A 56,395-nucleotide genomic window follows, 5' to 3' on the forward strand; every position below is an offset into this window, starting at 1 on the left:
GACGCGGCCGATCTGCTCGGGTCGATGGCGCCGACCGATGCCGAGCAGTTCCTGCGCCGCATGGATCCCGAGGATTCCGAGGACGTCCGCCGCCTACTGGCGCACTCCCCTGACACCGCCGGGGGGTTGATGACGTCCGAGCCTGTGGTTCTGGCACCGGACACCACCGTCGCCGAGGCGCTCGCCCGGGTCCGCGACCCCGACCTCACCCCGGCGTTGGCCTCGTTGGTCTTCGTCACCCGTCCCCCGACGGCCACGCCCACCGGTCACTACCTGGGCTGTGTGCACCTTCAGCGCCTGCTGCGCGAGCCGCCGGCCGATCTGGTCAGCGGAATCGTGGACACCGATCTGCCCAACCTGTCCCCCGATGACTCGCTGGGCGCGGTGACGCGCTACTTCGCGGCCTACAACCTGGTGTGCGGGCCGGTCGTCGACGAGGAGAACCACTTGCTGGGCGCCGTCTCGGTCGACGACGTGCTCGACCACCTGCTGCCCCACGACTGGCGCGAGACCGAGGAGCCCGAGCTCACCGGCGCCGAAGGCACCTCATGACCGATCGCAGCCGACTCGACACCCCGCTGGCCACGCGGCGACGGTTCTCGTTCAACGTCGACCACGACGCGGTCGGCAACTTCAGCGAGTCGATCGCCCGGTTCCTCGGCACCGGCCGGTACCTGGCCTGGCAGACCATCATTGTCATCGTCTGGATCGCGCTGAACCTCTTCGCGGTCGGGTTGCGCTGGGACCCGTACCCGTTCATCCTGCTCAACCTGGCTTTCTCCACCCAGGCGGCATATGCGGCACCGCTGATCCTGCTGGCCCAGAACCGTCAGGAGAACCGGGACCGCGTGTCACTGGACGAAGACCGCCGGCGTGCGCTGCAGACCAAGGCCGACACCGAGTACCTGGCTCGTGAACTGGCCGCGCTGCGGCTTGCGATCGGCGAGGTCGTCACCCGCGACTACCTGCGCAGAGAGCTCGAGGAGATGCGAGAGATGCTGGCCGCAATGCAGCCATCGCCGGGCGAAACAGGCCCCGATGACCGCGGCCGGAGCGACCAGGGCGACCGTCGGGCCAAAAAGTTTGGTGCGGGTAGCTAACGAATTGCTGCAACGCGGCGGTTATTGAGTAGGTATGGTGACTTGGTTCACAAGCGATCGCAAACCTAGGACGGTTGAGTGCACATAAGGGGAGGAGCCGCCCTCAGGGCCGTGCGACGCCAAACGGGGCGTCTGCGGCGTATCCCGGGCCCTCGAGTGCAGAAGCTGGCATCCGCCAACCGCATGCGCGCCGGCATCGGCGTCGCCATCATCACCCCGATCATCCTGGCCGGCAGCGTCGGCGCCTCGGCGCCTTCTCCGCTCACGCCGACCTCGGATGCCGCGGTGACGCCACTGGCCGCCGTCGAACCGTCACCGGGATCCCGGGCGGGCGCATCGGTGGTCGCCGTCGCCAAGGAGCCGATGGCCTTCCACATCGCCGCCTCGACGGTATCCGCTCCTCCGCCCGCCGCGGTGGTGAATTCGCCTGGCGCACTTGGCATTCCAGGAATGGCATTATCGGCATATCGCAATGCCGAGCGCATCATGGCCTCGGCGTACCCCGGCTGCGGCCTCAGCTGGAACCTGTTGGCAGGTATCGGGCGCATCGAGTCGATGCATGCCAACGGAGGCGCAACCGACGCCCGCGGCACCGCCATCCGCCCCATCTTCGGGCCTGCTCTCGACGGCACGCTCCCCGGTAACGAGGTCATCGTGCAAAGCCGCGTTGCCGACCGGGTCACCTACGCCCGCGCCATGGGACCCATGCAGTTCCTCCCCGGCACCTGGTCGCGGTACGCCTCCGACGGCGACGGCGACGGCAAGGCCGAGGTGCAGAACCTGTTCGACTCGTCGCTGGCCGCCGCCCGCTACCTGTGCAGCGGCAACCTGAACCTGCGCGACCCGAACCACGTCATGTCGGCGATCCTGCGGTACAACAACTCCGTGGCCTACGCGCGCAACGTGCTGGGCTGGGCCGCGGCCTACGCGACGGGCGTCGTGCCGATGGACCTTCCTCCGATCACCGGATCGGTTCCGACGCTGGAAGAGACGTCGACCACCACCAACGTGCATCTCACCGATCTGAAGGAATACCAGGGCCTGGGGCCGGGTCTGCCCCTCAACGCGTTGGGGCTGCCCGCCGGCGATCCGTTGGCGTTGATGCCGCTGCTCGAGCGCGATGCGGTGGCCAGTCAGATGGGCAATATGCCGGGCTTCGCCCCTGGTCAGCGGCTTGGACCCCTGCCCGGACCGGCGCCGCAGGCACCGGCGACACCGCAGGCGCCGGCGACACCGCCGCCATGGACACCGCCGTGGATGCAGCCGCAGCGGCCCGAGTGCGCGGTGTTCTGCATCGAGGACAACCCGGCGCCACCGCTGCAACCGGCTCTCGGCGGGCCTGCGGTCGCCCAGCAGATGCTCCCGCCCGGCCCGGCGCCACTGGCGCCGCCCGCTCTGGCGGGGGCTCCGCAGCCGGGACCCGCGCCGGCTCCCGCCGTGGGTGCACCGAGTCCGGCTCAAGCACCGGGTCCGGCACCCGCGCCCGGTCCGGCGGCTCAGCCGGGTCCGGCTCCCGGACCGGTGGCCCAACCGGGCCCGGCTCCCGGTCCGGCCGGTTAAGGGCCACCGCCGAGTCGGCCTAGACTCGACGGTGATGTCTCAAACACCCCCTGAGCTGGAAGCCGCGATCCGTCGCGCGCTGGCCAAGGTGATCGACCCCGAGCTGCGGCGGCCGATCACCGAACTCGGCATGGTCAAGAACGTCACCGTCGAACGTGACGGGGCGGTCCATGTCGAGGTCTACCTGACCACCGCTGCCTGCCCGAAGAAGACGGAGATCTCCGATCAGGTCGGCCGGGCCGTCGCCGACGTCCCCGGAACCGGCGCCGTCCGGGTCAGCCTCGACGTGATGAACGACGAACAGCGCACCGAATTGCGCAAGCAACTGCGCGGCGATTCGCGTGAGCCGGTCATCCCGTTCGCCCAGCCCGGTTCGCTGACCCGCGTCTACGCGGTGGCCTCCGGTAAGGGTGGCGTCGGCAAGTCCAGCGTCACCGTGAACCTCGCCGCGGCGATGGCCGCCCGCGGCGTATCGGTCGGCGTGCTCGACGCCGACATCTACGGGCACTCCGTTCCCCGCATGATGGGCATCACCGACCGGCCCACCCAGGTCGAGTCGATGATCGTTCCGCCGGTCGCCCACGACGTGCGGGTGATCTCCATCGCGATGTTCACGCAGGGCAACACCCCGGTGGTCTGGCGAGGCCCGATGCTGCACCGTGCACTGCAGCAATTCCTCGCCGACGTGTATTGGGGCGACCTGGACGTGCTGCTGCTTGACCTGCCGCCGGGCACCGGCGACGTCGCGATCTCGGTGGCCCAGCTGATCCCGGGCGCGGAGATCCTGGTGGTGACGACGCCCCAGCTAGCCGCCGCCGAGGTGGCCGAACGCGCCGGCGCGATCGCCCTGCAGACCCGCCAGCGCATCGTCGGCGTGGTGGAGAACATGTCCGGGCTGACGTTGCCCGACGGCACGACCATGCAGATCTTCGGTGAAGGCGGCGGCAAACAGGTCGCCGAGCGGTTGTCGCGTGCGATCGGCGCCGACGTGCCGTTGCTGGGCCAGGTGCCGCTCGACCCTGCTCTGGTGACCGCGGGTGACTCCGGTGTCCCGCTGGTGCTCTACGCGCCGGACTCGGCGGCGGGTAAGGAGCTGCGCAGCGTCGCCGATGCCCTGTCCAGCCGCAAGCGCGGACTGGCGGGGATGTCGCTGGGCCTGGACCCGGCCGGTCGATAACGGTCTCGTGTCCGAGACCGAACTCCGTCACACCCTGTTCGACAAGGCGTTACAGTGCTGTTCGTGGGTGGGGCGATGTTAGCCAACGGGCGGGGCAAGTTGCTGGCCCTCGTCGCATCCATCACGCTGTCGGTCGCCCTGTTCTACGCCCAGACCGCGGAACCGCCCGCACCGCAGGCCACTCCTCCCGCGGCCGAGCAGGTCGGGCATCCGGATGCCCGGCCGGCGCCCGCCCCGCCGGTCAACACGCCCACCGAAGCGGAGTTGCTCGCGGCCAGTGCTCCTGTCGCCACCGCGGCCACCCCGTTCGAGTTGCCCGCCGGCATTGCGCCCGAGAACGGATTGCAGGTCAACACCATTCGGGTGGCCCGCGCGATCAGCGTGTTGTTCCCCGAAGTCACGACGATCGGCGGATATCGCCAGGATCCGCTGCCGTGGCATCCCAATGGCCTGGCCATCGACGTGATGATCCCGAACCACGGCAGCGAAGAGGGCATCGCGCTCGGCAACCAGATCGCCGGGATCGCGTTGGCGAACGCCAAGCGCTGGGGTGTGATCCACGTGATCTGGCGGCAGGGCTTCTACCCCGGCGTCGGGGCTCCCAGTTGGACGGCGGACTACGGCAACGAGACCGCCAACCACTTCGACCATGTCCACATCGCCACCAACGGCGGCGGATTCCCGACCGGCGACGAGCACTACTTCATCTGAGCCCGCGCACGCTCCGTCACGTGGCGTCGGTGTCGAACGGTGTCGTCGCCGGCGCGTGCGGAGATGCGGACGGCGTCGACTGCGGAGGTGACTCCGGTGGGGAGACCGGTTTGTCGGTCTGCTTACGGTCGAAATTGCCGGTGAAGATCGAGTCGTCCCCGTCGAGCAGATGTTTGGTGAGCGCGGCGCGCGGCGTCATACCGCGCAACTTGCTGAGCTCGCTCAAGGGCTCGCGCAGGTCGTCGAACTCCGGTCCGAGGTCTTCGCGCAGTTGGCTGGTGGCGCCGCTGATGTAATCGCGGGCTTGGCGCAGCGCGCCCGTCGTCCACCGGATCGCGCCGGGTAGCCGCTCAGGCCCCAGGATCACCAAACCGGCGATCACCAGGATCATCATCTCGCCCCAGCCGATGTTGGCGAACATCGCTAGGTGTTGTCGGGACCGGGGTTGACGGTCAGTGTCACCCGCCGGCCGTCACGCATCACCTCGATCGGCGCGTCCTGGCCGATCTTGAGCTGACGCACGGCGACGACGAACTCGTCGGCGTCTGCCACTGTCCGGTCGCCGACCTTGACCACGACGTCGTTTTCGAGGATGCCCGCCTTCTCCGCCGGGCTGCCGGCCTTGACGTTGGCCACCTGGGCGCCGGAGGCGATGTCGTTGCTGACCGAGCGGGCGGTCAGGCCCAGCGTCGGGTGCGCGATCTTGCCGTCGCGGATGAGCGAATCGACGACCGTCTTGACCTCGTTGATCGGGATCGCGAACCCCAGCCCGCTGGCGCTGTCGGACAGCGACTTACCTGCGGTGTTGATGCCGATCACGTTGCCGTTCATGTCGATGAGGGGACCACCGGAGTTGCCGTGGTTGATCGGCGCATCGGTCTGCAGACCGTCGATCACGGTGTCGGTGTCCGAGCCGTCGCCCGACAGCGGCACCGGGCGGTGCAGCGCGCTGATGATTCCGGCGGTGACGGTGCTGCGCAGGCCCAGCGGGGCGCCCGCGGCAATCACCTCGTCGCCGACGCGCAGCTTGTCCGAATCGCCCATCTGAGCGACGGTCAGGTTGTCCACGTTGTCGACCTTCAGCACGGCCAGGTCGGTTTTCGGGTCGCGGCCCACGAGGTTGGCGGGCACCTCTTTGCCGTCGTTGAAGACGATCTTCATCTTGTACTTGCTCGGGTTGTTCGCGGCCTCGGAGATCACGTGGTTGTTGGTCACGATGTAACCGCGTCCGTCGATGACGACGCCGGAGCCCTGCGAACCCTCCTGATCACTGGTCGCCTCCACCGTCACCACCGAATCAGCAACGGCTGCAGCGACTTTGGCGATTTGACCCTCGGGCGGCGGGCCGCTGTCGGAGGTGTTCAGCGTGACCTTCGACGTGGTGAACGCCTCAACCACCTCGGCGGTCTTGCGGCCCACCCACCCGCCTGCGAAACCGATCACCAGGGCGATGATGGCCAACACCGCCAGCGCGACGTAGGACACCCTGCCGCCGAACAGCACGTCGCGCACGCCCAACTTGCCGGTGGGCACATTGGCCTGGGTCCGCGGCGGCTCGTGGACGGCGGGGGCTCCCAGAGCGGCAGGTGCCGACGGATCCCGCCATGGGTCGGCGGCCACGTCGTCGGCGTCCTGGTCGCGCTCAGCCTCGAGCGCGCCCGCATCGGCGGGATGGCGCTGCAGCGAGTCGCCGCCGGGATAAGGCTTGCCGAACGCCTCGGCCAGCACCGGATCGGGTGGCTGGTTGGTTGGCGTGAACTCGCCTTGGTCGCGATACTTGTCGAGCCCCACGAACGAACCTTCGACGCCGTTGGGCCTGCCGAACGCGCGCTGCGCCGCCGGATCGACGGGCGGCCGCGAGACGGGGCGGGGGTCCAGGCGTTCGCGCCTGCTCTGGTCCAGATTGGTCACCCGGTCATCACCCTCTGTGAAAGCGCCCGCCTATGCCGGCGCGGATCGCTGCTCGTGTTCGCACTTACCCTACCGGCGCTTACGTCGAAGACGTTGTGCGCTGTCAGCAAACTGTGACTGCGGCGACTCGACGGGCGGCTCCGGCGGAGCGTGGCGCGGGATCTCAGACAACAGCCCCAGCAGTGAGCTCGGCATGGCGACCGGCCGGGATTCCCGCAACGCCGCGCGCGCCTGCCGCTGGGCTTCGACCTCCGCCGCGCACTGCGGACACAACGACAAGTGGTGGGCGGCGCGAAGGTGGGGCGTCAGCCGTAGTTCACCGTCGACGAAGGCGGCGACGGCCTCTGTCGAGAGGTGTTCGGTGGAGCCGAACTGTCGCGGGCCGACCGGCGCGTCGCTCTGGGAGGCGAACTGGGAGGGCAACCACGAGAAGGCCCGACGGAACACGTGTCCCGGGTCGACCATCGCCCAGCTCCTCTCACTGCGTGTCACGGCGTCAATTCGAATGTAGCGCGGCGCGCCGTGCGCAAGCCCGCGAATGTCAGGCCGTCTTGGCCGCGTCGCCGGGGCGAGCCGACGAGGCGGTCTCGCCGTGGTTGGCCAGGTAGTCGCGAAGGGCCTGCCTACCGCGGTGGATACGGCTGCGCACGGTACCCAGCTTGACGTCGAGCGTCGCGCCGATCTCCTCGTAGGACAGTCCCTCGATGTCGCACAGCACGACGGCGGCGCGAAACTCCGGCGGCAACGAATCCAGCGCCGCCTGCAGGTCAGGGCCGAGCCGCGAGTCGTGGTAGATCTGCTCGGGGTTCGGATCGTCGGCGGGGACCCGGTCGTAGTCCTCGGGCAGCGCCTCCATGCGGATGCGCCCGCGCCTGCGCACCATGTCCAGGAACAGGTTCGTGGTGATGCGGTGCAGCCAGCCCTCGAAGGTGCCCGGCTGGTAGTTCTGCAGGGACCGGAACACGCGGATGAACGTCTCCTGCGTGAGGTCCTCGGCGTCGTGCTGATTACCCGACAGACGATAAGCCAGCCGGTACACCCGGTCGGCGTGCTGGCGCACCAGCTCGTCCCACGAGGGCATGGTCGATTTGTCGCCCGTGGCGTCGAACACCGCGGTGCCGGTCATTTCGTCGGAAGGCTCGACCCACTCGCCGTCCCTGAACTGTTCGAGATGGGACATCGAAGTCGGCGCCATCTTGATGGTGGTCGTCAGATCCTCCTGGTCACAGCCGCCATCACGGTGCGGCGGTTCGCTACTGCCCAAAACGCGGAGATCCGCGTAGGTATTCCCTGGTAGGTCCCCGGGATGCCAACGTCCGCCGTTTTCCATGGGACATACCGTCTCCGACCGTTCCGTGCCTGGCATATGAGCAAACTGAACATTTCCTGAGAAAGCTTTTCTACCCATTTCCGACGTGCGTGAACCCATTGAGAATTCGTGCGATCCGGTCGACGGGAACGGGCGTGTCGCGATGCTGGCCCCCACCGGTTGGCTACGCTGCGGGCATGGCCGGCACCGACGACGTCATTGGGCCGCACAGTCGTGCCGAATCCATCGTGTTGCACGCCGAGCAGTCCATCTCCGAGGACGCCATTGTCGCTGCGGCGCGCGAACGCGCGCTCGACATCGGCGCGGGCGCCGTCACTCCCGCCGTCGGCGCCTTGCTCTGCGTGTTCGCCAAGCTGACCTCCGCCAAGGCCGTCGTGGAAGTCGGCACGGGCGCCGGGGTCAGTGGCCTGTGGCTGCTGTCGGGTATGCGTGAAGACGGTGTGTTGACCACCATCGACGTCGAACCAGAGCATCAGCGCATCGCCAAACAGGCGTTCAGCGAGGCCGGGATCGGCCCGGGGCGCAGCCGGCTGATCAGCGGACGCGCTCAAGAAGTGCTGACCCGCCTCGCCGACGAGTCTTATGACCTGGTGTTCGTCGATGCCGATCCGTTGGACCAGCCGCAATTCGTCGCCGAAGGTGTCCGGTTGTTGCGTCCGGGCGGCGCGATCGTCTTGCACCGCGCCGCGCTCGGGGGCCGCGCCGGCGACGCCACCGCCAACGACGCCGAGGTTGCGGCCGTACGCGAGGCCACCCGGCTGATCGCCGAAGACGAACGGCTCACGCCGGTGTTGATCCCCTTGGGCGACGGGCTGCTCGCCGCCGCACGCGACTGATTCACAACCAACCGCAATGCTCGCGACCATCCCCTTGACCGCGTACTGAACAGCCGTTTAGCATACTGAACATGCGTTCAGTACCCGAAGATCGAACCGCCGCCGCGCGAATCCGCGACGCAGCGATCGAACAGTGGGGCCAACACGGCTTCGCGGTCGGGCTTCGCGCGATCGGCGAGGCGGCCGGAGTCTCGGCGCCGCTGGTCATTCATCACTTCGGCTCGAAGCAGGGCCTGCGCAGGGCATGTGACGCCTACGTCGCCGAAGTGATCCGGGAGGCGAAGTCGGGGTCGCTGCAGACGCACGACCCCGCCACCTGGCTGACCCAGATGGCCGACATCGAGTCCTACGCGCCGTTGATGGCCTACCTGGTGCGCAGCCTGCAGTCCGGCACCGAGCTCGCCAAGGGGTTCTGGCAACAGATGATCGACAACGCCGAGCGCTACCTCGACGACGGCGTTCGCTCCGGCTTGCTCAAGCCGAGCCGTGATCCACGGGCCAGGGCCAGGTTCCTGTCGATGGCCAGCGGCGGGGGCTTCTTGCTGTATCTGCAACTGCACCCGTCCGGTGACCTGCGCGAAGCGCTTCGCGACTACGCCGAGGAGATGGTGCTACCGGCCCTCGAGCTCTACTCCGAAGGGTTGATGACCGATTCGACGATGTACGAAGCCTTCCTCGCACAACGCGAGAAGGGCGTCCCGTTCAGCACCCTGAAGGAAGGAGACCGCGATGACGGCTCAGATCGCAAGGCCGCGGCGAACTGACGACGCGGCAGTCGAAATCCGCGGGCTCGTCAAGGCTTTCGGACACACCAAGGCGCTCGACGGGTTGGACCTCACCGTCACCTCCGGACAGATCACCGGGTTCCTCGGCCCGAACGGTGCGGGCAAGTCGACGACGCTGCGCGTGCTGCTCGGGCTGTTGCGGGCCGACAGCGGCTCGGTGCGGCTGCTCGGCGGCGATCCGTGGCGCGACGCGGTGGAGTTGCACCGGCGCATCGCCTACGTGCCGGGCGATGTGACGTTGTGGCCCAACCTGACCGGGCTGCAGGCTATCGACTTTCTGGCCCGGCTTCGCGGCAACGGCGTGGACAAGGTTCGCCGCGATCAGCTGATCGAGCGCTTCGAACTCGATCCGCACAAGAAGGCCCGCACGTACTCCAAGGGCAATCGGCAGAAGGTCGCGATCGTCGCCGCGTTCTCGACCAACGCCGAGCTCTACATCCTCGACGAGCCGACCTCAGGCCTGGATCCATTGATGGAGAGGGTCTTTCAGAACTGTGTCGCAGAAGTCGCCGAGCTCGGCGCGGCGGTATTGCTGTCCAGTCACATCCTGGCCGAGGTCGAGAAGCTCTGCGACCACGTCACGATCATCCGCGCCGGCCGGACCGTGCGGTCCGGTGCCCTCGACGAGTTGCGACACCTGATGCGCACGACCATTTCCGTCCGCACCCGCCAGGACGGTCGACGGCTCCGCCAGGCCCCCTTCGCGCACGACTTCGCCATCACCGACGGCCACTACGTCTTCTCGGTCGACCGCCACGACCTCGATCTCGCGATGGGCCATCTCAGCGACCTCGGAATCATCGACCTGACCGTCACGCCGGCCTCGCTCGAAGACATGTTCCTGCGGGAGTACGTGCGATGACCGCCGCTGTTGGCGCCCGGCGTCCGGCACGGCGCACCCAATCGGTGTGGACCGGCACCGCGCTGTTGCTGCGCCTCGCGCTGAGCCGCGACCGGGTAAGGCTCGGCATCTGGGTGGCCGTGCTGACGCTGCTGATGGCCTACGCGCCCGCTGCGGTCAGACTCGCCTATCCGGAAGAGGCGCAACGCCTCTCGCGGGTGAACCTGATGAAGACGCCTGCCGGGATTATGTTGGGCGGGCCGATGTTCGGCGGCAACGAAACCGACATCGGTGCGATGATGGCGAACGAGATGACGATGACGCTGATTGTCGCGACCTCGATTCTGGCCATTCTCACCGTGATACGCCACACGCGGGCCGAAGAGGAAAGCGGCGCAGCGGAGTTGGTGCTGTCGTCGGTCGTCGGCAGATACGCTCGGACCGCGGCGGCGCTGCTCTTGGTCGGTGCCGTCAACGTCGTGCTGACGGTGACGATGGCGCTGGCGACGACCGTCAGCGGGTTCGGCGTCGTCGACGCCGTGGCATTGTGCGCCGGTGTCACCGGCGTCGCGATGGTGTTCGGTGCCGTCGCAGCCGTCACCGCGCAGTTATGGCGGCAGGCGCGAACCGCGACCGGGGCGGCGATGGCTGCATTGGCGGTTGCCGCGCTGGTCCGCGGGATCGGCGACGTCATCGACAACTCGGGCAGTGCTTTGAGCTGGTTCTCGCCGATCGCGTGGGCCCAGCAGATGCGCGCGTTCGTCGACTTGCGGTGGTGGCCGCTCGCCCTGCTGGTCGCGCTCACCGTCGCCCTTGTTGTGCTGGCCGCGGTGTTGGAGGGCAGACGGCAGTACGACGACGGCACGCTGCCGTCGACCGGCGAACGCCCCGGCGCACGACCGATCCACGGCGTCGTAGGCCTGCACTTGACGCTGCAACGCGGTCAGACCGTCGCCTGGAGTATCGGGTTGTTCCTGGGCGGCCTCGCCTTCGGGTCGATGACCAGATCCCTGCTCGACGCGTCCGAGACCAACGAGGTGATTCGACTGGTGATCGCGCAGCAGGGCATCGACAGTGTCTACACCACAATGACGCAGTTCCTCGCAACCGCGGCGAGCGCCTACGCCGTCGCCGCCGTGTTGCGGGTGTACACCGACGAGGAGCGAGGGCTCGGGGAGGTGGTGCTGGCCGGGTCGGTGTCGCGGTGGCGCTGGCTGTCCACGGCGGTCGCGTCGGCGGTGATCGGCTCGACGGTGCTGATGTTCTTCGCGGGCCTCGGCAATGGGCTGGGCGCAGGCGTCACCATCGGTGAGCCGGCGACCGTTCCGCGGTTGACCTTGGCAGCGCTGGCTTTCGTTCCGGCCATGGCCGTGATGGCGGGTGTGGCGGCGTTCGCCGTCGCGGTGCGGCGACCCTGGCTGGCGTGGCTGGCCGTTGCGTTCGTCGCCGTCTCGCTGTACCTCGGGGCGTTGCTGCGGTTGCCTCGGTGGGTGATCGACCTGTCACCGGTCAGCCGCACCACGGCTCCGGGGGAATTTCCGGTGACCGCGCTCGTCGTCTTGGTCGTCGTCGCCGCCGCATTGACGTGGGTTGCGGCTGCCCTGTACCGGCGCCGCGACGTGGTGTGAGGGAAGGTGCCATGAAAACTGCCCTGCAGGCGCTGGCATCGGTTGTCTTCGGATTCGTGTTCTTCGCCGCGGCATTGTTTCTGCCGGCCGGAACGTTCGACTATTGGCACGCTTGGGTTTTCATCGGCGTGTTCATCGTCGGCACGATGGGGCCGAGCATCTACCTCGTCGTCAAACGTCCCGACGCGTTGCGCCGCCGGATGAAAGCGGGCCCGTTCGCCGAAGCGCGACCGGTGCAACGGGTCCTCATCGCGTTGCTCGTGCTGATGGTGGTCGTCGTGCTGGTGGTCAGTGCGCTCGACCATCGCTTCGGGTGGTCGACGGTGCCGACGGCGGTGGTGGTACTCGGCGATGTGCTGGTATGGACGGGTCTGACGCTTTCTCAGCTCGTCATCATCGAAAACAACTACGCCGCAGCGACTATCACGGTCGAGTCGGGACAACGGCTGGTCTCGACGGGACTGTACGGCGTGGTGCGCCACCCGATGTACGCCGGCACGCTGATCATGATGGTCGGGACCCCGCTCGCGCTGGACTCGTATTGGGGGTTGCTGGCAGTCGTCCCGACTGTGCCGGTGCTGGTCGCGAGGATCCTCGACGAGGAGTCGATGCTGAAACAGCAATTGGCCGGATACTCCGGGTACATGGATCAGGTGCGCTATCGCCTTGTGCCGCATGTTTGGTGAGGCCGCCTCCGCGTCGGCGGGCTTCGGCCGATAATGCGGATGTGGAACTGCTGACGGGCCTGGGCCTGGCGACCGCGGCGGGGCTCAACGCCTATATCCCGCTGCTGGCGCTCGGCCTGCTGTCGCGGTTCACCGACCTCGTCGTCCTCCCCGCCGGTTGGGCTTGGCTGGAGAACGGTTGGGTGATGGCGATCGTCGCGACGCTGCTGGTCGTCGAGATCGTCGCCGACAAGGTCCCCGCCCTCGACAGTGTCAACGATGCCGTCCAGACATTCGTCCGCCCGACGGCGGGCGGCATCGTGTTCGGTTCGGGCACCGCGGCGCAGACGTCTGCGGTCACCGATCCCGGTGCGTTCGCCGAGTCCGGGCGGTGGATTCCGGTGGTGATCGGCGTCGTCGTCGCGTTGGCGGTGTCGCTGACCAAGTCGACGGTGCGTCCGGCGGCCAACGTCGCCACCGCCGGGGTGGCCGCACCGGTGCTGAGCACGGTCGAGGACAGCGTCAGCGTGGGACTGGTCTTCGTCGCGATCCTGGTGCCGGTGCTGGTGTTGGTGGCCGTCGTGGTGTTGGCGTGGCTGGCGGTGCGGATCCTGCGGCGACGCCGCCGTAGCGGCGCGAGCGAGAAATCGGGGTCGTGATCGCGACCAGGAATCCTGATTCGCGGTAGCCGGTCAGATCCAGACGCCCTTGCCGACCGCGACCACTCCCCCGGCGCTGATCGCGAACCGTTCGCGGTCCTTGTCGAGGTCGACCCCGACCATCTCGCCCGGGCCCACGACCACGTTCTTGTCCAAGATCGCGTGGCGCACCACCGCGCCGCGACCGATACGGGCGCCGGGCATGATCACGCTGCCCTCGACGATCGCCCCGTCGTCGACGACGACGTTGGATGACAACACCGAATTCCGAACGGACGCAGCCGAGACGATGCTGCCGGCACCCACGACCGACTCCTGAGCCGAGCCGCCGTTGACGAACTTCGCCGGCGCGAGCATCTCCGATTCACCGCGGATCGGCCAGCGCTTGTTGTAGAGGTTGAACACCGGGTGCACCGACACCAGATCCATGTGCGCGTCGTAGAACGCGTCGAGGGTTCCCACGTCGCGCCAGTAGCCGTGATCGCGCTCGGTCGCACCGGGCACTTCGTTGTTGCTGAAGTCGTACACCGCGGCCATGCCGTCGTCGACCAGACGCGGGATGATGTCGCCGCCCATGTCGTGGTCCGAGTGGTCGTCGTCGGCGTCGGCGCGAATCGCGTCGATCAACACCTTGGTGGTGAAGATGTAGTTGCCCATCGACACGAACGCCTCGTCGGGGTTGTCCGGCGTGCCCGGCGGATCGGCGGGCTTCTCGACGAAGCTGCGGATGCGCCCGGACTCGTCGGAGTCGATGACCCCGAACGCGGTGGCCTCCGCACGCGGCACCCGGATACCGGCGACCGTCGCACCCGCGCCGCTCTCGATGTGGAACTGGACCATCTGCTCGGGATCCATGCGGTACACGTGGTCGGCGCCGAATACGACGATGTAGTCCGGATCCTCGTCGTAGATGAGGTTCATCGACTGGTAGATCGCATCCGCCGAGCCGGTGTACCAGCGTGGTCCGAGCCGCTGCTGAGCCGGAACGGGCGTGATGTACTCGCCTGCCAGACCCGACAGTCGCCAGTTCTGGGAGATGTGACGGTCAAGCGAGTGCGACTTGTATTGCGTAAGCACGCAAATCCGCAGATACCGCGCATTGACCAGATTCGACAGCACGAAGTCGATCAGGCGGTAGGCGCCGCCGAAGGGAACGGCGGGCTTGGCTCGATCCGCGGTCAACGGGTAGAGCCGCTTGCCCTCCCCGCCGGCCAGGACGATGCCCAGCACGTGTGGCAGTTCCCTCATGCTTCAAACCTATCGGCCGCTTCTATCCTGGGCTACCCATTGCCGCGGCGAGTCAACGTGCCCGCGCAGATCCGGCGATTCCGACGTCGATGCAGTCCTGCGGTGGCTTGCATGCGTAATTAGGGTCGAAACCATGCGGGTGGCGATGATGACTCGGGAGTATCCACCCGAGGTTTACGGCGGGGCGGGGGTGCACGTCACCGAGTTGGTCGCTCAGCTGCGCCACCTTTGCGAGGTCGACGTCCACTGCATGGGTGCGCCGCGTGCGGACGCGATCGTCGCGCAACCCGACCCGGCGCTGCTCGGCGCGAACGCAGCGCTTTCGATGCTGTCGGCCGACCTCAACATGGTCAACGCGGCCGCACTGGCTGACGTCGTGCACTCCCACACCTGGTACACCGGTCTGGCCGGCCACCTCGCCGCGCTGCTCTACGGGGTGCCGCACGTGTTGACCGCGCACTCGCTGGAGCCGATGCGCCCCTGGAAGGCCGAACAGCTCGGCGGCGGCTACCGGGTGTCGTCCTGGGTGGAGAAGACGGCGGTGGAGGCGGCCGACGCCGTCATCGCGGTCAGCTCCGGTATGCGCGAGGACGTATTGCGCACCTATCCCGCTTTGGACCCGAATCGGGTGCACGTGGTGCGCAACGGGATCGACACCGAGGTCTGGTATCCGGCCGGCGCGGAACCGGGCGAATCGGTGCTGGCCGAACTCGGCGTCGACCCGTCACGACCCATGGTGGCGTTCGTCGGGCGGATCACCCGGCAGAAGGGCGTCGCACATCTGATCGCCGCGGCGCACGACTTCGCCCCCGATGTGCAGCTGGTGCTGTGCGCAGGAGCGCCCGACACGCCCGAGATCGCCGCCGAAGTGACCGAGGCGGTTCAGCATCTGTCGCACGCCCGCACCGGGGTCTTCTGGGTGCGCGAGATGCTCCCGATCGTCAAGATTCGCGAAATACTTTCTGCTGCAACCGTTTTCGTATGTCCCTCGGTGTACGAGCCGCTGGGCATCGTGAACTTGGAGGCGATGGCGTGCGCGACGGCGGTCGTCGCGTCCGACGTCGGCGGCATCCCGGAGGTCGTGTCCGACGGGCGCACCGGGCGGTTGGTGCACTACGACCCGCAGGACGCGCGGGCTTACGAGACCCGGTTGGCCGAGACGGTCAACGAGCTGATCACCGACCCCGAGAGGGCCCGCCAGTACGGCGAGGCCGGGCGGCAGCGCTGTATTCAGGAGTTCTCCTGGGCCCACATCGCCGAGCAGACGCTCGAGATCTACCAGAAAGTGGGCAATGCGGCGTAGCCGCCCACTTTCTGAACCGTCAGCTCGTGACGTTCTTCAGTTCGTCCCCGAGCGCGGCGGCCTCATCAGGGGTCAGCTCGACGACAAGTCGCCCGCCGCCTTCCAGTGGTACCCGCATCACGATGCCGCGCCCCTCCTTGGTTGCTTCCAGTGGACCGTCGCCGGTCCGGGGCTTCATCGCCGCCATCGAGTGCTCCCTCCAGATGGGCCCGCCCGCGGGCTCGGTCGGGGCCGGAACTGCCCACTCGTTTGACAGCTCCCGGCACTGAACTGTTACTGAACGCCCCTATTGTTCCCTATCGGCGCCGTTCGGTGTGCAAAGACCCGGCTAAGGTCACTCCCCGGGTGCCGCTGAAGTCGCCGGTACCCAGCAGTCTGCGGTGTGATCGTCGACCATCCCGGTCGCCTGCATCAAGGCGTACGCCGTCGTCGGCCCGACGAAGCGGAAGCCGCGACGCTTCAGTTCCTTGGCCATCGCGGTCGACTCGGGCGTTACGGCCGGGACGTCGGCGAAGGTGGCCGGCCGCGGTCGGGGCGGCGGCGCGAAGGACCACAGCAGTTCGGCGAAATCGGTGCCGCCGTCCCGAAGGTCGGCGACCGCACGGGCGTTGGCGATGGTGGCCTCGATCTTGGCGCGGTTGCGCACGATTCCGGTGTCGGCCAACAACCGCGCGATGTCGCGCTCGGTGTAGCGGGCGACCCGCTCGACGTCGAAACCGTGAAATGCGCGGCGGAAGTTCTCCCGCTTGCGCAGGATCACCAGCCACGACAGCCCGCTCTGGAACGCTTCGAAGCTGACCCGCTCGAACAGCGCGATCGAGTCACGCAGCGGCCGACCCCACTCGGTGTCGTGATAATCCCGGTAGAGGACGAAATCAGCTGGAGCCAAACGTGATTCGTCGATCCAGGCACACCGGACGCGGCCATCGGGTTCGACGGACGGTTGCTCGGAGGTTTCTGGGGTGGCGGTCATGACTCCTCACCCCCCTCCGACTGCAGCGCATGGGCGCCACCCTCGATGGGCTCGTCCTCGATGCCGTGCGTCGCGCGCAGGGTGGCGAGCTGACCGCGCAGCAGGTCGAGTTCCTGGCCCAGCCGGTCGAGCACCCAGTCGACTTCGCTGGTCTTGTAACCGCGCAGCGTCTGGGTGAACTTGACGGCGTCGACGTCGGCGCTCGTCACACCGGAGGCGGGTAGCACCGTCGCGGTGGTTTCCCGCGGCAGCGGCGGCAGCGGTTCACCGCGGCCGAACACCACACTGCCGACGGCGAACAGCACCACGGCGATCAGGACCAGCACGACCAGATACAGCAGAACCAGGCTCACGGTTCGATACTGCCTCAGCCCACTGACTGGTCGCTTCGCAGTTCGCGCCGAACGTGGGTTACCGACACGCTTTCCTCGAAAAAATGTGCGGGTAACCCACGTTCGGCGCGCGGCAGAATTCAGCCGCGTGGGCGCAGGGTCACCATCGGGGGGCGGTCGGCCAGCGACACCGACGACGCCCGCGGCGTGTAGTCCTCGCCGTCGGCGAAGAACTGCGTCAGCCCGACACCGGAGTCCGGCACCCCGCAGCGCGACAGCAGCGTCGCGATGACCTGGCGGCTCATGTTGGCCAGCTCTGTCAGCGGCCGGTTGCGGTGGCTGCGAACACCGAGGTTGACCTGGGCGATCCCGTCGAGGCCGAGCCGGTCGTAGGCGTCGATCAGCAGGCCGATCTCGACTCCGTACCCCGGCGCGAAGGGTACGGACGTCAACAGCTCACGGGTGCCGGCGTATTCACCGCCCAGCGGTTGCAGGATGCAACTCAACTCCGGCCGCAGGGAGGCGAGCAGCGGCCGAGCCACCAGCTCCGTCACCCGCCCGCCGCCGTTGGCGTCCTCGCTACCGCTGACCTTCAAAGGCCTGCGGTAGAAGCCCTTGACCAGATGGACGCCGTCGGTGGTGAGCAGCGGTCCGACCAGCTTGGGCACGAACATCGGGTCGGGGTCGATCAGGTCCGAGTCGACGAACACCACGACGTCCCCTGTCGTGGCTGCCAGCGAGCGCCACAGCACCTCACCCTTGCCCGGTTGGGGGACCACTTCCGGCAGCGCCGCCTCGCGGCTGATCACCCGGGCGCCGGCGGCCAGGGCGCGGATTTCGGTGTCGTCGGTCGAGCCGGAATCCAGCACGATCAGCTCGTCGACCAGCCCACCGAGTAGCGGGGTGATGGTCTCGACGACGTTGCCGACAGTCTCTTCCTCGTTGAGGGCGGGCAGCACGACCGAGACGGTGCGGCCGCGTTTGGCCGCTTCGAGTTCGGAAACCGTCCACGTCGGCCGGTTCCAGCTGTGGTCGCTGAGCCAGCGTGCGGTGACGACGTCCGCAGCGGGAAGTTCGGGTGTGAGTGTCATGCCAGTCCCCTCACCGTGCGTGCCGGCGGCCGTCCGCCCTGGATCGACGCGACCATCTCCAGTACGCGCCGAGTCGGTCCGACCTCGTGCACGCGGAACATCGCGGCTCCGTCCGCTGCCGCCAAGGCGGTGGCTGCAAGGGTGCCCTCCAGGCGTTCGGTCAAACCCACACCCAGAGTCTCCCCGACGAAGTCCTTGTTGCTCAGCGCCATCAGGACGGGCCATCCAGTGTTTACAAGCTCTTTCACATGGCGCAACAAACTAAGACCGTGGTAAGTGTTCTTGCCGAAATCGTGCGTCGGATCGATCAGTACGGCGTCGCGCGCCACCCCCGCCGCGACCGCGCGTTCTGCTGCCGCGGTCACCTCGGCGATCACGTCGTCGACGACACCGCGTTCGGTGATCCCATAGTTGACCCGGAACGGCCTGGTCCGTGGTTGGGCACCGCCGGTGTGTGAGCACACCAGCCCCGCGCCGAACTCCGCGGCCACCTCCGGTAGCGCCGGATCATGGCCCGCCCAGGTGTCGTTGATCAGGTCGGCTCCCGCCGCGCACGCCTGTTTGGCGACCGCCGAGCGCCAGGTGTCGACGCTGATCAGCTGATCGGGATAGGCGCCGCGCAACCATTCGATGAACGGAACGACGCGCGCGATCTCCTCGTCGGCGTCGACGGTGTTGCCGGGGCCCGCCTTGACCCCGCCCACGTCGACGACGTCGGCGCCATCTTCGATCACCCGGTGAGCCGCCGCCTTGGCGGCCTCGTCGGTGAACGCGGCGCCGCGGTCGTAGAAGGAGTCCGGCGTCCGGTTCACAATCGCCATGATCAGTGCTCGATCAGCGGCGACGGGCCGGCCCAGGAAACGACCTGGGAAACGACCCGAGTGCGTCTTCACGCTTCCAGGCTACGGCGGCGCGACTTGTGCGTGATTTCGCTCGGTCAGCGAACGTTCCACTCACAAACCGCTAGTTTTTGGGCTTCTTTCCCTCGGCGACCTCTTTGGGATAGTCGTCGTAGAACTCGACATAACCCTCGTCGCGGCCGGAGAGCACATAGATCGGATCGTCGATCTCCTCCACGTTGAAGCCGTCCTTGCGCAGGTCGACCTTCTGGCTCTTGAACGTCGAGGTGTACGCGAGCTCCTCGACCACCCGCACGAACAGCGGCACCGCGTATCCGGGCAACTTGTCGTATGCGGCCTTGGCCAGCGCCTTGCCGTCGAACTCCTGGCCCTCCTTCAGCTGGATCGCCGCCATACCCGCGCGCCCGCCCGCGCCCTCGACCTCGACGCCGAACACCGTGCACTCCTCGACCTGCGGGTCGGCGGACAGCGCCGCCTCCACCTCGGTGGTGGCCACGTTCTCACCCTTCCACCGGAAGGTGTCGCCGAGCCGGTCGGTGAACGACGCGTGCCCGAAGCCCTGCGAGCGCATCAGGTCGCCGGTGTTGAACCACACGTCGCCATCGCGGAAAGCGTTGCGCACCAACTTCTTTTCCGTCTCCTCGCGATCCGTGTAACCGTCGAAGGGCTGAAAGTTGCTCACCTTGGACAGCAACAGTCCCGGCTCACCGGTGCGCACCTTCTTGACGCGACCCTTGTCGTCGCGCAGCGGATCGCCCGAGTCGGGGTCGTATTCGACGAACGCCACCGGCGACGGGCAGATCCCGGTGGACTGCGGAATGTTGAAGACGTTGACGAAGGCGGTGTTGCCCTCACTGGCACCGTAGAACTCGCACACCCGGTCGATGCCGAAGCGCTCGGTGAAGTCGTCCCAAATCGCCGGGCGCAACCCGTTGCCACAGATCACCCGGACCTTGTGCTTGCGGTCGGTGTCCTTGGCCGGCTGGCTGAGCAGGTAGGAGCAGATCTCGCCGATGTACACGAACGCGGTCGCGTCGTAGCGGATCACCTCGTCCCAGAACTTCGACGCCGAGAACTGCTTGCCGATCGCCAGCGTCGCTCCGGCGTTCAGCACCGACGACAGCGCTACGGTCAGCGCGTTGTTGTGATACAGCGGCAGGCAGCAGTAGAGCGTGTCTTTGCTGCTCAGCCGCATTCCGAGGCCGCCGAACCCGGCCAGCGCCCGCAGCCAGCGGTAATGGGTCATCACGCTGGCCTTCGGCATGCCGGTGGTGCCGGACGTGAAGATGTAGAAAGCGTCGTCCTTGGCGAGCACGGCCGCGGTGGTCGGAGGATTGCCGGTGGGCGCGGACGCGGCCAGGCGCTTGAGCTCGTCGATGGTGAGCAAGCCGTCGGTGTCGGCGCCGGACTCGGTGATCGGCTCGACGAAGTCGGTATCGGCGACGACGGCCTTGGCGCTCAGCAGCCCGAAGCTGTGCTTGAGCACGTCGCCTCGCTGGTTGTAGTTGAGCATGCCGGCGATCGCGCCGCATTTGACCGAGGCCAGCATCAGCAGCACCGGCTCCGGGGAGTTCCGCAGCATGATGCCGACGACATCGCCGTGACCGACGCCGCGGGCAGCCAGAATCGCGGCGTAGCGGTTGACGGTCTCGTTGGCCTCGCGATAGGTGATCTGCTCGTCACCGAACCGGAGGAAGACCTTGTCGCCGTAGCGCGCGGCGCGGTCCTGGAACACCTTGCCGATCGAGGTCTTGGCCGACGGCCGGGCACCGAACCCGGTGACGACGCCGCGCAGCATCGTCGGCAGGTCCGCGATCAGACCCGGCGCACGGGCGGCGATGTCCAATAAACCAACGCTGCGGTGAGTTCCCGACTTGTCGGTCATCCGCGTTCGTCCCTCCCTGTTCGTTTGTCGCACACCCTAGTGACCGTTCTCATGGCGGTGGCGCGCACGCCGTCATGGCCGACTCGACGTCGGCGACGACGATCAGTCGGTCCAGTGCGCCCTGCGCGACGTACCCGCTGTCGCGCAAGCCGTGCAGCCAAGCCAACAGCCCGTCGTAGTGCCCGATGGGGTCGAGCAGCACGACCGGTTTGTCATGCATACCCAAATAGCCCGCTGTCCAGGCTTCGAAGAACTCCTCGAGGGTGCCGATGCCTCCGGGCAGGGCGATGAACGCGTCGGCGCGCCCCTCCATCACTTCCTTGCGTTGACGCATCGTGTCGGTGACGACGAGTTCGTCGGCGTCGACATCCGCGACCTCGCGGTGCACCAGCGCCTTGGGGATGACCCCCACGGTGTGGCCGCCGCGGGACCTGGCCGCTGTCGCCATCGCACCCATCGCCGAGACGTTTCCGCCGCCGGAGACCAGGCTCCAGCCCCGCTCGGCGATCGCCACTCCGACCTCCTCGGCCAGCCCGATGAGCTCGGGGTGCGTCGGACCGGACGCGCAGTAGACACACACCGCCCACTGGGGACGGGACTCGCGTGCGTTGGGTTCTGCGGACACGAGCACAACCTAGCCGCACGACGATCAAGCGGCCCCGGCCGCGTTGAGGAGTGCGGCGATCAGGTTTCAGCCGCACGACGATCAAGCGGCCCCCAGACCGTTCAGGAGTGCGGCGATCGATTTCGCCATAGACTCCGGCGGTGCCGATTGAGTGGGTCACCTCGCCGCCCGGACCGGCACTCGATTCGATCGAAGCCGGTCTGCAGAAGCGTTCCGGCGCCGTCTTGATCGGGCCCGCCGGCGTGGGTAAGACGACGCTGGCGCGAGCCGCCGCGCAACGGTTCGCGGCGGCCTACCACCGCGTCGACTGGGTCACCGCGACCGCACCGATGGCAGCTGTCCCGTTCGCGGCGGTCAGTCGCCTCATCGAAGTCGCCGACACCGGTAAGACCGCCGACGTCTTGCGCAGCGCCCGCGAGACACTGGGCGACGGACGCCTGCTGGTGGTGGACGACGCTCATCTGCTGGACCCGTTGTCGGCGGCGTTGGTCTACCAGCTCGCGGTCAGCGCCGCCGCCGCGCTGATCGTGACCGTGGCGCCGGCCGGGGTGATGGCCGACGGTGTCTCGGCGTTGTGGGACGACGGCCTGGTCGAGCGCATCGATCTCGAGCCGCCGGGTCACGACGACAGTCGGGTGGCCGCTTCGGTCGACGCATTCGTTGCCGCTCTGCCGGCCACCGCACATCGCGTTCTGGAGTACCTGGCCGTCGACGACCCGCTGGCGCTCGAAGAGCTCGAGGCCTTGGCGGGGAGGGAATCGGTCGAGGCCGCCGCGTCTTCGGGCGCCGTCGTGGTCGACGACGGCTGGGTGCACCCGGCGCACCCGTTGTTCGCCGACGCGGTGCGCGAGGCGTTGGGAGGCGCGGAACTACGCAGGCTGCGGGGCGAGCTCGTCGACCGGCTGGCCGGGCGGCCCGCGCGGGGCGCCGTCGACAGGTTGCGCCGCGCGGTGCTGGCTCTCGACAGCGACAGTCCGCAGCAGCCCGCCGAGCTGTCGGCCGCGGCCGCGGAGGCGTTGCGGCTGGGCGACCTGGTGCTCAGCGAACGGCTCGGCCACGCCGCGCTGCAGAGTGCGCCCGACCTCCCGACCCGGCTGACCCTGGCGTACGCGTTGGCGTGGCAGGGCCGCGGCCGCGACGCGGACGCGGTGCTCGACGGTGTCGACGGCGCCGCGCTGTCCGAGGACGAGTTGATGGCATGGGCGCTGCCGCGGGCCGCCAACCAGTTCTGGATGCTGTCGCAGCCCGAGCGCGCCACGGCGTTTCTGCGCGCGACGCGCAACCGGGTGTCATCGCCAGCTGCGCGCACCACGCTGGATGCGTTGTCGGCGACGTTTGCGATGAACGCCGGCAGCGTGTCGCGGGCGATGGAGGTGGCCGCCGACGTCCTGGCATCGCCGGCGGCCGACGACACCGCGGTCGGCTGGGCGGCAGCCGCCGCGGCGTTGAGCTCGGCCCGGACGGGCCGCTTCGCCGATGTCGATGCGTTGGCCGAGCGGGCGATGGCCGCCGGTCATCCGGGACTCCTGCGGTTCACCAGTGGATTCGGTCAGACGACGGCGTTGGTGATGGCGGGCGAGCTGGACCGGGCGCAGGAGCTTGCCCAGCGGCTCACCGACTTCGCGCAGCTGCAACAACCGGGGCGCGCGATCGGTGAGGTGCTGGTGGCCGACGTGCTGATCGCCAAGGGAGAACTCGAGGAAGCGGCGCGTCTGCTGCGCCGCGCAGCCGCCGCGCTGGCCCCGACCGGCTACTCGTGGGGCCCGTTGGCGTGGATGCTGCTGGCCCAGGCGCTCGGCCAACTCGGCGCGGGCGTCGAGGCGGGAAAGGCGTTGGCGCGCGCCGAGTCTCGACACGGGCTGAAGTCCATGTTGTTCGCCCCCGAGTTGGCGCTCGCACGGGCGTGGACGATGTGGGCGCGCCGCGACGAGCACGGTGCTGTCGCGGCTGCCCGCGAGGCGGTGCGCAATGCGGAGCGCGGAGGACAGACCGCCGTCGCGCTGCGATCGCTGATGGACGCGGTACGGCTCGGCGATATGCGGGCGGTCGACGCGATCGAGCGGGTGAGCGCCGAATGTGACTGTGTGACAGGGCGGTTGGCGTTGGCGCACAGCCGGGCGCTCACGGCGCGGGATGGCGCCGCGCTGGTGGAGGCGTCACAAAGTTATGCGGCGTGTGGGTGGCACCGTGCCGCCGCGGACGCCGCTGCCCAGGGCGAAGCCCACCGCTGAAATTCGTGTCGAGACCGGTTCCGTCGCGGCCCTAGGCTTGCCTCCATGAGCCAGTTGTTCGCGCAGACGGATGGGTTGCGGTCTTCCGCCTCGATTCACGACCGAGTCGCGACGAGCCTGTCGCAGGTGCTCGGCGACGGCGCGCCGGAGGCATCCGGGGTGCAAACCAGCCACGGTCAGATCGCGGCCGCAGTGGGCACAGCGCTGTCGAGCGTGCTCGACGCCCGCCTCGGCACCATGCAGAGCGCCGCCCACACGGGCGAGACGATCTCCGAACTGCTACGCAAGGCCGCGCAGATGTACGAGCAGGGCGACCGCGACGGGGCCGAGACGTTACGTGCGGCCGCCGAAATGCTCGAGGATCAATGGGATACGCAAGGAAGTGCGAGCGGCTCGGCGGCCGGTGCGGGTGGTCTGGTGGACGGTGCGGCCACTCTCGCAGGCGTCGGCGCCCCCGCCAACGGCGCGGCAAGCGCGCCCGGCGGAGATCAGATGGTCGGCCAGCTGCTCGGGCAGGTCGGACAGCAGGTCGGCCAGCTGGTCGGCTCGACGACAGCACCGCTGCTGGGTCTTGCCCAAGGGCTGCAACAGGTTCCGCAGATGATCGCGCAAGGCGTACAGCAGGCTGCCCGAGACGGCGAGACCTTCGAGCGCGACGACGACGGTCGGCTCGGCGAGGAGTCCGAGCTCACCGGCGAACGTTCCGACGAGGATGTCGAGGAACCATCGGAGTCGCGCCGTGTCGAACCGAAAGCCGTTCCGGCGCCGCATGATTCGACAGGCGCAGTTCCTGCTCCCGAGGCGCCGGTCGGTGCGGAGCCGCCCCGGCCCGCGCAGACCCGTCCGCCGGTGGGCTAGCGGCTGGATTGTTGACAGCCGGGCACGCTCACGACCCGACGAAATAACCAGCGCTACAGGTTGCGGGCGATGTCGTCGTCGCTGTAACTGGCGGCCAGCGGGGTGACGGGCACCGGGCCCGCACTGGATTCACTGCGCTCCGGTCCGGAGGCGCCGTCCCACAGTCGGTCATCGGCGCGCAGCAGCGGCCGGCTGTCCTCCGGGTCGTCTGCTTCGCCGGTGTGAAACGGAACGTCGTCGCGAGGCTGATGTGCCGCGGGCGCGGCGGGTGCGGCGGCACCTGGGCTCTGCGCCGACGGGCCGCCCGGCGACTGAGCGCCTTGCATCGCCTGTTGCATCAGCGAGCCGAACATTCCGGTCTGCCCGCCGAGGGCCTGCGCGGGCGCCCCCGCCATCTGCCCCATCTGACCGGCCTGCTGTCCCACCTGGCCGAGCATCCCGACGATCTGGCCGACCGACTGGGAGCCCGCGTCGTCGGAGTTCTCATAGGCTGCCTGCGCCGCGCCCACCTTGCCCGAGAACGTGTTCTCCTTGGCCGACAGCGCTGCGACGTTCGTGGCCAGCTGCGCGGCCAGGGTCGGCAGCACCGCCGAGATGGTGGCGCTCATCGCGTCCTGTCCAGCCGGAATCGTCGGTATCTCGGGCAGTTCGACCGTCGCCGCGTTCCAGCTGATGCCGTCGGGCTTTCTCAGTGGGCTACCCATGCGCGCTCCAAGTCACCAGTCGTCATCACCAGTCGTCATCGTCGTCATCGTCCAAGTCGTGATCGAGCGGCGCGGGCACGGCCAGCCCGGGTGCGGTGCCCCCGCTGACGCCGCGCTGACCCATCATCGGGGCCATCCCGCCCATGCCGCCGCCCGCGGGCATGGGGGCGGCTCCGCCGACCGCTGCGGCTCCTGCGGTCGCGCCCTCCACGGCGGGTGCGGTGCTGACGGCCTTGCTGCCGACGAGGTTGGCCATCTGCGGCGTCTGCAGTGGCGCACCGCCGGATCCGGGCAGCGACGCGGCCCGCACCATCCCCGAGCCCCCACCGGCACCCGAGCCGCCGGCAAGCGGATGGTTGGAGAACGACGAGAACGGAAGCCCCGCAGCACCCAGCGAGTCGGCCTTGCCGCCCTGACCGAACATCGACGTCAGCTGTTGCAGCGGCTGCGAGAGCTGCTGGCCCAACTGCTGCGGCACCTGCATCAGCGACTGGCCGAGCTGCATCGGCAGCTGTGCGGCCATGGCTCCCATCTGGCTCACCATCTGCAGAGCCTGCTGAGGGCCGTCACCGGCCTGCTTCGCGGCTTCTTCCGCGCTGTCCTGCGCCTCCTTGGCGCCCGGGACGGGTGGAGCCCCGAACAGCGGGATGCTCGGCGGGACGCCGAGGGTGTTGGCGAGTTCGGTGGTGTTGGTCGTGATGTTGGCGATGTTCTGCGACAACCCCATTTTGATCCGGCTCTGCACCAGCTCCTGGATGTTGGGCAACGGTGTCGCCGCGATGGCCTCACACTCGTGCTGGACCTCTTGGGCAATCGCGTTCGCCAGCATCTTCGTCTTGACGACCGTCGCCTCCATCGCGCGCAGCTTCGCCGCAATCGCGGCCGCCTGCGCCGCGTTGGCCTCGTGCCCGCCGATGATGGTGGTGGCCTCCCCGGCCGCCGCGAGCGCGCCCGCGCCCTCCCACGAATCCGACAGCTGCATCAGCTGGCCGTGCTGTTCGGGCACGACGCTGCCGCTGATCTTGGACGCCAGAGCCTCGTACGATGCCGCCGCTGCGGCCAAGGTCTCCTCGTCGACGTTCGGCCAGCCCGGGCCGGTCACGGTCTGACCACCGTACGGACTGGAATCGGGCGCGATGCCCATGCGCGACCCCCTTGACGACACGCTACGGGTCTCGAATTTACCGTGCCTGGGGTAGCTGCCCGTGCGCCGATTCCGAGCGACGTGACGTTCGATCAGGGCATCCAGTCCTCCTCGAGACGGCCGCCGGACAGCCGGAGGCGCCGCTGCACGCCGATGTCGGCAAGGAAGCGCTCGTCGTGGCTGACGACGATGAACGCGCCTCGGTACGCGTTCAGCGCGGCCGCCAGCTGTTTGACGCTGACGAGGTCGAGGTTGTTGGTGGGCTCGTCGAGCAGGAGCAACTCGGGGGCCTGTTCGGCGAAGAGCACGCACGCCAGCGTCGCGCGCAGCCGCTCACCGCCCGACAGTGTCCCCACCGGCAGATGGATCCGGTCTCCCCGGAAGAGGAACCGTGCCAGAAGATGCATGCGACGGGTGTGAGAAAGGTTGGGCGCGTACGCGGCCAGGCTCTCGGCGACCGTGTGGTGCGGATCCAGCAGATCAAGCCGCTGTGACAGATACGCCACCCGACCACCGCGCTCAACCGTGCCGGCGTCGGGCGCCAGTTCCCCGCCGACGATGCGCAGCAGCGTCGATTTGCCCGCCCCGTTGCGCCCCATCAACGCGATACGCTCGGGCCCGCGCACTGACAGGTCGACGTCGTCGAGTAGCAGCCGCTCACCGGTCGAGACGCGTAACCCCTTGGCGTCGATGATATCCCGGCCGATAGGCACGTCGATGTCGGGCAGGTCGAGTACGAGGGCGTCGTCGTCACGCACCGCCCGCTCCGCGTCGTTCAGGCGGTCCCTGGCATCCTCGACCCGCGCGGCGTTCACGCCGTCGATGCGGCCCGCGGACTCCTGGGCTCGTCGCTTCCGGGCGCCGGCAACGATTTTCGGCAGTCCAGCGTCCTTGAGGTTGCGCGCCGCTGTGCCTGCCCGCCGCGCCGCGCGCTCGCGAGCCTGTTGCATTTCGCGCTTCTCGCGCTTGAGCAGCTGTCGGGCGCTGCGGACATTGCTTTCGGCGACGCGCTGCTCGAGGCTCACGGCCTCGGTGTACATCGTGAAATTGCCACCGTAGGAGCGGATCTCGCCGTGGTGCAGCTCCACGATCCGGTTTATCCGGTCGAGCAGTAGCCGATCGTGGCTGACCACCAGCAAGCAGCCCGCGAAACCGTCGAGCGCATCGTAGAGCCGGTGGCGCGCGTCGATGTCGAGGTTGTTCGTCGGCTCGTCGAGCAGCAACACGTCGGGCCGGTTCAGCAGCCGACCGGCGATGCCGATACTGATGATCTCCCCACCCGACAGCGTGTCGAGTCGACGGTCGAGCGCGATATGGCTCAGGCCGAGCCGATGCAGCTGCGCCCGCGTGCGTTCCGCGACGTCCCAGTCGTCGCCGATCGTGGTGAAGATGTCGGCATCGACGTTGCCCTCGGCCAGCGCGTCGAGCGCTTCGATGACCGATGCGACGCCGAGCAGTTCGGCAACGCTTTGATGCGCGATGTACGGCAGTGTCTGCGGCAGGTACCCGAGCCTGCCGTCGACGGTGACCGAACCCGATGTCGGCGTCAACTCGCCGGCGATGAGTTTGAGCAGCGCGCTCTTTCCGGCGCCGTTGGGGGCGACCAGACCGGTTCGGCCCTCGCCGACGGTGAAGGACAGCTCGTCGAACAGCGGTGTGTCGTCGGGCCACACGAAAGACAGCTGGGAACAGACGATGGAAGACATGTGAGTGATCGCTTCGTGTCAAGCGCGGAAAGGGGGACGGGTCGGGTCCGGGCGGCACCCGGAGACGTCCTCAACTCACATGCGTTCAGCGTAGGTTTGCCGTCAAGCGGATAAATACCGGCGCAACACGTCGGTCGAAGCGGTGATCTTGTCGACCTCGACGCGCTCGTCGACACGGTGCGCGAGGTTCGGGTCGCCGGGGCCGTAGTTGACCGCGGGAACGCCGAGCGCGGCGAATCGCGACACGTCGGTCCATCCGTACTTGGCCCGGACCTGACCACCGGCGGCCTGCACCAGTGCGGCCGCCGCGGGCTTGGTCAATCCGGGCAGCGCGCCGGCGGCTGCGTCGGTCAGTTCGATCTCGACGTCGAGCCCGTCGAACACCTCGCGAACGTGGTGCAGCGCCTCGTCGATGCCGCGGTCGGGAGCGAATCGGAAGTTCACCGACACCGAGGCCGCATCGGGGATGACGTTGCCCGCGACCCCTCCGTCGATACGCACGGCGGACAGGCCTTCGCGGTAGGTGCAGCCGTCGATTTCGACGCTGCGGGCTCGATACGACGAAAGTCGGTCCAGCACCGCGCCGAGCTTGTGAATCGCGTTGTCGCCCAACCACGATCGCGCGGAGTGGGCGCGTGTTCCGGTAGCGCTGATCACGACGCGCAGCGTGCCCTGGCAGCCGGCTTCGATGTAACCGCCGGACGGTTCGCCGAGGATCGCGACGTCGGCTCGCAGCCAGTCGGGCAGTTCGGACTCGATGCGGTTGAGTCCGTTGGCGGACGCCTCGATCTCCTCACAGTCGTACATCACCAGCGTGATGTCGTGCGTCGGCTCGGCCACGGTGGCGGCCAGGTGCAGAAACACCGCGTCCCCGGACTTCATGTCCGACGTGCCGCAGCCGTACAACTCCCCGTCGACGAGCCGGCTCGGCAGGTTGTCCGCGACGGGCACAGTGTCGAGGTGGCCGGCGAGCAGCACCCTCGACGGCAGTCCCAGGTTGGTGCGGGCCAGCACGGCGTCGGCGTTGCGGATCACCTCGAGCGAGGTCTGCTCACGCAGCGCGGCCTCGACCTCGTCGGCGATGCGCTTCTCGTGGCGCGACTCGCTGGGGATGTCCACCAGCGCGGCGGTCAGCGCGATCGGATCACCGTGCAAGTCGAGGCTCACAAGGGCGACGTTAGTCTCTACGGCGTGACTTCTGCTGCAGGCATTGGACTGGCGACGATCGCCGCGGACGGATCGGTCCTCGACACGTGGTTCCCGGCACCCGAGCTCGGAGCGGACGGCCCGCCGGGCACGGTGCGACTGTCGGTGGCCGAGGTGCCCGAGGAGTTGGGCGCGCTGACCGGGCGCGATGAGGATCGCGATGTCGACGTCGTGGCGGTACGGACGGTGATCTCGTCGCTGGACGACAAGGCCGCCGATGCCTATGACGGCTATTTGCGGTTGCACCTGCTCTCGCACCGGCTCGTCGCGCCGCACGGCTTGAACGCCGACGGCCTCTTCGGGGTGCTGACCAATGTCGTGTGGACCAACCACGGGGCGTGCGCGGTCGCCGGTTTCGAGACCGTGCGGGCGCGGCTGCGTCGGCGGGCCCCGGTGACGGTCTACGGCGTCGACAAGTTCCCGCGGATGGTCGACTATGTGCTGCCGACCGGCGTGCGGATCGCCGACGCCGACCGGGTACGGCTCGGCGCACACCTGGCAGAAGGCACGACCGTCATGCATGAGGGCTTCGTCAACTTCAACGCGGGCACGCTGGGCTCCTCGATGGTGGAGGGCCGGATCTCGGCGGGCGTGGTCGTCGACGACGGGTCCGACGTCGGAGGCGGCGCGTCGATCATGGGCACACTGTCTGGTGGTGGGACGGAAGTGATCTCGGTCGGCAAGCGGTGTCTGCTGGGCGCCAATGCGGGCCTTGGCATTTCACTCGGCGACGACTGCGTGGTCGAGGCCGGGTTGTACGTCACGGCCGGCACGAAGGTGCAGACGGCCGACGGACAGACCGTCAAGGCACGCGAGCTGTCGGGTGCCGACAATCTGCTGTTCCGGCGCAATTCGCTGTCCGGCGCCGTCGAGGTGGTCAAGCGCGACGGCACCGGCATCACGCTGAACGAAGCGCTCCACCAGAACTGACGCCCTCTACTGGCCGAGCGCCCGCGTCTGTCCGGCGACACACCGGCGTGCGCGTACGTTTTGCGGTCGCTCGTCGCTGAAAAGTGCTCAATCCGCCGCGGCGTTGGGCTTGAGCGGAGGACAGCGCCCGTCGACGACGGCCAACTCGAAGTGCCAGATCTCGTTGGCGTAGATCTGACACAGCCCGAACTCGCGGCCGTTGGCGATGAGCCACCTGTCCGCTTCGACGGGCCCGATGTCGACGGCTTCGCCGGTGACGTGTTTCGACTTCTCCGGTGAGGCCACGAATTCGCGTGCGGCTTGGACACTTCCGTACCTGACGACACCGTCGTCGAACAGCCGTTCCTGGAAGCCCTTCGATCGCCACCCCGACGTGATGCGCATCTCGATGCCCTCGGCCTCGGCGCTGCGCGCCGCCTTCTGCACCGCCTCGCGCAGCGCAGGATCGAGCCACTCCACGATGGGGGTGTCTGCGTCGAACGGGCTGACCGTGCGGTCGTCGGGCAGCCAACCCCCGACGGTGTCCTGCGCGGCCGGCCCGATGCTGAGCGGCTCCTGGCCGACGACGGGTGCAGGAAGCGAAGGCGGAGGTGTGCCGCATGCGGCGATTGCGCACACTATTGCGCACACTGAAGCCGCCGCGAGTGTGCGCAACATGCTGAACTTTCGCGGCGTGTCGTGTGCAGACCCGCTCGCTCGCGGGGATGAGGAGGGGTTCAATCTTCTGCGGCCAGGATGCAGAATTCGTTGCCCTCCGGATCGGCCAGCACGACCCAGCTTTCGTCGCCCTGGCCGATGTCGACGTACCGCGCGCCCAGACCGACGACCCGCTCGACTTCGGCCTGCTGATCGTCGGGCCGGAAATCGAAGTGGATGCGGTTCTTGACGACCTTGTCGTCGGGCACTGCGAGGAACAGCCAATCGGGGCCGGCACCCGGCGGTGCGTGCAGCACCACGTCACCGTCGTCGTCGACGTCGCGGGGCCAGCCCAGCACCTGCGACCACCACCGGCCCAAATTGGAGGCGTCGTGTGCGTCGATACAGATCTCGTCGAACTTGAGCGTCAACGTGCCAGCTCCTTCTTGAGCACCTTGCCCATCGCGTTGCGCGGCAGCGAGTCCACCAGCCGCACTTCGCGGGGGCGCTTGTGTATCGAAAGCTGTTGTGCCACATATGCCATGAGCTCGTCGGGAGTGGCATCACCGACGACGAACGCCACGATGCGTTGGCCGAGATCCTCGTCGGGCAGGCCGACGACCGCGACTTCCCCCACGCCGGGATGTCCGAGCAGCGCCGCCTCGATCTCACCCGCGCCCACCCGGAAACCTCCGGTCTTGATCAGGTCGACGGATTCTCGTCCGACGATGCGGTGCATGCCGTCGGCGTCGATCACCCCGACGTCGCCGGTGTGGTACCAGCCGTCGGTGTCGAGCACCTCGGCGGTGGCATCGGGTCGGTTGAGGTAGCCGTCGAACAACGTCTCGCCCCGAACATGAAGCTGCCCAATGGTTTCCCCGTCGTGCGGCACCGTGCCACCGTGCTCGTCGACCAGGCGCGTCTCGATACCGCGCAAAGGCAGACCCACCCACCCGGGTCTGCGCTCACCGTCGGCGCGGGTGCTGATCGTGATCAGCGACTCCGTCGAACCGTAGCGTTCGATGGGCCGGTGCCCGGTCCTGTCGACCAGCTTGTCGAACACCGGTACGGGCAGCGGCGCGCTTCCCGAGACCAACAGCCGCGCCGACGCCAGCGCCGCTGCCGCCTCCGCGTCGTCGGCGACCCGCGACCACACCGTCGGCACCCCGAAGTACAACGTCCCACCGGCGGCAGCGTAGTTCTGCGGACTCGGTTTCCCGGTGTGCACGAACCGATTTCCCACCCGCAGCGATCCGAGGAGGCCGAGGACCAACCCGTGCACGTGGTACAGCGGCAAGCCGTGCACCAGGACGTCGTCGGCCGTCCACTGCCACGCGTCGGCCAGCGCGTCGATGTCGGCGGCGATCGCGCAGCGGCTGAGGACGACACCCTTCGGCGGACCGGTCGTGCCGGACGTGTAGATGATCAGCGCAGGCGACTCGGCGGGCGGTTCGGCGTAGCGGTGCCACGAGCGGGCGTGCAGCCGCACCGGCACGTGCTGCAGACCCTCGCTCTCCGCCGGCTTCTCCCCCAGCCACGCCTGCGCAGCGGAGTCGGTGAGGATGTGCCTGCGCTCAGCGGCGCCGACGTCGGCGGGCACCGGAACGATGGGCACCCCCGCGATCAGGCAGCCCGTCACCGCCAGCACGGTCGCCACGGTCGGGGAGGCAAGGACGGCGACCCGCTGCGCGCCCGCGACGCGCTCGGCGACCGACGTCGCGGCGCCCACCAGATCGCCGCGCGACAGCTGCGTACCGTCGATGCGGACCGCGTCCCCGATGTCGGCACCACCTGCCACCGCGGCGGGGTTCAACGAAGCCAGCAGCATAAGCAGCGAGGTTACCCATATCGGCTCGGCGATACTTGGGCGCGTGACTCACATCGAGCGGCTGGCATCGCGCGAGGTCTACCGCAACAACTGGATGGCGCTGCGTGAGGACGACATCCGCCGACCCGACGGCAGCAACGGCATCTACGCGGTCGTGGACAAGCCGACGTATGCCTTGGTGATCGCGCGTGATGGCGACCGGTTCCGGCTGGTCGAGCAGTTTCGGTATCCGTTGGGCCTGCGCCGCTGGGAGTTTCCGCAGGGCACCGCGCCGGACCGACGGGACCTCGCGCCCGCCGACCTTGCGGCGCGCGAACTGCGCGAAGAGACGGGCCTGCGCGCATCGCAGCTGGTGCGCCTGGGACTGCTCGACGTGGCGCCGGGAATGAGCAGCCAGCGCGGCTGGGTGTTCCTGGCGACGGGCATCACGGAGGGCGAACACGACCGCGAGCCCGAGGAGCAGGACATGCACAGCGAATGGTTCACCCGCGCCGAGGTCGAGCGGATGATGCGCGACGGCGTGATCACCGACGCGCAGTCGATCGCGGCGTGGGCCCTGCTGGCGCTGTCGGGCCGCTAGCGGATGCGACGAGTTCGCGGTGCCCGGTGATGGACCGCCGCCCATCGTTCGAACCGTGAGCCGCCCTGGTTCGTATAACAAGTAGGAGCGATCGGAGGAGGTGACACGATGACCGCGCTCTACGGGATGATGGCGATGATGCCGTTGGTGTTCGGCGGCGCCGGCTACTTCCTCGTGTCCTCCGCCGGCCACGGCGAGGGCTGCAACCGTCCACCGCGGCAACCGACCGGATACCACCCCGCGGATCGAGACCAATCCGTGACGGTGTCGTAGCCTTCGGCGAACCGTGTCGCGGGGGTCCGGCGGAATTCGGCTCAGTAGTGTCCACCATATGTCCGCCCGCCCCCTGACCAGTGCGCTGTTGGGGGTGACATGTACTGCGGTGGCGAGTCTTTCGGCTCTGCCCACTGCCGACGCAGCGAATCCCGCGTGGAACGGGCGCTACCAGATCGTCACGTACGCATCGGACAAGATGGGCACCAGCATCACCGCCGCTCAACCCGAACCCGACTTCAGCGCGCAGTACGTGTTGGTGACCGACTGCTCGGCGGGGTTGTGTGTGGCCTCCGTCGTGGACGGGCCGGCGACGAGCAATCCCACTGTCCCCCAGCCGATCCGCTACACCTGGGACGGCGCCCGGTGGCAGTACGCCTACAACTGGCAGTGGGAGTGCTTCCAGGGAGACGGCGTGCCCAGTCGGTACGCCCCGGCTCGGTCGCGGGTGTTCTACGCCCCCGATATCGACGGGCAGTTGTTCGGCACCTGGCACACCGAGATTTTGGCCGGACCGTGCCGCGGCACGGTCCTCATGCCCGTCGCCGCCCGTCCCGTCTAAGCGCCTCGACGTTCGGTCAGCGCCCGCAGGAAGAACACCAGGTTGGCGGGCCGTTCTGCGATCCTGCGCAGGAAGTACCCGTACCACTGGGTGCCGAACGGCACGTACACCCGCACATGGTTGCCCTCGTCGGCCAGCCTGCGCTGCTCGCCATCGCGGATGCCGTACAGCATCTGGTACTCGAAATCGTCTCGGCCCCGGTCACATTCGGCGGCCAGCTCGGGTACGGCCGCGATGACGGCCGGATCGTGCGAGGCCACCATCGGATAGCCGTCTCCTGCCATCAGCACCCGAAGGCAGCGCAGGTAGGAGTCCGCGACGTCGTCTCGGTCACGGTAGGCCACCGACGCCGGTTCGTCGTATGCGCCCTTGCACAGGCGGATTCGCGCCGCAGTGGCGGCGAACTCCCGGCAGTCGGCGTGGGTGCGCTTGAGATGAGCCTGCAAAACGGTTCCGAGCCAGCCGAACTCGGTCCGAAGATCACGCACGATCGACAGCGTCGAGTCGGTCGTGGTGTGGTTCTCGGCGTCCACCGTCACCCACACCCCGATGCGCTGGGCACGCTCGCAGACGGTGTGGGCGTTCTCCAGCGCGGTCTTCTCACCGTCGCGTGCCAACGCCTGCCCCAAGGCCGACAACTTCAACGAGACCTCGAGCGGCCGCACGACGGCCGGTTTCTCGTCACGCTGTGCGAGTCCGTCCAGCAGCGCCAGATACGCGTGCACGTTCTCGGTCGCCGTGTCCGCGTCCGTCACGTCCTCACCGAGGTGGTCGATCGACACGAGGCGACCCGAATCACGCAACAGCACAACGGAGTCGAGCGCATCGTCAACCGTCTCTCCCGGCACGAACCGGTGCACGACATCCCGTGTCACCGGAAGCCGCTCGGCGGTTCTTCGCAAGTGGTCCCGTCGGCCGGCCGCCATGATCGCCGGCCGCGCAACGCGTTCGAAGACTCCCATCACTGCCCCATGTGCGGATAGTTGTGGTCGGTCGGCGGCACGAAGTTCTCCTTGATCGAGCGCGCCGACGTCCACCGCAGCAGGTTCAGCGCCGAACCGGCCTTGTCGTTGGTACCCGATGCCCGCGACCCGCCGAAGGGCTGCTGGCCGACGACTGCGCCGGTCGGCTTGTCGTTGATGTAGAAGTTGCCTGCGGTATGGCGCAGTCGCCGTTCGGCCTGCAGCACGGCCGAGCGGTCGTCGGCGATGACCGCACCGGTCAACGCGTACTTCGCCCCGGTGTCGACGACGTCGAGAATGCGGTCGTATTCGTCGTCCGGGTAGACATGAACCGCCAGGATCGGCCCGAAATACTCGGTGTGGAAGGACTCGTCGGTCGGGTCGTCGGACAGCAGCACGGTCGGGCGGACGAAATAGCCGTCCGTGTCGTCGTATTCGCCGCCGACGGCGATGGTCACGTGGGCGGTCTTGGCTCTCTCGATCGCGTTGACGTTCTTGGCGAACGCTCGGTCGTCGATCAGCGCACCACCGAAGTTCGTCAGGTCGGTCACGTCGCCGTAGCGCAGTTCCTCGGTGGCCGAGAGGAAGTCGTCGCCCATCTGCTGCCACACCGAGCGCGCGATGAACGCCCGCGACGCCGCCGAGCACTTCTGGCCCTGATAGTCGAACGCGCCGCGGATCAGCGCGGTGCGCAACACGTCGGGTCGCGCACTGGCGTGGGCGACGACGAAGTCCTTGCCGCCCGTCTCGCCCACGAGGCGCGGATAGCCGTGGTAGCGGTCGATGTTGTTGCCCACCTCGCGCCACAGATGCTGGAACGTCGTGGTGGACCCGGTGAAGTGAATACCTGCCAGCCGCGGATCGGCCAGCGCCACCTCGGAGACCGCCACGCCGTCCCCGGTGAGCAGGTTGATGACGCCGGGCGGAAGACCGGCCTGCTCCAGCAACTGCATGGTGAGATAGGCCGCGAAGGTCTGGGTGGGCGAGGGCTTCCAGATCACGGTGTTGCCCATCAGAGCAGGCGCGGTGGGCAGGTTACCCGCGATCGCGGTGAAGTTGAACGGCGTGATCGCATAGACGAACCCGTCGAGCGGCCGGTAGTCGGTGCGATTCCAGACCCCGCGCACGCTCATCGGTTGTTGCGCGAGGATTTGACGCGCGAACGAGACGTTGAACCGCCAGAAGTCGATGAGCTCGCAGGCCGCGTCGATCTCGGCCTGGTACGCCGACTTCGACTGACCGAGCATCGTGGCTGCGCAGACCTTTTCGCGCCACGGTCCGGCGAGAAGGTCAGCCGCACGCAGGAAGACCGCGGCGCGTTCGTCGAACGGGGTGGCCTCCCATTGCGCTTTGGCGGCCGTCGCGGCCTCGATGGCGGCGGCGGCGTCGGCGTGAGTGGCGTTGGTGAGCGTGCCCAGCCGCCCAGAGGGATCGGTGTGACGGTGCGGCTGCACGACGTCGATGCGCTCACCGTCGCCCATGCGGTGCCGGCCGCCGATGACGTGTGGCAGGTCGGCGGGGTGGGCGGCGACGGACGTCAGTGCCTCAATGAGCCGGGTGCGGTCACCCGAGCCGGGCGCGTAATCGTGGACCGGCTCGTTGGCCGGAAGGGGCACGTCGGTGATGGCATCCATGACGAAATGATGCTCGGCCGGGACACGTGATCCGATGGCCGATCCGACAATGCCGTCGGCGATCTATAGTCGAATCAGACAAAGGGGCGTCCGATGGAGTCACGAACCGCCGGCCTCGGGCTCGGCCGACTGCTGCTGGCGCTGGACCGAACCATGGTGACGCTGGTGGACGCGCCGCGCGGGCTGGACATGCCCGTCGCCTCGGTCGCGCTGGTCGACGCCGACGATGTCCGGCTGGGTCTGGCCGTCGGGCCCGGTTCCGCGGACCTGTTCTTCCTGCTCGGGGTCGACGACGTGGACGCGGTGCGATGGCTCGAGCGGCAGTTCGAGGGCACCGGCCGCGCGCCCGCGGCGATCTTCGTCAAGGAACCGTCGCCGGCCGCGGTCGAGCGGGCGGTCGCCCTCGGCACCGCGGTGGTGGCCGTCGAACCTCAGGCCCGGTGGGAGTCTCTGTACAAGTTGGTGAACCACGCGTTCGACCATCACGGTGACCATTCCGATCCGCACCACGATCCGGGCACCGATCTGTTCGGGCTGGCCCAGTCGATGGCCGATCGCACCCGCGGCATGATCAGCATCGAGGATGAGGCTTCGCACGTGCTGGCGTATTCGGCATCCAGCTTCGAGGCCGACGAGTTACGCCGGTTGACCATCCTCGGTCGCGCCGGCCCGCCCGAGCACCTGGCCTGGATCGCGCAGTGGGGAATCTTCGACGCCCTGCGTTCGAGCGCTGATGTCGTGCGCGTCGCGGAACGACCGGAGCTGGGGCTGCGACCACGCCTGGCTGTCGGCATCCACCTACCGCTCGCGGATGCCGACCGGTTCGCCGGAACCATTTGGCTGCAACAGGGTTCGGCTCCGCTGGCCGACGATGCCGAGGAGGTGTTGCGCGGCGGCGCGGTATTGGCGGCCCGGATCATGTCGCGGTTGACGGCATCGCCGTCCACTCACACCAGACAGGTTCGAGAACTGCTCGGTCTGTCCGGTGACACCGTCGATATCGCCGCCGTCGCAGGGGAACTCGGTATCCAATCCGACGGTCGGGTCGGGCTCGTCGGGTTCGTCGAGTCCGAGGGCACCACTCCGGCAAGCGTGATCGCCCTCAGCGCCAGTGCCTTTCGGCCCGACGCACAGGTCGCATCGAGTAGTGGGCGGGTTTATGTGCTGCTGCCGAAGATCGGTGCGCCGTCATCGGTGATGTCCTGGGTGCGCGGTGTCGTCGCGACGCTGGACCGCGAACTGGGACTGTCACTGCGGGCGGTCGTCGCGGCCCCGCTGGCCGGGCTGGCGGCAGCTGCGAACGCGCGCACCGAGGTGGACCGGGTCTTCGACAGCGCGCTGCGGCATCCCGGCGCGATCGGGCGTGTCGTGTCGCTCGACGACGCGCGCACCACCGTGCTCCTCGACGAGATCGTGTCGCGGGTCGGCCCGCGCCTCGTCGACCCACGAATTCGTCAACTGCGCGAACAAGACCCGGTGCTCGCCGAGACCCTTGCGGCCTATCTCGACGGGTTCGGCGACATCGCCGCGGTCGCCCAACGGCTGCACGTGCATCCGAACACGGTGCGCTACCGCATCCGTCGTATCGAGAAGCTGTTGCCGGCGTCGCTGAACGATCCCGACGACCGGCTGGTGCTCGCGCTCGGCTTACGCGCGACGGAAACCTAGGCCGTCAGGCGCTGGGCGGCCGCGGCTATCCGTTCGTCGGTCGCGGTCAACGCGATCCGCACATGTTTGGTACCACGGGCGCCGTAGAACTCGCCGGGCGCGACGAGGATGCCGAGCTGTGCGAGCCAGGCGGCGGTGTCGCGGCAAGGCTCACCGCGCGTGGCCCACAGGTACAACCCGGCCTCGGAGTCCTCGACGGTCAACCCGGCCGAACGCACGGCGGGCAGCAGGATCTCGCGCCGTCTTCCATAGCGGGCCCGCTGCTCGCGTTCGTGCTCGTCGTCGTCGAGCGCGGCGACCATCGCACCCTGCACCGGCGAGGGGACCATCATGCCCGCATGCTTGCGGACGGCCAGCAGCTCTCCAACGACGCTGCGGTCGCCGGCGACGAAACCGGCCCGGTATCCGGCCAGCGACGACGTCTTCGACAGCGAATGCACGGCCAGCAACCCGGTGTGGTCGCCGTCGCAGACCGACGGATGCAGCACCGACACCGGTTGGGCGTCCCAGCCCAGCCCGAGGTAGCACTCGTCGGAGGCGACCAGGACACCGCGCTCGCGGGCCCAACCGACCACCTTGCGTAGGTGGTCGACGCCGAGCACCTTGCCAGTTGGGTTGCTCGGCGAGTTCAGGTACACCAGGGCAGGGTTCTGCGGACCGAGTTGTGTCAGGGAATCGGCCCGCACGATCTGTGCGCCGGCCAGCCGCGCCCCGACGTCGTACGTGGGATACGCCAACTCGGGCGCCACCACAGCGTCGCCGGGACCCAACCCCAACAACGTCGGCAACCAGGCGATCAGCTCTTTGGTTCCGATCGCCGGCAGCACGGCGTCGGCCGAAAGACCCGTGATGCCGTAACGCCGCGCCAGCGCGTTCACGGCGGCCTCGCGCAGCGCGGGGGTGCCGGCGGTGGTCGGATAGCCGGGCGAGGCGCTGGCCGCGGCGAGCGCCTCACGGATGATCGGCGCCACCGGGTCCACCGGGGTTCCGACGGACAGGTCGACGATGCCGTCCGGGTGCGCGCGAGCCCGCGCCGTCACGTCGGCCAGGGTGTCCCAGGGGAACGCGGGCAGCGACGCGCTACGGGGCTGTCGCGCGGCTCCGTTGCGCTGTGCGGACGACTGCTTACTGCGCCCTGCGTGAGCCGTTATCAGTCCTCACCTTGCGGCGGCATGCTCTTGACCGGCTCCGGGTCGTTGTCGGTCTGGCCCACCTTCGACGCGCCACCGGGCGAACCCAGTTCGTTGAAGAAGTCGGCGTTGGTCTGCGTGTAGCTACTCCACTGATCGGGCACGTCGTCTTCGTAGTAGATGGCCTCGACGGGGCACACCGGTTCGCAGGCACCGCAGTCGACGCACTCATCCGGGTGGATGTAGAGCATGCGAGCGCCCTCGTAGATGCAGTCGACTGGGCATTCCTCGATACACGCCTTGTCTTTGATGTCGACACAAGGCTCGGCAATGACGTACGTCACCGTGTTCTCCTCAAGGTCTCCTCGATCTCCTGTCCGGTGGGCTGCCGTACGGGGTGGGCATCCAAGCTCGGCGCAAGTATCCGTGGTCGATACCTGGACGATCGTCTCAGTGTGCCCTAACTTCACACGCAACCCGGGTTAGGGGTTGCGTGTGGTTACTGATACTAAACGTTGCACATACAGCTGCCTAGCAGACACCCCTCACCCGCCACTCACCTCTCGCGACGGCGCGTGTTTGTTGCCGAAACGCCGCCGTTCAGCAGCCCTTTGCGCACGCTCGCTGCGCCTCGGCCTTGCTATACCTGCGAGATGGAACGTTGCGTCCCGCCGGCCGACAAGACGGCCGTCCTCCATGTCCGCCAGCTGACCGCGCCGGAACTCGACGCCGTACGCGCCGCCAAGAGGTATTTCAAGGAGAGTGCGTGGGACGAATGGCGCACCACGCAGCCGCTCGGCTTCGAGGGACCGAACAAGCAGTTCGAGGTCGGGCCCGATTTCGCGACCGACCTGGTGTCGGTGCCGGGCGTGGTCGCCTGGTTCGTGCCTCGCGCCGGACGCTATGCGCGTGCGGCCGTCCTGCACGACTACCTGTGGCGCTTTCCCGAGCGCACGGGGTGCGACCGCCGGACCGCCGACTATCGCTTTCGCCTCCAGATGCAGCGCGACGGCGTGAGCCTGCTGCGGCGCTGGATCATCTGGGCGACGGTGCGACTGTCCGCGATTGTGCAGGGCAAAGGAGGTGCCGGATGGTGGAAGGACGTGCCGGGCGCAGTGCTTCTGGTGCTGCTCGTCGCGGCGCCGATCGTCGTTTTGCCCGCCCTTGCGATCCTGGTCTCGACGGTGGTGTTCTGGCTTCTCGAGTCGGCCGTCGCGGTGGTGGTGCCCGACGAGACACCACCACCGCTGCAGCTCAAGACCTGACGGGTCAGGCCTGCTTGAGCGCCTCGATTTCGAGAGTGATGGTGACCTTGTCGCCGACGACGGCGCCGCCGGTCTCGAGCGGCATGTCGATGTCGATGCCGAAGTCTCTACGGTTCAACACAACCGAGGCCTCGAAGCCCGCGACCTCGCCCTGTCCCATACCGGGGTTGACGCCGTTGAACTCGACTTCGAGGGTGATCGGTTTGGTGACGCCCTTGAGTGTGAAGTCGCCGTCCACGAGATAGGTGTCGCCGCTGGGCCGCACACCGGTCGAGGTGAAGGTGGCGATCGGATGCTTTTCGGTGTCGAAGAAGTCGGCCGACTTGAGGTGGCCGTCGCGTTGCTCGTTACGGGTGTTGACGGAGTCGACCTTGATTTCGGCGGTGACCGAGGGGGTGCCGTCCTCGGCGACGGTGATCGCACCGTTGACGTCGTCGAACGTGCCCCGCACCTTGCTCACCATCATGTGGCGTACGGAGAACCCGACGGTCGAGTGCGCGGGGTCGATGGTCCAGGTGCCGACGGAAAGGGGGGTCGTAACAGCGGTGGTCATGCTCGCTTCTCCTTCGTTTCGATTGTCTGACTTGGTCTGTCCTGGTGCCGTCCGATACCGGCGGCACTCCCTTATGTAAACGGACTACGGTCCGCATTTGTTCCCCGCCGCGTCGCCAAGGGCCGCGAGCGACCGTCAAATGCCACGGAAACACGGCGTGTCGGCGATCAGACGCGGTCGCTCGCGGGAAAGGAGCACGCAAGCACGCGCGCTCGCGCGGGAAAGGACCACACAAGCACGCGCGCTCGCGGTAGAAGGGGCTTAGGCGGCGAGGGGGGCGTACGTCGTCGAACGCTGACGCGCCGGGCGGCCGATGCCCTCGGCGATCGAGACCAGTTCCTCGACCGTCTTGTAGGAGCCGAACTCCGAACCGGCCATCCGCGAGATCGTCTCCTCCATCAGCGTGCCGCCGAGGTCGTTGGCGCCGCCGTTGAGCATCACCTGAGTGCGCTCGACGCCGAGCTTGACCCAGCTGGTCTGGATGTTGGAGATCCGGCCGTGCAACATGATCCGCGCGAGTGCGTGCACGGCGCGGTTGTCGCGGTGCGTCGGGCCCGGCCGCGCGCCGCCTGCCAGGTACAGCGGCGAACTCTGATGCACGAACGGCAGGGGGACGAACTCCGTGAAACCGCCTGTCTGGTCCTGGATTTCGCGCAACACCCGCAGGTGGCCGACCCAGTGGCGCGGCTGGTCGACGTGGCCGTACATCATCGTCGAGCTGGACCGCAACCCGACCTCGTGGGCGGTCGTCACGACCTCGATCCACATCGAGGTCGGCAGCTTCCCCTTCGTCAGCACCCAACGCACTTCGTCGTCGAGAATCTCGGCCGCCGTGCCCGGGATGCTGCCGAGCCCCGCCTCACGCAACGACGTCAGCCATTCGCGGATCGACAGGCCGCTGCGGGTGACGCCGTTGGCGATCTCCATCGGCGAGAACGCGTGTACGTGCATCGACGGGACCCGCTTCTTCACCGCGCGCACCAGGTCGGCGTAGCCGGTGACGGGGAGTTCGGGGTCGATGCCGCCCTGCATGCACACCTCGGTGGCGCCCGCGACGTGCGCCTCCCACGCCCGGTCGGCGACCTCGTCGACCGACAGCGAGTACGCGTCGGCGTCACCTTTGCGCTGCGCGAAGGCGCAGAACCGGCAGCCGGTGTAGCAGATGTTGGTGAAGTTGATGTTGCGGTTGACGACGAACGTGACGTCGTCACCGACGGCGTCGCAGCGCAGCGAATCGGCAAGCGCGGCAACGGCATCCAACGCGGGTCCGTCGGCGCACGCCAGCGCCAGGTACTCGTCGTCCGAGAGCCCGGCCGGATCGCGTTCGGCGGTGCGCAAGGCGGTAAGCACGTCGGTGTCGATGCGTTCGGGCGCCCTGGCCGCCAGCTCGGAGATCTTCTCGCGGATCGACTCCCAGTCGCCGAACGCGCTGTCGAGGTCGCTGCGGGTCTCGGTCAGCCGGCCGGTGGCGTCGATCGCCGAATGAAGGTCGGTGCGGCCCAACGACTCCGACGCCTCGTCGGGCTCCTGCCACGGCCGGCCAGTCGGGTTGACGTCCAGGGCGAGGCCGGTGTCGGGGTCGGCCAGCGCGTCGACGTGCCCCCGCACCCGCGGATCGATCCACGCCGCGCCCGCTTGTACGTACTGCGGCTGCGCGGTGAGACGCTGCACCAGGTCGTATCCGGCGTCGGCGGTCACCGCGGCCAACTCGTCGAGCGCCGGCCACGGACGTTCGGGGTTGACATGGTCGGGGGTCAGCGGCGAGACGCCGCCCCAGTCGTCGACCCCCGCGGCCACCAAAGCCAGACACTCATTACGCGACACCAGGTTCGGCGGCGCCTGGACCCGCATCTTGGGTCCCATCACCAGCCGGGTGACCGCGATGGTCGCCAGGAAATCCTCGAAGTCCGCGTCCGGCGATGAGGCCATCGCGGTGTGGTCCTTGGCCCGGAAGTTCTGCACGATCACTTCCTGAAGATGCCCGAACTCCTTGTGCGACCGGCGAATCGCGTGAATGGTCTCGGCCCGCTCGACAAGCGTCTCCCCGATTCCGACGAGCAGGCCCGTGGTGAACGGGATCGACAGCCGACCCGCGTCGGCCAAGGTCCGCAACCGGACGTCGGGATCCTTGTCCGGGCTGCCGTAGTGCGCGGCGCCGCGCGTCTCGAACAGCCGGCGCGACGTGGTCTCGAGCATCATGCCCATCGACGGTGCGACCGGCTTGAGCCGGGACAGCTCCGACCAGCTCATCACGCCCGGGTTCAGGTGCGGCAGCAGCCCGGTATCCTCGAGGACGCGGATCGCCATGGCGCGCACGTAATCGAGCGTCGAGTCGTAGCCACGTTCGTCGAGCCACTGACGGGCCTCGTCCCAGCGGGTCTCGGGGCGGTCACCGAGCGTGAACAAAGCTTCCTTGCAACCCAATTGCGCACCGCGGCGCGCGACGTCGAGGATCTCGTCGGGCTCCATGTACATGCCCTTGCCTTGCGCACGCAGCCGGCCCGGAACGTTGACGAATGTGCAGTAGTGGCAGGTGTCGCGGCACAGGTGCGTGACGGGGATGAACACTTTGCGCGAGTAGCTGACCGGAAGCCGTCCCGAGGCTCCGCGCCGCACTGCCGCCTCGAGTCCGGCGTCGCGCACCCGCGACGCGCTGGCGCACAGGTCGGCGAGGTCGTCGCCGCGGGCGGTCATCGCGATCGCGGCTTCGTCGACGTTGAGCGCCACCCCATCACGTGCGCGTCGCAGCGCCCGCCGCAGTGCCGCAGGACTGGGGTGATCGGGCTTCGGTGGTACCACCGGGTTGGGCAGATCGGCGCCGTGCTGGGGGTTCAGAGCCACTCCCGTATAACCCCGCGCTCGTTGGGGATCATCCGCACGTCTCACTTTCTGAAACATCGGCGCCTGACATATCGGCAACAGTAGTCCGCAGGGGGTATCAGCGGCACGCTGCCGCCGTGTCGTCGCGTCAGCAAACCCGAGTCGACATCTTCCTTACGTATGCGCAAATATTGCGATAGTTTGCTACGGGATGGGGGCGATGGGAGGAAGACGTGAAACGCACTGGACGCTCGATGTTGTGGATGCCAGTGATCGTCATGGCAGTGAGTGCTGTCGTGAGCGCCCCGATACGCCCTGCTCCGCCCGCTTCGCCACCCGAACCGGCGCCCACAGTCCGGTTAGTGGCGTCCGTGCAACCCCCGCCGATGGCGATACGAACCGGGCCCTCAGTTCCCGATCTCGAGCTGCCCGAATTGCTGATCTGGTGGCTGGAACGAATCGTTGTCCCGCCGAGCGCCGGCGCCCCGTTCCCTGAGCCCAGCTTCCCGGACGTCGTCGGAGGCAATTCCATCGACAGCGCGATCAAGAACATCTACAACGCGATCGAACCGTGGGTGGAATGGGGCTTCGACGTGGCCGCATACGCCGTCGGCTGGATCCCCTACGTCGGCTGGCTCGCCCCGCAGATCGAGATCTTCTACAACTTCGGCGAACGCATCGTACGAAGCATCACGTTCAACATCGCCGACTGGCTCGGCGGGAACATCAGCTTCTGGGACGGGCTGGTCCGCGTCGCCGTCGACACCATCAATTCGTTCATCTTCCTCGCCAACGACCAGCTCGCCTTCTGGCTCCCGCCACTGCCGCCGATCCCTCCCATCGGCCCGTTCGCGGCCGAGGCCGCCGAAGCCGGGATACAGCTTTCCGCGCTGGACGAATCGACCCTGCGCGGGGAAACGGAGGGGGACCTGGACGACGGCGCCAAGGACGTCGACGAGACGCTCACCCAGCGTCAGGGCATCGTCCAACAGGGCGTCAGCGAATTCGAGGGCGAGGTCGTCGGCGAACTCTCCGATATCGACGGGGCGCAGATCGAACAGGCGCCGGGGACCGAAAACCTCGAATTCGAGCCCAACGCCGACGGACCGACCGAGGGTGCCGAACGCCAACTCGAACTCGATGGTGAGAAGGAGTTGACGACCACCAGCACGACGGACACCACGGTCACCGTGACAACGGGCGCCGCAACCGTTCAGGCGCAGGGCGAGGTCCGCGCGTCGGCGATTGCCACACCGACCGGCCCGTCGAATGAGCAGAAGCCCGACGGGTCGCTTGCCTTGGATGCAAAGAATGACCTCGAGGAGCTGTCACCCCAGGCGCCATCGACACAGGCGCCATCCTCGAATGACGCGGGTGGCGATCCGAACCCGCAGGCCGATTCGAACCAAGACGCGGCCGACGCGACCGGGTCCACGGCCGGCGCGACGTAGGTCAGGTCTTCTTCACCGCCACCCACAGCACCGCCGCAGGCGGCAGCGTGCCCAGCACGAGGAGCAGCAACGCCGCGTACTCCATCACCCCGGTGCCGCCGAAGATGATGTCGTCACCGGGCCCGCCCAGCGTCATCAGCGCCACGGTCAACAGCCAGCTCCACAACGGAAGGGCGGCAAGACGCGGCGACGAAGTCCAGTGCAGCGCGGCCCACACCAGCGCGGCGTTGACCAGGCCGGCGATCAGCGCGCTGATCGGAAAAGGGGTGGAACCCAGGCGGAGCGGAAGGAACATGGCCGCAGCGATGGCACACAGCACCCCATCGATGGCCAGCAGCGTCAGGACCGCCACGCTGCGAGGCGCGGTGGCAGGAGTGAGAGAGCTCAGGTCGGGATGCTGTCCAGCAAGCCGGTGAGGGAACCGATCACCCACTGCAGGCTGTCAAACCGGTCCTGCCAGTGCTGCAGGTTGGGATCGAGGTCTGGATCCATGTGCCGTCCCTTCGTCGCGCCGCCGACTGCGGGTGAGCTTACTCTCTCTCGGCGCCGCTATCGAAGGTCCAGTCCGGCGAGTAGATCGGTCTCCCAGCCTCGACTGTCGCGTTCACCGGCCGTACCCGCGGCCAGGATGTAGTGCTCGACGGCGCCGACCGGCAGCGCGATGTCGTTGGACAGCGCAAACGAGCGATCGTCGGGGGCGACGTTGATCTGCGTGGCATGTGCGCGCATCGCCGCCACCTTGGCGCTCAGCCGTTCGGGATCCTCGATCACCGCGTCGATCTCGTCGTCGGGGTAGCCGAACGGCACCTCGTCCACGGTCACCCGAGTCCACTCGGCGGGTGCGTCGTCGATCCCGGCGAGTCCCTCGGCGATCGCGCCCTTCGACATCACCGCCCAATACACCTTCGGCACGATCCACGGTTCGCCCGGGAAGTCCGACCCCTGCGCGGCCGCCACGGCGGCCATCGTGACCTCGTGAGTGTGGATGTGGTCGGGATGGCCGTAGCCGCCCTGCGGGTCGTAGGTGACGACGACGTGCGGGCGCAGTTCGCGGATGACCGCGACCAGCGCGCCGACGGACTCGGCGGGATCGGCGTCGATGAACCTTCGGTGATGACGCCGCGGCGTGCCCGCCATCCCCGAGTCGCGCCAACGCCCGGCCCCGCCGAGAAACTCCGGTTCGTCGATGCCCAGCGCGTTGAGGGCCGCGGTCAGCTCGCCGATGCGGTATCCGCCGAGCTGATCGGCCTCGTCGACGGCCAGGTGTGCCCACCGCTCGCCGATCACCTCACCCTCCTCGCCGAGCGTGCACGTGACGACGCGCACGTGCGCACCGCGGGCGACGTAGTGGGCGATCGTCGCGCCCGTCGTGAGGGTCTCGTCGTCGGGATGGGCGTGCACGAACAACAGCCGTCCGGCGGGGGCGTCCAACGTGTCGGGGTCCATCGAGATGGAGTCCATTCGTACCAGCTTGCCCTGCCCGCTGGCATACATTCACGAGGTGTCCCGGCGCACCGTCGAGTTCGGTTGCGCGATCGTCATCATCGGACTGCTCGCGGGCGTCGCGGGTGCGGCCACGACGCTGTTGCTACACGGCGTCGAACACCTCACGTACCACTACTCGTTCGGCACGCTGCTGACCGGCGTCGGTCACAGCAGTCCGGTCCGGCGCGCCCTGGGTCCGATGGTCGGCGGGGCGCTGGCCGGCTGCGGGTGGTGGCTGCTGCGCCAGCGCACCGAGGTCCCGTCGCTGACGGCGGCGATCACCGAACCCCGCCGCCTGCCCCGAACACCGTTGTGCGTCGACGCCGCGCTGCAGGTGCTTCTCGTCGGGTCGGGCGCATCGTTGGGACGCGAGAGCGCGCCTCGCCAGATCGCTGCGGCCCTCGGCGATCTGGGGACGACGCGCCTGACCCTGACGTCCCGCGACCGCGAGATCCTGCTCGCCTGCGCGGTGGGCGCCGGGTTGGGCGCCGTCTACAGCGTGCCGTTGGGCGGCGCCCTGTTCACCGCGAGCATCCTGCTCAAGACGTGGCATCCGCGCGCCGTCGGCGCGGCGCTGATCACGTCGAGCCTCGCCGTCGCGGTGGCCGCCCCGGTCACGCGGCTCGAGCATCCGTTGACGTGGCCGGATTTCGAGCTGTCGCCTCTGTTCGCGTTTCTGGCCGTGACCATTTCGCCGCTCGCGGCCGTCATCGGGCTGGCGTTCGCGCGGGTCATGTCCGCCGCGCGCCCGCGGGTGCAGAGGCGGTCGTGGGTGCTGGTTCCCGCGGTCGCCGCGGCCGGCCTGGCGACAGGTGTGTGTTCGATCTGGTGGCCCGAGTTGCCCGGCAACGGCAGGAGCATCCTGACGGTCAGCGTGAACAGCTCGCTCACCCTTGGGCAAGCGGCCATGCTTCTGCTGCTCAAACCGCTTCTCACCGCGGTGTTCCTTCACGCAGGCGCGGTCGGCGGGCTGATCACCCCGGCCTTGGCGACGGGCGCGGCGGCCGGGTCGCTCGTCGCGCTCGCGCTCAATGAATGGGCGGATACGAACCTTCACGGCTCCGCGCTGTCGCTGACGTGCGCGGCCGGTGTGCTGGCGATCACCCAGCGGTCACCGGCGTTCGCGGCGCTGTTCGTATGGGAGCTCGCTCATCCGCCCTACTGGCTGCTGGTGGTGTTCGCCATCGCGGCGTTCGCCGCGCACGGTCTGCGTGTCCTGCGCGACAAGCGGGTCGCCGCCGCCGGTTGAGGTGCTACTGCTTGGTCTTCACCCATTCACCGGCGTCGCCGACGATGCCGACCGGAACGGCGCCGGACAGGCTGACGTTCTGGACGCTGGGGCCCGACGCCACGATCGTGGTGTCCTGCAGGATCGGCAGCACCGTCGCCATGTTCCAGAGGCGCGGTTCGACGGCCGCGATGACGTCGGCGATGTCTTCGCGGCCGTCGAGCGCGGCGTCGATCTTGGGCTGGATGCTGCGATCGCAGATCCCGGTGATGTTGCTCGGCGCCTGGACCAGCTCGACCGAATCGGGATCGGGGCGCGGGCTCGGCGTCGTGGCGGTGGGCGTGGGCCGCGTCGTGGTTGGCGTCGGGGTGTCGGGAACCGTCGTCCTGGGGCCCGGTTGGGCGGTCGCCACCGGCGTCGCCTCCAGCGCCCGGCAGCCGTAGCGCGACGCGAGCGATGTGGCAAGATCCCCGCCCGCGCGGTTCCAGCCGACCACGGCGTCGACGCGATTGTTGGGCAACGCATCGGCGTACAGAGCCACCGGATCGAGCGCCGACACCGACGCCGCGATGCCGACGTTGCGCAATTGGTCGGCGGCGGTATTGGCCACGGCCACCGACGTCGGGTCGTTGGCGGCCACCCCGATCACCAACGACAACGGCTCACCGTCCCTGGCGATGCGTCCGCGGTCACCATCCGGGGGTGGGTGCCCGGGCGTGGGCGGTGCACTGGTCACGACCGGTTCCAACTCGTAACCCGAGTCGGCGAGTAACCCGAGCGCATCCTCCTTGGCCATCGCGGGCGGTGCGGTGGGGACGTAACCGGGGTCCGACGGTGAGCGCACCTGAGCCTGCGCCAACGTCACCGTGTTGTCGTCGCCTGCGCCCACCGCGGCGAGAAGGTCGACGTCGAGTAGGCCCAGGATCGCCTCGCGCACTTGCGGATCCCGCAGCGCGGGCTGCTGGGCTCGCAGGCTCAACCGCATGACGCGCGGCGTGACGATCCGCGCCGTGCGCACGTCGGGGATCGCGGAGAGCTGGGCGAACACGGCCGACCCGCCGTGCACCTGGGCGACCTGCGTGTCACCGTTGCGGATCGAATCGGCCAGCGCCGCCGAGTCGCCGCCCCGCCGGAACAACACCTGATCCGGTTTCGCGGGAGGGCCCCAGTACCGATCGTTGCGGGCCAGCAGGATCTCGTCGCGCTGCGGGTCGATGTTCTCGACGCGGAACTGACCGCCCGTCACGGGCAGGGCCCGCGCCAGGCCCGCGGCGAATCCGCCCGGCACGTCCTTGACGATGTGAGCCGGCAGGATGTCGTTGAACAACTCGCGCCACGCCGGATACGGCTGAGAGAACGTCACGACCGCGGTCTTGCCGCCTTCGACCGATTGCACGCCGGTGATCAGGTCGTAGCCCGCCGGATCGACGACTCCGGGTTGGCTGACCATCTGCTGCCACAGATACCAGTAGTCGTCGGCGGCGATGGGCGCGTTGTCGGTCCACGACGCCTCGGGGCGGATCTTGTAGGTAACCGTGAACGGATCTTGGCTCGTCACCTCGGCCGACTCCAACAACGTGGGGTCGAGCTCCCACCGCGACCCGGTCGGGGTTTTCGGATCGGCGATCGGCCGGAAGGAACTGGGCAGCACCAGCGAGCTGATCGCCGCGTTCACGGGCGACTGATCGGACAGCAGATGCGGATTGAAACCCGGACCGATCCAGTCGATCGCCATGATGATCTGAGTCGCCTTCAACGGAGGAGGTGGCGGCGGCTGCAGCGTGTCGGTGCTCTGCGGCGCGGGCGGGGGGCTGACGGTGCAGGCCGCCACCAGTGTCACCATCGCGGACAACGTGGCGATGACGCGTCGGGGGCCGGGCACGCCCAACAGGGTATCGGGCAGCCGTGGTACGCCCGCTCGATCGGCGGCCGCCGGTTCAGCCGCGGGCCTTCGCGCGGGCCTTGGCCCTGGCGCGCAGGCTCGCATTCAGCTCCACCTTGCGCACGCGGACCACCTCGGGGGTGACCTCGACACATTCGTCCTCGGCGCAGAACTCCATGGCTTGCTCGAGGGTCAGTTCCAGCGGCCGGGCCAGCGTTTCGATGACGTCGGCCGTTGAGCTGCGCATGTTGGTGAGCTTCTTCTCGCGGGTGACGTTGACGTCGAGATCCTCGGCGCGCGGGTTGATGCCGACGACCTGACCTTCGTAGGTGTCCTGGCCGGGCTCGACGAAGAACTGGCCGCGGTCGGCGAGCTGGATCATCGCGAACGGCGTGATCTGACCGCTGCGGTCGGAGACCAGCGAGCCGCTGTGGCGGGCGCGGATCTCCCCCGCCCACGGCCGGTAGCCGTCGAAGACGGCGTTGGCGATGCCGGTGCCGCGGGTGATGGTCAGGAAGTCGGTGCGAAAGCCGATGAGCCCGCGGCTCGGCACGACGAAGTCCATCCGCACCCAGCCGGCGGCGTGGTTGGTCATGTCCTCCATGCGCCCCTTGCGTGCGGCCATCAGCTGCGTGATGGCGCCGACGAACTCCTCGGGACAGTCGATGGTCATCGCCTCGTACGGCTCGTGCAGCTTGCCGTCGATGGTGCGCGTGACCACCTGCGGCTTGCCGACGGTCAGCTCGAATCCCTCGCGGCGCATCTGCTCGACGAGCACGGCCAGCGCCAGTTCGCCGCGGCCCTGCACCTCCCACGCGTCCGGCCTGCCAATGTCGACGACCTTGATCGACACGTTGCCGACCAGTTCGGAGTCCAGGCGATTGCGCACCATCCGCGCGGTGAGCTTGTGGCCGGGGACCTTGCCCGCCAGCGGTGAGGTGTTGGTGCCGATGGTGACGGAGATGGCCGGCTCGTCGACGGTGATGCGAGGCAGCGCGTGCGCGTGGTCCGGGTCTGCCAAGGTGTCGCCGATCATGATCTCGGGCATGCCGGCGACCGCGACGATGTCACCGGCGATCGCCTCCTCCGTGGGGTTGCGTTCGACGCCCACGGTCGCCAGCAGTTCGGTGATCTTGGCGTTCGTGACGACCGGTACGCCGTCGACCTCGCGCATCCACGCAATCTGCTGGCCCTTGCGCAGCTTGCCGTTGTAGATGCGGACCAGCGCCAGCCGGCCCAGGAACGCCGAGGCGTCGAGGTTGGTGACCAGCGCCTGCAGCGGGGCCTCGGGGTCGCCGCTGGGCGGCGGGATGTGCTCCATCAGCACGTCGAACAGCGGGTCGAGGTTGGTGCCGTCCGGGTTGTCGCCGTTGGCGGGCTCGGTGGTGCTGGCGATGCCGGCCCGACCGGACGCGTACAGCGTCGGCAGCCCGAGCGCCTCCTCGGCGGCCTTCTGCGCGTCCTCGTCGAGGTCCGACGCGACGTCGAGAAGCAGATCGTGACTCTCGGAGACGACCTCGCTGATCCGCGCGTCCGGGCGGTCGGTCTTGTTGACCACGAGGATGACGGGCAAATGGGCGGCCAACGCCTTGCGGAGCACGAAACGGGTCTGCGGCAGTGGGCCCTCCGACGCGTCGACCAGCAGCAGCACACCGTCGACCATGGACAGGCCGCGTTCGACTTCGCCGCCGAAGTCGGCGTGCCCGGGGGTGTCGATGACATTAATGACGGTCACGCCGCCGTCGGCGTGGTGGCGGTGCACGGCGGTGTTCTTGGCGAGGATCGTGATGCCCTTCTCGCGTTCGAGGTCACCGGAATCCATGATGCGTTCGGTGGCGTCGTCACCGCGGTGGGTCAGGGCACCGGACTGGCGGAGCATGGCGTCGACCAGCGTCGTCTTCCCGTGGTCGACGTGTGCCACGATGGCGACGTTGCGAAAATCCACCTCGAGATTGTCGCAGCGCGGTCGGCCAATCACGAAAACGAGAGATGCCCGTCACTTGAAATCCAGCAAGCTCGCCGACCTCAAGCCGAAGAAGAGATGCTGCCGGAGCACGCCGCGCTGCAAACGCTGCCCGGTCGTCGTCCACCAGGTGCGCAAGGCCGAACGCAACGGCATCCGCGGCAAGGATCTGGTGAAGGTGCACAAGCGGGCCCGCCGGACCCGCTGACCGCTGAATCGGTCGCACCGAACGTGCGCCTGTTGCGAAACGAGCGGCGATTTCTCGCACTGAGCGCACGCCCGCCGCGTCACGGGTAGGACAGCAGCACCAACACCCGCCCGCCGGGCGGCGGGTCGGGGAAATCGCTTTCGTCAAAGCCGTAGTACTCGCGCTGCGTCTCGGTGATGTGGTCGATCACCCGGCCTTGCGTGTGAATCTCGTTGTCCCGGACGTCCTTCATGACGCCGACGAAGTCGCGCACCGACAGCGACTCGGCCAGCAGCAGCGCTTCGCCACCGGACGGAAGACCCACGCGCACACCGGCTCCGGAGAAGTTGTTGCCGCCGCGGCCGGTCCCTCGCGGCGCCCAGTACACAGGGTCGCTAGCGACAGCACCGTCGACGCGCCGGTACTGACCCACGGCGTCGAGGCCGTCCGCAACGGTCACGACGGGCAGCTTGTCGATGGTGCGCAGTTGACCCCACCACATGTACGCCAGCGGAAGTCCGACGATCGCGTACACCATCACGATCAGCATGATCAGCGGCTTCCACGCCATCTCCCAAGCCAGTCGGCGTTCGGGAACTCCTTGCGCGGCAGCATGATCGCCCACTTCGCGTCGACCGAACCGGAAGACATACCAGCTCAGCAATCGCGCCACGGCCATGAGCGCCAGCACGATGAGCCCGACGACGCCTGCGACCCGCCAATAGAAGGTGCTGTCGCCGTGGTTGATCGTCATCAGCACCATCACGGCCGGGACGGGCGCGGTGAGAAGAAGCAACAGTGAATACGAGGGATGACTTGTCAGGTATTCGTATTCGACGCGCCACGCCGGGTTTCCGCCGAACACGGTGATATCGCCGACGTCGGCGCGCACCATCGGTGTCCACGAGCCCTGTCTCACCCGCGGCCGCACGAGGCTGCGAAAGAAAAAGAAACCACAGACCAGCGAGACGACCAAAGCGCCCCAGAACACACCCGGCATCGACTCGCCGGTGCCCGGCACGCCGAACGCACCGCGGATGTCGATGACCTTGGCGATGAAGAAGGTCAGCGGAATCGCGAAGAAGAACTCGACGAGCCACATCTGCACCAGTTGTGGAATGCGCGAGCCGATCCGGTCAAACGCGAGGACTCCTCGCCAGAGGAACCGCAGGACGCGCATGGACGGCAAGAATATGTGAGCGCGAACCCCTCGGCGGGCGAACTACATCGTCAATGCCCGACGGAGTTCGGCCAGCCACGCCCGATCTGCGGGTACCCAGGCGACGTCCTCGAGTTCGCCGGCGGTGATCCAGCGCAGCGCGCGGTGGTCGTTGGGGTGCAGGGTCCCGCCGGTCTGGGTGACGCGGTAGGCACGCAGGATCGTCGTCGGAGTGAGGACGACGTCCTTCCCGAGGCGGGGGCCGACGTCCACCATGACGCCCAGCTCCTCGTGCAGTTCGCGTGCCAGCGCGGCTTGCTCCGTCTCACCGGTCGCCACCTTGCCGCCGGGCAGTTCCCACAATCCGGCGAGTTCCGGTGGCCGGTCGCGCTGCGCGACGAGCAGCGCGGCCTCGCTTATGAGCGCACCGGCGACGACGATCTGGTTCGACATCTGGTTCGACATCCGGTTCGACATCTGGTTCGACACTGCGGCTGACGGTATACGGTCGAGGACATGGCTGTGTTAACGGACGAACAAGTGGACGCCGCACTGCCCGATCTGCCCGGCTGGGAGCGCGTCGACGGTGCCCTGCGCCGCTCGATCAAGTTCCCCGCCTTCCTCGACGGCATCGACGCTGTGCGCCGGGTCGGCGAGCACGCGGAAGCCAAGGATCACCATCCGGATATCGACATCCGTTGGCGGACAGTCACTTTCGCGTTGGTAACGCACTCCGAGGGCGGCATCACCGACAAGGACCTGGAGATGGCCAAGGACATCAACGAGATCGTCGGCCAGTAAAGCCAGTAGAGGCGATCCACGCCAGCGTCGCCAGCGTGGCGACGATGTAGACCAACCCGGCCCACGCCAGATACCACGGTCGTGGGATCACCCAGATCGTCGGCTGCGCGAAGCTCAGCAGCCAGGGCACCCCGATCAGGGTCAGGACGAGCCAACCCCAGCCCAACACCCGCGCGCCCCGCCGGGCGCTCAGCGGTCCGTGCAGCAGCCAGATCATCAGCGGGACAAGCCACACCCAGTGATGTGTCCACGAAATCGGCGACAACAGCAGGCCGAACAACTGCACGACGACGATCGCACCCAGCCTGTCCGAAGCGCCGCCGATCGCCCGCCACGCCAGGACCGCCAGCACCGCCGTCACCGCGATGCCTGCCACGACGGCAGGCCCGTAACCCGCGTCGTGCCCGAGGATCCGCGAAATCCCGCCGCGCCACGACTGGTTGAACGACGTGCCGACCGGGCCGACACGATCGGCGTCACCGAGCAGTTCGGTGAAATACCGCCGGGTCTCGTCACCGATCACCAGGGCCGAAATCCCCACGGTCGCAAGGAATACGACCGCCGAGAAGACGACCGCACCCCATCGGCGCGCACCAAGCAAGTACAGCCCGGAGACCGCAGGCGTCAGTTTCAACCCCGCCGCGGCCCCGATCAGCAGGCCGGACAGCCACCACCGCGTGCTGTACACCGCGTAGAGAACCGCGAGCACGAGCACCACGTTGATCTGTCCATAGTCGAAGGTGCTGCGCAGCGGTTCGAGCCAGATGCCGACCGCCGTCCACAGCATCGCGACCGGCCGATCGCCGGACCCCAGCAACCGCTGACTGATGCGCACGACGCCGTACAGGGCGGCGATGATCCCGAGTTGCCACAACAGCGCGACGAGGCCGAACGGCAGCAGGTGAAGCGGATAGAACACCACGGCGGCGAACGGCGGATAGGTGAACGGCAGCGGGAAGTCCGGTGTCTGGTCGGCGTAGACGTAGTCGTAGAGCGCGCCGGGCTGGTCCAGCGTGCCGGCGCCCCCGACGTAGACGTGCAAGTCGACGAAGTTCGCACCGTTGGGCAACAGATAAGTCCAAGCCAGTCGCGCCGCGATACTCATCACCAACAGCACCGGCGCCGCAGCGGCCAGTCGGGCGGCCCTTCGCGGCGTTGACGGGGCGGCGCTTGTCGAGGTGTCTATCCGCCTGACTCTATCGGCCGGTCACCGAAACCCCTCGCTTGCGTAACGGTTGAATCACTGCCACACGTGTCACTTGAGTCACACCAGTAACTCCGTAGCTTCGGGCGAAGGCGTGCCGACACAACTGATTGGGAGAACCATGTACAGCACTGGAAAACTGTTCGCGACCACCATGTTCGCCGCTGCGGGAGCGGTCTCAGCCGCGCTTGCGCTGAGCGCCACCGCCACCGCCCAGCCCGCGGCGCCGGCTCCCGCACCCAGCGTGCCCGGCTTGCCGCTCATCCAACAGTTGGCGTCGAACCCGGCCGCCGCGACGCAGCTCATGCAGGGCGTCACGTCGCTGCTGAACAATGCTCAGGCCCCGGCCGCCCCGGCCGCGACGCCTCCGTCGGCCACGGCGACGGTCACCCTTCCGCAGACCCCGTCGACGCTGCCCGGTATGCCCGCGGCACCGGCGGCTCCCGCGGCAGCGCCCGCGTCCGCGCCGGCCAACCCGGCCAACCTGCTGTCCAACCTGCCGACCGGGCTGGCCTCGCTGCTGCCTGAGGGGACTCCACTGACGGGCCTTCTGCCTGCCGCGGCGCAGGCGGCCACGCCGTCAGCCGCCGCCCCGGCCGCCGCCGCTGCCCCGGCCGCCACGCCTGCCGCCGCCGCACCTGCCGCCGGCGCGGGGATGGCGCCGCTGCTGATACCGCTGTCGGCTCTTCCGTGATCCCCGCGGCGACGCCGAACCCACTGGCAGACACGACCACTACCACCCCTGAGGGAGCCATGTCAGCTCGAAGGATGTTCGCCACCGTCGCCGTCGCGATCGGTTCATCGGCCACGCTGCTCGTCAGCGGC

At 68.2% G+C, this 56,395-nt stretch carries 58 protein-coding genes (2 of these 58 only partly in view); 26 read left to right on the forward strand and 32 right to left on the reverse strand.

The annotated features are described in order from the left end of the window. The 5 genes from AU193_RS16590 to AU193_RS16610 form a co-directional block, all read left to right on the forward strand. Positions 1-552, forward strand: partial view of a magnesium transporter MgtE N-terminal domain-containing protein gene (locus tag AU193_RS16590; protein ID WP_064423461.1) — the 3' portion only. It extends 741 nt beyond the left edge of the window; 552 of the gene's 1,293 nt are visible here — the last part of the coding sequence; its start codon lies beyond the left edge, outside the window; its stop codon occupies positions 550-552. Beyond that, complete coding sequence (locus tag AU193_RS16595) at positions 549-1,100, forward strand: DUF1003 domain-containing protein (protein ID WP_064423462.1); 552 nt, start codon at positions 549-551, stop codon at positions 1,098-1,100. Before AU193_RS16590 ends, AU193_RS16595 begins: the two co-directional genes overlap by 4 nt. A gap of 78 nt (positions 1,101-1,178) precedes the next feature. Further along, the gene (locus AU193_RS16600) at positions 1,179-2,660 is read left to right on the forward strand and encodes a lytic transglycosylase domain-containing protein (protein WP_064423463.1); all 1,482 of its coding nucleotides are present in this window, start codon (positions 1,179-1,181) and stop codon (positions 2,658-2,660) included. A 34-nt stretch (positions 2,661-2,694) separates the two neighbouring features. Then, positions 2,695-3,837 (forward strand): Mrp/NBP35 family ATP-binding protein, encoded by a 1,143-nt coding sequence (locus AU193_RS16605; protein ID WP_064423464.1) that lies wholly within the window; start codon positions 2,695-2,697, stop codon positions 3,835-3,837. Between the two features lie 75 nt (positions 3,838-3,912). Further along, on the forward strand, positions 3,913-4,548 hold the full coding sequence (locus AU193_RS16610) for a hypothetical protein (RefSeq protein WP_064423598.1): 636 nt from the start codon (positions 3,913-3,915) through the stop codon (positions 4,546-4,548). 16 nt (positions 4,549-4,564) lie between these two features. Here AU193_RS16610 and tatB read toward each other — a convergent pair whose 3' ends face one another. The 4 genes from tatB to sigE form a co-directional block, all read right to left on the reverse strand. After that, positions 4,565-4,969: a Sec-independent protein translocase protein TatB gene (gene tatB, locus AU193_RS16615; RefSeq protein WP_064423465.1), complete on the reverse strand. Its 405-nt coding sequence runs from the start codon at positions 4,967-4,969 to the stop codon at positions 4,565-4,567. Between the two features lie 2 nt (positions 4,970-4,971). Beyond that, entirely contained in the window at positions 4,972-6,459 is a 1,488-nt protein-coding gene (locus tag AU193_RS16620; protein ID WP_064423466.1) for a S1C family serine protease, read from the reverse strand. A 69-nt stretch (positions 6,460-6,528) separates the two neighbouring features. Next, positions 6,529-6,924 carry an anti-sigma E factor RseA gene (gene rseA / locus AU193_RS16625; RefSeq protein ID WP_064423467.1) on the reverse strand — a complete coding sequence of 132 codons (396 nt, stop codon included), beginning with the start codon at positions 6,922-6,924 and terminating at the stop codon, positions 6,529-6,531. A 76-nt stretch (positions 6,925-7,000) separates the two neighbouring features. After that, positions 7,001-7,789 carry an RNA polymerase sigma factor SigE gene (sigE, locus tag AU193_RS16630; RefSeq protein WP_064423468.1) on the reverse strand — a complete coding sequence of 263 codons (789 nt, stop codon included), beginning with the start codon at positions 7,787-7,789 and terminating at the stop codon, positions 7,001-7,003. A 176-nt stretch (positions 7,790-7,965) separates the two neighbouring features. Here sigE and AU193_RS16635 point away from each other — a divergent pair, with 176 nt between their 5' ends. From AU193_RS16635 to AU193_RS16660, 6 genes are all read left to right on the forward strand, one after another. After that, positions 7,966-8,625, forward strand: a complete 660-nt coding sequence (locus AU193_RS16635; protein ID WP_064423469.1) for an O-methyltransferase — start codon at positions 7,966-7,968, stop codon at positions 8,623-8,625. Between the two features lie 71 nt (positions 8,626-8,696). After that, on the forward strand, positions 8,697-9,389 hold the full coding sequence (locus AU193_RS16640) for a TetR/AcrR family transcriptional regulator (RefSeq protein ID WP_064423470.1): 693 nt from the start codon (positions 8,697-8,699) through the stop codon (positions 9,387-9,389). After that, positions 9,355-10,272 carry an ABC transporter ATP-binding protein gene (locus AU193_RS16645; RefSeq protein WP_064423471.1) on the forward strand — a complete coding sequence of 306 codons (918 nt, stop codon included), beginning with the start codon at positions 9,355-9,357 and terminating at the stop codon, positions 10,270-10,272. Before AU193_RS16640 ends, AU193_RS16645 begins: the two co-directional genes overlap by 35 nt. After that, positions 10,269-11,879, forward strand: a complete 1,611-nt coding sequence (locus AU193_RS16650) for an ABC transporter permease (protein WP_064423472.1) — start codon at positions 10,269-10,271, stop codon at positions 11,877-11,879. The genes AU193_RS16645 and AU193_RS16650 overlap by 4 nt, the downstream gene beginning before the upstream one ends. 11 nt (positions 11,880-11,890) lie before the next feature. Beyond that, positions 11,891-12,565: an isoprenylcysteine carboxylmethyltransferase family protein gene (locus AU193_RS16655; RefSeq protein ID WP_064423473.1), complete on the forward strand. Its 675-nt coding sequence runs from the start codon at positions 11,891-11,893 to the stop codon at positions 12,563-12,565. 41 nt (positions 12,566-12,606) lie between these two features. Then, the gene (locus AU193_RS16660; protein WP_064423474.1) at positions 12,607-13,203 is read left to right on the forward strand and encodes a DUF4126 domain-containing protein; all 597 of its coding nucleotides are present in this window, start codon (positions 12,607-12,609) and stop codon (positions 13,201-13,203) included. Between the two features lie 33 nt (positions 13,204-13,236). Here AU193_RS16660 and glgC read toward each other — a convergent pair whose 3' ends face one another. After that, entirely contained in the window at positions 13,237-14,451 is a 1,215-nt protein-coding gene (glgC, locus tag AU193_RS16665) for a glucose-1-phosphate adenylyltransferase (RefSeq protein ID WP_064423475.1), read from the reverse strand. Between the two features lie 133 nt (positions 14,452-14,584). Between glgC and glgA the strand changes: the two genes are divergently transcribed. After that, complete coding sequence (gene glgA, locus AU193_RS16670; protein ID WP_064423476.1) at positions 14,585-15,754, forward strand: glycogen synthase; 1,170 nt, start codon at positions 14,585-14,587, stop codon at positions 15,752-15,754. Between the two features lie 19 nt (positions 15,755-15,773). Here the strand turns inward: glgA and AU193_RS22905 are convergent, their stop codons facing one another. From AU193_RS22905 to AU193_RS16700, 7 genes are all read right to left on the reverse strand, one after another. After that, entirely contained in the window at positions 15,774-15,941 is a 168-nt protein-coding gene (locus tag AU193_RS22905; protein WP_005059648.1) for a DUF3117 domain-containing protein, read from the reverse strand. A 147-nt stretch (positions 15,942-16,088) separates the two neighbouring features. After that, positions 16,089-16,727: a DNA-3-methyladenine glycosylase I gene (locus AU193_RS16675; RefSeq protein WP_064423477.1), complete on the reverse strand. Its 639-nt coding sequence runs from the start codon at positions 16,725-16,727 to the stop codon at positions 16,089-16,091. Continuing rightward, positions 16,724-17,080 (reverse strand): DivIVA domain-containing protein, encoded by a 357-nt coding sequence (locus AU193_RS16680; protein ID WP_064423478.1) that lies wholly within the window; start codon positions 17,078-17,080, stop codon positions 16,724-16,726. The genes AU193_RS16675 and AU193_RS16680 overlap by 4 nt, the downstream gene beginning before the upstream one ends. A 119-nt stretch (positions 17,081-17,199) precedes the next feature. Beyond that, positions 17,200-18,150, reverse strand: a complete 951-nt coding sequence (locus AU193_RS16685) for a glucosyl-3-phosphoglycerate synthase (protein ID WP_064423479.1) — start codon at positions 18,148-18,150, stop codon at positions 17,200-17,202. After that, positions 18,147-18,971 carry a dihydropteroate synthase gene (folP, locus tag AU193_RS16690; protein ID WP_064423480.1) on the reverse strand — a complete coding sequence of 275 codons (825 nt, stop codon included), beginning with the start codon at positions 18,969-18,971 and terminating at the stop codon, positions 18,147-18,149. Before folP ends, AU193_RS16685 begins: the two co-directional genes overlap by 4 nt. 142 nt (positions 18,972-19,113) lie before the next feature. Further along, entirely contained in the window at positions 19,114-20,895 is a 1,782-nt protein-coding gene (gene fadD6, locus AU193_RS16695) for a long-chain-acyl-CoA synthetase FadD6 (RefSeq protein WP_064423481.1), read from the reverse strand. A 49-nt stretch (positions 20,896-20,944) separates the two neighbouring features. After that, on the reverse strand, positions 20,945-21,520 hold the full coding sequence (locus tag AU193_RS16700) for a TIGR00730 family Rossman fold protein (protein WP_064423599.1): 576 nt from the start codon (positions 21,518-21,520) through the stop codon (positions 20,945-20,947). A 140-nt stretch (positions 21,521-21,660) separates the two neighbouring features. Here AU193_RS16700 and AU193_RS16705 point away from each other — a divergent pair, with 140 nt between their 5' ends. Then, positions 21,661-23,751, forward strand: coding sequence for an AAA family ATPase (locus AU193_RS16705; RefSeq protein ID WP_064423482.1), 2,091 nt, complete (start codon positions 21,661-21,663; stop codon positions 23,749-23,751). A gap of 45 nt (positions 23,752-23,796) precedes the next feature. Next, positions 23,797-24,609, forward strand: a complete 813-nt coding sequence (locus AU193_RS16710; RefSeq protein WP_064423483.1) for an ESX-1 secretion-associated protein — start codon at positions 23,797-23,799, stop codon at positions 24,607-24,609. Positions 24,610-24,662: 53 nt separating this feature from the next. On the opposite strand, the gene AU193_RS23645 is transcribed toward AU193_RS16710, so the two are convergent. The 4 genes from AU193_RS23645 to dapE form a co-directional block, all read right to left on the reverse strand. Further along, entirely contained in the window at positions 24,663-25,313 is a 651-nt protein-coding gene (locus AU193_RS23645; protein WP_064423484.1) for a hypothetical protein, read from the reverse strand. A 25-nt stretch (positions 25,314-25,338) separates the two neighbouring features. Further along, positions 25,339-26,457 carry a hypothetical protein gene (locus AU193_RS16720; protein WP_064423485.1) on the reverse strand — a complete coding sequence of 373 codons (1,119 nt, stop codon included), beginning with the start codon at positions 26,455-26,457 and terminating at the stop codon, positions 25,339-25,341. Between the two features lie 92 nt (positions 26,458-26,549). Continuing rightward, positions 26,550-28,163: an ABC-F family ATP-binding cassette domain-containing protein gene (locus AU193_RS16725; RefSeq protein WP_064423486.1), complete on the reverse strand. Its 1,614-nt coding sequence runs from the start codon at positions 28,161-28,163 to the stop codon at positions 26,550-26,552. 102 nt (positions 28,164-28,265) lie between these two features. Further along, positions 28,266-29,330, reverse strand: a complete 1,065-nt coding sequence (gene dapE / locus AU193_RS16730; protein WP_064423487.1) for a succinyl-diaminopimelate desuccinylase — start codon at positions 29,328-29,330, stop codon at positions 28,266-28,268. Positions 29,331-29,354: 24 nt separating this feature from the next. Between dapE and dapD the strand changes: the two genes are divergently transcribed. Beyond that, complete coding sequence (gene dapD, locus AU193_RS16735; protein WP_064423600.1) at positions 29,355-30,299, forward strand: 2,3,4,5-tetrahydropyridine-2,6-dicarboxylate N-succinyltransferase; 945 nt, start codon at positions 29,355-29,357, stop codon at positions 30,297-30,299. An 87-nt stretch (positions 30,300-30,386) separates the two neighbouring features. Here the strand turns inward: dapD and AU193_RS16740 are convergent, their stop codons facing one another. The 3 genes from AU193_RS16740 to AU193_RS16750 are packed head-to-tail and all read right to left on the reverse strand — an operon-like array spanning position 30,387 to position 32,763. Continuing rightward, on the reverse strand, positions 30,387-30,956 hold the full coding sequence (locus tag AU193_RS16740; protein WP_064423488.1) for a M15 family metallopeptidase: 570 nt from the start codon (positions 30,954-30,956) through the stop codon (positions 30,387-30,389). 59 nt (positions 30,957-31,015) lie between these two features. Beyond that, positions 31,016-31,366, reverse strand: coding sequence for a VOC family protein (locus AU193_RS16745; RefSeq protein ID WP_064423489.1), 351 nt, complete (start codon positions 31,364-31,366; stop codon positions 31,016-31,018). Then, complete coding sequence (locus AU193_RS16750) at positions 31,363-32,763, reverse strand: acyl-CoA synthetase (RefSeq protein WP_064423490.1); 1,401 nt, start codon at positions 32,761-32,763, stop codon at positions 31,363-31,365. Before AU193_RS16750 ends, AU193_RS16745 begins: the two co-directional genes overlap by 4 nt. Before the next feature lie 43 nt (positions 32,764-32,806). Here AU193_RS16750 and AU193_RS16755 point away from each other — a divergent pair, with 43 nt between their 5' ends. The 3 genes from AU193_RS16755 (at position 32,807) to AU193_RS16760 (ending at position 34,178) form a co-directional block, all read left to right on the forward strand. After that, entirely contained in the window at positions 32,807-33,343 is a 537-nt protein-coding gene (locus AU193_RS16755; RefSeq protein WP_064423491.1) for an NUDIX hydrolase, read from the forward strand. Between the two features lie 108 nt (positions 33,344-33,451). Beyond that, a complete protein-coding gene (locus AU193_RS23220) occupies positions 33,452-33,616 on the forward strand; it encodes a hypothetical protein (RefSeq protein ID WP_156425254.1) in 165 nt (54 codons plus the stop codon). A gap of 58 nt (positions 33,617-33,674) precedes the next feature. Further along, positions 33,675-34,178, forward strand: coding sequence for a hypothetical protein (locus AU193_RS16760; protein ID WP_064423492.1), 504 nt, complete (start codon positions 33,675-33,677; stop codon positions 34,176-34,178). Here AU193_RS16760 and AU193_RS16765 read toward each other — a convergent pair. Both AU193_RS16765 and pruA read right to left on the reverse strand, forming a co-directional pair. Continuing rightward, positions 34,175-35,140 (reverse strand): proline dehydrogenase family protein, encoded by a 966-nt coding sequence (locus AU193_RS16765; RefSeq protein ID WP_064423493.1) that lies wholly within the window; start codon positions 35,138-35,140, stop codon positions 34,175-34,177. The genes AU193_RS16760 and AU193_RS16765 overlap by 4 nt on opposite strands. Beyond that, complete coding sequence (gene pruA / locus AU193_RS16770) at positions 35,140-36,774, reverse strand: L-glutamate gamma-semialdehyde dehydrogenase (RefSeq protein WP_064423494.1); 1,635 nt, start codon at positions 36,772-36,774, stop codon at positions 35,140-35,142. The genes AU193_RS16765 and pruA overlap by 1 nt, the downstream gene beginning before the upstream one ends. A gap of 93 nt (positions 36,775-36,867) precedes the next feature. Between pruA and AU193_RS16775 the strand changes: the two genes are divergently transcribed. Next, positions 36,868-38,442, forward strand: coding sequence for a CdaR family transcriptional regulator (locus AU193_RS16775; RefSeq protein ID WP_064423495.1), 1,575 nt, complete (start codon positions 36,868-36,870; stop codon positions 38,440-38,442). Here the strand turns inward: AU193_RS16775 and dapC are convergent. Together dapC and fdxA are read right to left on the reverse strand one after the other, a co-directional pair. Beyond that, a complete protein-coding gene (gene dapC / locus AU193_RS16780; protein ID WP_172798342.1) occupies positions 38,439-39,515 on the reverse strand; it encodes a succinyldiaminopimelate transaminase in 1,077 nt (358 codons plus the stop codon). The two genes, AU193_RS16775 and dapC, sit on opposite strands and share 4 nt — an antisense overlap. A gap of 77 nt (positions 39,516-39,592) precedes the next feature. Next, positions 39,593-39,916, reverse strand: a complete 324-nt coding sequence (gene fdxA, locus AU193_RS16785) for a ferredoxin (protein ID WP_064423497.1) — start codon at positions 39,914-39,916, stop codon at positions 39,593-39,595. A gap of 309 nt (positions 39,917-40,225) precedes the next feature. Here fdxA and AU193_RS16790 point away from each other — a divergent pair, with 309 nt between their 5' ends. Next, positions 40,226-40,837, forward strand: coding sequence for a DUF1353 domain-containing protein (locus AU193_RS16790; protein ID WP_064423498.1), 612 nt, complete (start codon positions 40,226-40,228; stop codon positions 40,835-40,837). Positions 40,838-40,841: 4 nt separating this feature from the next. On the opposite strand, the gene AU193_RS16795 is transcribed toward AU193_RS16790, so the two are convergent. Both AU193_RS16795 and AU193_RS16800 read right to left on the reverse strand, forming a co-directional pair. Then, a complete protein-coding gene (locus AU193_RS16795) occupies positions 40,842-41,390 on the reverse strand; it encodes a YceI family protein (protein ID WP_064423499.1) in 549 nt (182 codons plus the stop codon). A gap of 261 nt (positions 41,391-41,651) precedes the next feature. After that, complete coding sequence (locus AU193_RS16800) at positions 41,652-44,231, reverse strand: bifunctional FO biosynthesis protein CofGH (RefSeq protein ID WP_082683015.1); 2,580 nt, start codon at positions 44,229-44,231, stop codon at positions 41,652-41,654. A gap of 341 nt (positions 44,232-44,572) precedes the next feature. On the opposite strand from AU193_RS16800, the gene AU193_RS16805 reads away from it, so the two are divergent. Next, the gene (locus AU193_RS16805) at positions 44,573-45,661 is read left to right on the forward strand and encodes a hypothetical protein (RefSeq protein ID WP_156425255.1); all 1,089 of its coding nucleotides are present in this window, start codon (positions 44,573-44,575) and stop codon (positions 45,659-45,661) included. Between the two features lies 1 nt (position 45,662). On the opposite strand, the gene AU193_RS16810 is transcribed toward AU193_RS16805, so the two are convergent. Both AU193_RS16810 and mshB read right to left on the reverse strand, forming a co-directional pair. Continuing rightward, the gene (locus tag AU193_RS16810; protein ID WP_371259226.1) at positions 45,663-46,094 is read right to left on the reverse strand and encodes a hypothetical protein; all 432 of its coding nucleotides are present in this window, start codon (positions 46,092-46,094) and stop codon (positions 45,663-45,665) included. 116 nt (positions 46,095-46,210) lie between these two features. Then, positions 46,211-47,122, reverse strand: a complete 912-nt coding sequence (mshB, locus tag AU193_RS16815; RefSeq protein ID WP_253867885.1) for an N-acetyl-1-D-myo-inositol-2-amino-2-deoxy-alpha-D-glucopyranoside deacetylase — start codon at positions 47,120-47,122, stop codon at positions 46,211-46,213. 40 nt (positions 47,123-47,162) lie between these two features. On the opposite strand from mshB, the gene AU193_RS16820 reads away from it, so the two are divergent. Then, positions 47,163-48,395, forward strand: coding sequence for a chloride channel protein (locus tag AU193_RS16820; RefSeq protein ID WP_064423502.1), 1,233 nt, complete (start codon positions 47,163-47,165; stop codon positions 48,393-48,395). A gap of 4 nt (positions 48,396-48,399) precedes the next feature. Here the strand turns inward: AU193_RS16820 and AU193_RS16825 are convergent, their stop codons facing one another. Then, complete coding sequence (locus tag AU193_RS16825; protein WP_172798335.1) at positions 48,400-50,262, reverse strand: ABC transporter family substrate-binding protein; 1,863 nt, start codon at positions 50,260-50,262, stop codon at positions 48,400-48,402. Between the two features lie 49 nt (positions 50,263-50,311). Next, a complete protein-coding gene (typA, locus tag AU193_RS16830; protein ID WP_156425256.1) occupies positions 50,312-52,201 on the reverse strand; it encodes a translational GTPase TypA in 1,890 nt (629 codons plus the stop codon). Positions 52,202-52,256: 55 nt separating this feature from the next. Here typA and AU193_RS23380 point away from each other — a divergent pair, with 55 nt between their 5' ends. After that, complete coding sequence (locus AU193_RS23380) at positions 52,257-52,427, forward strand: hypothetical protein (RefSeq protein WP_172798336.1); 171 nt, start codon at positions 52,257-52,259, stop codon at positions 52,425-52,427. A gap of 79 nt (positions 52,428-52,506) precedes the next feature. Here the strand turns inward: AU193_RS23380 and AU193_RS16835 are convergent, their stop codons facing one another. Together AU193_RS16835 and AU193_RS16840 are read right to left on the reverse strand one after the other, a co-directional pair. Continuing rightward, entirely contained in the window at positions 52,507-53,586 is a 1,080-nt protein-coding gene (locus AU193_RS16835) for a hypothetical protein (protein ID WP_064423504.1), read from the reverse strand. Between the two features lie 42 nt (positions 53,587-53,628). Next, entirely contained in the window at positions 53,629-54,018 is a 390-nt protein-coding gene (locus AU193_RS16840; RefSeq protein ID WP_064423604.1) for a (deoxy)nucleoside triphosphate pyrophosphohydrolase, read from the reverse strand. 63 nt (positions 54,019-54,081) lie between these two features. On the opposite strand from AU193_RS16840, the gene AU193_RS16845 reads away from it, so the two are divergent. Then, on the forward strand, positions 54,082-54,366 hold the full coding sequence (locus tag AU193_RS16845; protein WP_064423505.1) for a 4a-hydroxytetrahydrobiopterin dehydratase: 285 nt from the start codon (positions 54,082-54,084) through the stop codon (positions 54,364-54,366). On the opposite strand, the gene AU193_RS16850 is transcribed toward AU193_RS16845, so the two are convergent. Further along, positions 54,344-55,552 carry a mannosyltransferase gene (locus tag AU193_RS16850; RefSeq protein WP_082683017.1) on the reverse strand — a complete coding sequence of 403 codons (1,209 nt, stop codon included), beginning with the start codon at positions 55,550-55,552 and terminating at the stop codon, positions 54,344-54,346. The two genes, AU193_RS16845 and AU193_RS16850, sit on opposite strands and share 23 nt — an antisense overlap. A gap of 139 nt (positions 55,553-55,691) precedes the next feature. On the opposite strand from AU193_RS16850, the gene AU193_RS16855 reads away from it, so the two are divergent. Together AU193_RS16855 and AU193_RS16860 are read left to right on the forward strand one after the other, a co-directional pair. Next, positions 55,692-56,264, forward strand: a complete 573-nt coding sequence (locus AU193_RS16855; protein ID WP_064423507.1) for a hypothetical protein — start codon at positions 55,692-55,694, stop codon at positions 56,262-56,264. A 59-nt stretch (positions 56,265-56,323) separates the two neighbouring features. Then, positions 56,324-56,395, forward strand: partial view of a hypothetical protein gene (locus AU193_RS16860; RefSeq protein ID WP_064423508.1) — the 5' portion only. 912 nt of this gene lie beyond the right edge of the window; the window shows 72 of its 984 coding nt (coding positions 1-72); it begins with the start codon at positions 56,324-56,326; its stop codon lies beyond the right edge, outside the window.

Origin of the sequence: Mycobacterium sp. GA-1285 (assembly GCF_001499905.1) — a bacterium.
Classification (GTDB): domain Bacteria; phylum Actinomycetota; class Actinomycetes; order Mycobacteriales; family Mycobacteriaceae; genus Mycobacterium.

Coding starts and splice junctions, on each gene's coding strand:
- AU193_RS16595 (WP_064423462.1), top strand. CDS start 549: ATGACCGATCGCAGCCGACTCGACACCCCGCTGGCCACGCGGCGACGG.
- AU193_RS16605 (WP_064423464.1), top strand. CDS start 2,695: ATGTCTCAAACACCCCCTGAGCTGGAAGCCGCGATCCGTCGCGCGCTG.
- AU193_RS16610 (WP_064423598.1), top strand. CDS start 3,913: ATGTTAGCCAACGGGCGGGGCAAGTTGCTGGCCCTCGTCGCATCCATC.
- tatB (WP_064423465.1), bottom strand. CDS start 4,969: ATGTTCGCCAACATCGGCTGGGGCGAGATGATGATCCTGGTGATCGCC.
- rseA (WP_064423467.1), bottom strand. CDS start 6,924: ATGGTCGACCCGGGACACGTGTTCCGTCGGGCCTTCTCGTGGTTGCCC.
- sigE (WP_064423468.1), bottom strand. CDS start 7,789: ATGGAAAACGGCGGACGTTGGCATCCCGGGGACCTACCAGGGAATACC.
- AU193_RS16635 (WP_064423469.1), top strand. CDS start 7,966: ATGGCCGGCACCGACGACGTCATTGGGCCGCACAGTCGTGCCGAATCC.
- AU193_RS16640 (WP_064423470.1), top strand. CDS start 8,697: ATGCGTTCAGTACCCGAAGATCGAACCGCCGCCGCGCGAATCCGCGAC.
- AU193_RS16645 (WP_064423471.1), top strand. CDS start 9,355: ATGACGGCTCAGATCGCAAGGCCGCGGCGAACTGACGACGCGGCAGTC.
- AU193_RS16650 (WP_064423472.1), top strand. CDS start 10,269: ATGACCGCCGCTGTTGGCGCCCGGCGTCCGGCACGGCGCACCCAATCG.
- AU193_RS16655 (WP_064423473.1), top strand. CDS start 11,891: ATGAAAACTGCCCTGCAGGCGCTGGCATCGGTTGTCTTCGGATTCGTG.
- glgC (WP_064423475.1), bottom strand. CDS start 14,451: ATGAGGGAACTGCCACACGTGCTGGGCATCGTCCTGGCCGGCGGGGAG.
- glgA (WP_064423476.1), top strand. CDS start 14,585: ATGCGGGTGGCGATGATGACTCGGGAGTATCCACCCGAGGTTTACGGC.
- AU193_RS22905 (WP_005059648.1), bottom strand. CDS start 15,941: ATGGCGGCGATGAAGCCCCGGACCGGCGACGGTCCACTGGAAGCAACC.
- AU193_RS16675 (WP_064423477.1), bottom strand. CDS start 16,727: ATGACCGCCACCCCAGAAACCTCCGAGCAACCGTCCGTCGAACCCGAT.
- AU193_RS16685 (WP_064423479.1), bottom strand. CDS start 18,150: ATGACACTCACACCCGAACTTCCCGCTGCGGACGTCGTCACCGCACGC.
- folP (WP_064423480.1), bottom strand. CDS start 18,971: ATGGCGATTGTGAACCGGACGCCGGACTCCTTCTACGACCGCGGCGCC.
- fadD6 (WP_064423481.1), bottom strand. CDS start 20,895: ATGACCGACAAGTCGGGAACTCACCGCAGCGTTGGTTTATTGGACATC.
- AU193_RS16710 (WP_064423483.1), top strand. CDS start 23,797: ATGAGCCAGTTGTTCGCGCAGACGGATGGGTTGCGGTCTTCCGCCTCG.
- AU193_RS23645 (WP_064423484.1), bottom strand. CDS start 25,313: ATGGGTAGCCCACTGAGAAAGCCCGACGGCATCAGCTGGAACGCGGCG.
- AU193_RS16720 (WP_064423485.1), bottom strand. CDS start 26,457: ATGGGCATCGCGCCCGATTCCAGTCCGTACGGTGGTCAGACCGTGACC.
- AU193_RS16725 (WP_064423486.1), bottom strand. CDS start 28,163: ATGTCTTCCATCGTCTGTTCCCAGCTGTCTTTCGTGTGGCCCGACGAC.
- AU193_RS16740 (WP_064423488.1), bottom strand. CDS start 30,956: ATGTTGCGCACACTCGCGGCGGCTTCAGTGTGCGCAATAGTGTGCGCA.
- AU193_RS16750 (WP_064423490.1), bottom strand. CDS start 32,763: ATGCTGCTGGCTTCGTTGAACCCCGCCGCGGTGGCAGGTGGTGCCGAC.
- AU193_RS23220 (WP_156425254.1), top strand. CDS start 33,452: ATGACCGCGCTCTACGGGATGATGGCGATGATGCCGTTGGTGTTCGGC.
- AU193_RS16760 (WP_064423492.1), top strand. CDS start 33,675: ATGTCCGCCCGCCCCCTGACCAGTGCGCTGTTGGGGGTGACATGTACT.
- AU193_RS16765 (WP_064423493.1), bottom strand. CDS start 35,140: ATGGGAGTCTTCGAACGCGTTGCGCGGCCGGCGATCATGGCGGCCGGC.
- pruA (WP_064423494.1), bottom strand. CDS start 36,774: ATGGATGCCATCACCGACGTGCCCCTTCCGGCCAACGAGCCGGTCCAC.
- AU193_RS16775 (WP_064423495.1), top strand. CDS start 36,868: ATGGAGTCACGAACCGCCGGCCTCGGGCTCGGCCGACTGCTGCTGGCG.
- AU193_RS16790 (WP_064423498.1), top strand. CDS start 40,226: ATGGAACGTTGCGTCCCGCCGGCCGACAAGACGGCCGTCCTCCATGTC.
- AU193_RS16795 (WP_064423499.1), bottom strand. CDS start 41,390: ATGACCACCGCTGTTACGACCCCCCTTTCCGTCGGCACCTGGACCATC.
- mshB (WP_253867885.1), bottom strand. CDS start 47,122: ATGGACTCCATCTCGATGGACCCCGACACGTTGGACGCCCCCGCCGGA.
- AU193_RS16835 (WP_064423504.1), bottom strand. CDS start 53,586: ATGCGCGTCCTGCGGTTCCTCTGGCGAGGAGTCCTCGCGTTTGACCGG.
- AU193_RS16840 (WP_064423604.1), bottom strand. CDS start 54,018: ATGTCGAACCAGATCGTCGTCGCCGGTGCGCTCATAAGCGAGGCCGCG.
- AU193_RS16845 (WP_064423505.1), top strand. CDS start 54,082: ATGGCTGTGTTAACGGACGAACAAGTGGACGCCGCACTGCCCGATCTG.
- AU193_RS16855 (WP_064423507.1), top strand. CDS start 55,692: ATGTACAGCACTGGAAAACTGTTCGCGACCACCATGTTCGCCGCTGCG.